Genomic DNA, 57,671 nt, shown 5'->3' on the forward strand with positions numbered 1-57,671 from the left:
TATTTATCTCTCGGCGCACGTAAAGGTGACGTGATTGCCGTAATGGTTGAGAACCGTTCAGAGCTCATTGCTACTATTGTGGGTTTAGCTAAAATTGGGGTGACTATTGCGCTTGTGAACACATCTCAAGTCGGTAAAGTCCTCGCTCATAGCATCAATCTTGTAAAACCAATTGCAGTGATTGCAGGTGAAGAAGTCCGTGCTGCAATTGATGAAATTCGTCAAGACTTAAACGTTCCTCAAGACCGTTTTCATTGGTTTGCAGATCAGGCAACGCGTCAAGATGCGGGAACTGCGCCTCAAGGTTATGCCAATCTTGCAATAGAAATTGATCAATTCCCGAAATTCAATCCATCGACCACACATTCTGTTCATGGAAATGATGGTCTGTTTTATATTTATACTTCGGGTACAACGGGCTTACCAAAAGCAGTTATTTTTAAACATAGTCGTTGGACACTCGCCTACGGTACTTACGGCCATATTTTAAATCTTGGTCCAGATGATGTGATGTATGTCACTTTGCCGCTATATCATGCAACAGGCGTGGTTGTTTGCTGGTGTGGTGTGATTGCAGGAAGCGCTACCCTTGCCATCCGTCGTAAATATTCAACCAGTGCATTCTGGAAAGATGTACAGAAGTTTAATGCGTCTGCAATCGGCTACGTAGGTGAACTTTGCCGTTACTTGATGGATGCTCCAACTACAGAGCTTGACCGTGCTCACCGTGTGACCAAAATGATTGGTAACGGTATGCGTCCAAATATCTGGGATAAATTCAAACAACGTTTTGGTGTCCAGGAAGTTCTAGAGCTTTATGCTTCAAGTGAAGGCAACGTTGGCTTTAGTAATATTTTCAACTTTGACAACACAGTAGGCTTCTCCCCTACGCCATACGCTATCATTGAGTTTGATAAAGAGAAAAACGAACCGATACGCGATAAAAATGGCTGGTGTAAGAAAGTTAAAGCAGGCGAAGTCGGTTTATTAGTAGGAAAAATTACCAATCGCTCTCCATTTGACGGTTATACCGACCCAGAAAAGAATAAATCTGTGATTATGCAAGATGTCTTTAAAAAAGGTGACTCATATTTCAACACAGGTGATCTTGTTCGTAATATTGGTTTCCGTCATGCTCAGTTTGTTGACCGCTTAGGTGATACCTTTCGCTGGAAAGGCGAAAATGTATCTACCACCGAAGTTGAAAACATGGTGTGTGAATATGACAAGATCGCTGAAGCTGTCGTCTATGGCGTAGAAATTCCAAATACTAATGGTCGTGCAGGTATGGCAGCAATCACACTAGCTGATGGTGCCGAGTTAAATGACACTGATTTAACAGAAATGGTGACTGTATTTAAAAAATGCTTACCTACTTACGCGGTACCAGTGTTTTTACGTATACAAGCTAAAGTTGAAACCACAGGTACTTTTAAGTACCAAAAGAACAAATTGAAGGAAGATGCGTTTAATCCAAGCAAAACTTCTGAACGTTTACTTGCATTATTGCCTGGTGAAAGCAGTTACTGTGACATCACAAGTGAAATTTTTGACAACATTCAGGCATATAAATACCGTTTTTAGTTCATTTTTTAGCTAAACAAGAGGAAATCGTGCTTTTTATAGGCAATCATGCAAATGTTTTTAAATTTCCTCTTGTGTTAGTTGAATAACTTGCTAAAATACGCGACATCAAAACGATACGGGTCGTTAGCTCAGTTGGTAGAGCAGCGGACTTTTAATCCGTTGGTCCCGCGTTCGAGTCGCGGACGACCCACCACTTATCTGTTTTGAACCTATTTGGGTCGTTAGCTCAGTTGGTAGAGCAGCGGACTTTTAATCCGTTGGTCCCGCGTTCGAGTCGCGGACGACCCACCAAATTCTAAAAAGCCTCTCAGTTCGAGAGGCTTTTTTTATTGTTAATGTATTTTAGTTTTATGACTAAAAGATGACGATACATTTCTTATAAAGAACATCTCGAACCCATTCCATAAAGATTTCCAAACGTTTAGGAATATAACTTCGGTTCGGATATAGAATATTAAGTGGTAATGATTGAGCCGTGTAGGTACTCAACACTTCAACTAAAGTTCCCTGCTCAATTTTGTCCTGAACATCGTAATATGGAAGTTGAATAATTCCTAAACCTGCACTAGCTGCTGCAATATAGGCTTCCGTATTATTTACGCTTAAAGCACTATCCATCATCACAGTTCCATTTTGATATAAAAATACGCCCTGTTTCTCTCCTACCGCTCCTGCATAGTTAATAAGTTTGTGCTGAGATAGATCTCCTAATTGTTCAGGAATGCCATATTGGTCTAGATAGTTAGCACTTGCACAGTTCACCATAATCAAGTTACCAACAAATTTTGCAATTAAACTACTACTCTCTAGCTGCCCTACCCGGACAACACAATCAATTCCTTTCTCGATTAAGTCAGTCATGTCATCAGAGCTATGAAGTTGTAAATGAATATCTGGATAGCGGCTATAAAAATCGGGAAGTTCAGGAATAATCACTTGATGCACGATTCGGCTGGGCATTGAAATTTTTAGCGTGCCACGATAATGCTGCTTTTGTGTCTGAATTAACTGTTCGAGCTGTTCATAATCAAATAACAGGTTTTGGCATTCGGGCAATATTCTTTGTCCATCTTGAGTGAGGCTTACTTTACGCGTAGTCCGATGAAATAAGCGTACTCCATAATGAGTTTCTAGCTGTTGAATAGCACTCGTCACTGTAGAGCGAGGTAAATCAAGCTGATTTGCCACTTCACTAAAGCTTTGTCGTTTAGCGACTTCTGTAAAAATAAAAAATTGCTGCAACCGATCCATTTAATTGTTCGTATTTTCTGAATAGTTAAACCAAACTAGCATAATTGATCAAAAATTACCGCCAATCTAGACTAAAACACATTAAAACAAGTCATCATAGGAATAATCATCATGACAACTCATACCCTTAAAGATAAAGTTGTATTGATTACAGGCGGTGCAAAAAACTTAGGTGGACTCATTAGCCGTAAATTTGCAGAGCAAGGTGCAAAAATTGCAATTCACTACAACAGTGCTGAAACTCAGGCAGACGCAGAGCAAACGCTCGCAAAAGTTAAAGCATTGGGTGCAGATGCTATTTTAATTCAAGCAGACCTAACGGATATTAATAATATCGAAAAGCTCTTTTTAGACACTAAACAGCATTTTGGTGGAATAGATATTGCGATTAATACCGTTGGAAAGGTTTTAAAGAAGTCATTTTTAGAAACGACAGAACAAGAGTTTGATAGCATGAGCGATATCAACTCAAAAATTGCCTATTTCTTTATTCAATCGGCGGGTCGTCATTTAAATGACGGCGGAAAGATCTGTTCAATCGTGACTTCTCTTCTTGCAGCCTACACTGGGCTCTATTCAACCTATGAAGGTTTAAAAGCGCCTGTTGAACATTACACTCGCGCTGCATCAAAAGAATTTGGTAATCGCCAGATTTCTGTGACTGCTGTTGCACCTGGCCCAATGGATACACCATTCTTTTATGGTCAGGAATCTGCCGAAGCAGTCGCTTACCATAAATCAGCTTCAGCTTTAGGTGGACTTACCAAAATTGAAGATATCGAACCTTTAGTCCGCTTTTTGGTAACCGATGGTTGGTGGATTACGGGTCAAACAATTTTTGCAAATGGCGGTTATACCACCCGCTAAAGTCAAAAAAGCCGCATCTCATTCTGCGGCTTTTGCTTTGCTATTTAATTACAAAAATTCTTCAAGTACCGAATTTAAGAAAATATGCCCTTGCTCTGTACAAGCTAAACGAGAACTATCCTCTACCAGAAGTTTTCTAGCTCTCAGTGAAGTGAGTACCTCGTTTAAATGATCTAAGCTTAAGCCTGTACGCTGCTCATATAACTCAGCTTTTACCCCGTCATTTAAACGTAAAGCATTCATCATAAATTCAAAAGGTAGCTCTTCTGCCTCAATTTTTTTCATTTGCAGATGTTCGGCTGGAACCTTGGCTAAATAGTCTTTTGGCAAACGAGTCTTTTGGAAACGATACACACCATCTGGTTGTGTCACTTTGCCATGTGCACCTGCACCAATCGCAAGGTAATCACCAAATTCCCAGTAATTTAAGTTATGGGCTGAAGGCTGCTCTTTACGCCAAGCTGATACTTCATAGTTTACAAAGCCATTTGCTTTTAGATAGGCCTCACCTTGCTCTTGAATGTCTTCTAGCACTTCATCCTGAGGTAAAACAGGTTGAGTACGAAAGAATACCGTGTTTGGCTCAATGGTGAGTTGATACCAACTGATATGTGTCGCCCCCTGCTCTACAGCGACTTTTAAATCATAAAGTGCTTGCTCTAGTGTTTGCTCAGGCAGACCATGCATTAAATCGACATTAACTCGCTTAAAGCCTGCTTGTCTTGCCTGCTCAATTGCATCCATAGCATTGTTTGCTGAATGAATACGTCCAAGCTTTTGCAAGTGATCAGTATTAAAAGTTTGTACGCCAATGGATAAACGATTAATGCCTGCTTCTAAATAGCCTGCAAACGGGTCATGTTCTAGTGTTCCCGGATTAGCTTCTAAAGTAATTTCACAGTCATCTTCAAAGTTAAGCCGTGACTTAAGCTGTTCAAACAGCCATGCATAGCCTTTGGCAGAAATAAGTGAAGGTGTTCCGCCACCAATAAATACACTGTGAATTGAACGTCCTTGTGCCATCTCGATTTGAGTTTCAAAGTCGGCCACTAATGCTTTTAAATAAGTTTGCTCAAGCTCTGACGAAAGCGCCCCATCAGGCACCGCATGCGAGTTAAAGTCGCAATATGGACATTTACGCACACACCAAGGCATATGAATATATAAAGATAAAGGAATAGAAGCAGGGTTTAATACGGCCAAGGAGCAGGTCCAATTTACACAATATTTCTATTTTAACATGACTGCATCAATGGGCTTATGAAAACATACCTTAATTGCTTTAGACTAAATTTAAATAATCTTAAATATTGATAAAAATGATGAAATTCTCTAGTCAACTTTTCCTATTTTTACCTTTAGCCTTGGGAATCGGTGTTGCCATGGCTTTTCAAACTGCAATTAATGCTCAGCTTCGTGAGCAGTTACATTCACCATTGCAAGCGGCATTATTATCATTCTTCATCGGTACTATTGTTTTGGCAGTTATGGTTTTCTTTCAAAGTGCCGAGAAACCTAGTTTAAGTGAAATATCAAATATTCCATGGCTTCTTTGGACAGGAGGATTCCTTGGGGTTTATGCAATTAGCATGAGCATTTATACTGCACCTAAACTTGGTTTTTTAACCTTTACAGGGCTAGTCGTTTTTGGGCAAATCGTTATTTCTATGTTACTTGATCATTTTGGCTGGTTAGGTACAGAAAAAACACCTGTTACATGGCAACGGTTTCTTGGTGGAGTCATCATCTTTGTTGGTGTGGTACTTACTTTGCAACGTTAGCTTCATTTTTATATTTAAAAAGAGTACCTTTTGTGTCGAATGTCACATCTTTTCGGTCTGAACTAAAACAACTCTTCCACTTAATGCTACCGATTTTAATTACCCAGTTTGCTCAAGCAGGATTCGGGTTAATTGACACTATTATGGCTGGGCATTTATCTGCAACCGATTTAGCTGCAATTGCTGTAGGGGTCGGTTTATGGATTCCAGTGATGCTCCTGTTCAGTGGCATTATGATTGCAACAACCCCTTTGGTCGCTGAAGCAAAGGGTGCAAGAAATACAGAACAAATTCCTGTCATTGTTCGTCAATCATTGTGGGTTGCTGTCATTTTAGGTGTACTGGCAATGCTCATTTTGCAGCTTATGCCATTTTTCTTGCATGTGTTTGGTGTTCCTGAAAGCTTACAACCTAAAGCAAGTTTATTTTTACATGCCATTGGCTTGGGTATGCCAGCTGTGACCATGTATGCAGCTCTACGCGGTTATTCGGAGGCATTAGGCCATCCACGTCCTGTAACGGTAATTAGCTTACTGGCCTTAGTAGTTTTAATCCCTCTTAACATGATTTTTATGCATGGGTTGGGGCCAATACCTGCTTTAGGTAGCGCAGGCTGCGGTTTTGCAACATCCATTTTACAGTGGCTCATGCTGATTACGTTAGCTGGCTATATTTATAAAGCTTCGGCTTATCGAAATACCTCTATTTTTAGCAGATTCGATAAAATTAACCTGACTTGGGTTAAAAGAATTTTACAGCTTGGCCTACCAATCGGTTTAGCCGTGTTCTTTGAAGTGAGTATTTTCAGTACAGGCGCATTGGTGCTTAGTCCATTGGGTGAAGTCTTTATTGCAGCGCATCAAGTTGCAATTTCAGTGACTTCAGTGCTGTTTATGATTCCACTTTCACTTGCCATAGCCTTAACCATTCGTGTGGGAACGTATTATGGTGAAAAAAATTGGGCTTCCATGTACCAAGTACAAAAGATTGGTCTAAGCACAGCCATATTTTTTGCTTTATTGACTATGTCTTTTATTGCCTTAGGTCGTGAACAAATTGTCTCGGTGTACACTCAAGACTTAACCGTATTCCCTGTTGCGATGTATTTACTCTGGTTTGCCATGGCTTATCAGTTGATGGATGCATTACAAGTCAGCGCGGCAGGCTGTTTAAGAGGTATGCAAGATACGCAAGCACCGATGTGGATTACACTCATGGCGTATTGGGTGATTGCTTTCCCTATCGGACTTTATTTAGCACGTTATACCCATTGGGGTGTAGCTGGCGTGTGGCTAGGCTTAATTATTGGTTTAAGTATTGCTTGTGTTTTATTACTTTCAAGGCTTTATTTAAATACCAAACGTTTAAGCAAAACCTAATAAAAAAGCCGATTATTCATCGGCTTTTTTTATTTTATGCAGACTTGGCCCGCGGGCTTGCTCCAATTTGCCAGACAAAGGGTAAATCGGTACGATTCACTTCCCAATCTCCAATCACCTTTTCTTTATAGATGAGTGGATTATGCGAAGATACCGTGCGTGCGTTACGCCAGAAACGGTCGAGTTGTTTAACCTGACTACTTGCTGATGCACCTAAAGCATTAAATAACTGGCTGGTTAAATCCAGTACCAAATTAGAAATCACCACCTGCCCTTGGGCTGACTCAAGCTCTGCATCTACATTAAACTGATGCTCTTTTACTTCTAAGTCGCTAAAGTGGCTTTCATAAGCCTTTTGTAATGCTTCTGCTGTTTTAATCGTAATTGCTAGGCTTGCATAGGCTTGAGCAGAAGCTTTACCCACCACCTGTAAAACTTGTGGGTCATGACGAACAAGGTCACCATTACCATGACTAAAAATACGCTTTCGCTCTCGTATTTCTTGGCTAAAAGTTTCGACCGCGGCATGCGCAATCCCTGTTAAAGTTGCAAGATGGACAACCTGATAAAAAGCTGTTTGATATTTAAAACGCTGGTCAAATGGAATAAGGTGCGAAGCTGGTAAATGAACCTGATTTACTTTTAAAGTACCACTGCCCGTTGTCTTTTGACCAAAGCCATCCCAATCATCAATTACGCTCACACCTGATTCATGACGATAAATAGCAGCAATTACATGGCGGTCATTCACTTCATCGTAAGCAAATAAATCGATCCAGTCTGCAAAGATACTTCCAGTTGAATAGTACTTTTCACCATTTACTACTAAGTTGCCCGAAGCATCTTTGGTTACTCGTGTAACGACATCACCAATTTGTACATTTCCAACTTCTGTCCATGCATTTCCGACTAAATCACCTTGCACAAAACGCTGAAACCAAACCTCCTGCGAATGCTCTTTATGAGCAACTAAGCGGTCTTCAACAAAAGCGAAGTGTCCACGTAAAGCTTGCACAATATTCGAGTCTGCTTGCGCCAATTCAGCTAAAAGCTGGAAAAGTTGCGGCAATGACACCCCATCTCCACCGTATTTACGGGGTACCCGTACTGCACCTAATTTGAGTTCTTTTAACCACTGAATCGGTTCAAAAGGCAAGATTCGTTCTTTTTCACGTTGAATTGCACCTTGAGCAATTTTTTCAAAAACTGGACGAAATCTACTTGCGACCTTTTCATAATCGGCGCCGACAGACAATTCTTCTAATTCAATTTGGGTAACTGTCATCTTTATTCTCCTAATCTTATTTTTTCTTCACTTTAGCTCCATGCATGACGAGGTGGCTGAACTCCATTGAGGTAGTAATTACCGACAATGTGATATTTCCAACGCACTGGATCATGCAAGGTGTGAGTGCGAGCATTACGCCAATGGCGGTCCAGATTAAGCTCTGACAAGGTCGATCTTGTTCCAGACAATTCAAAAAGCTTATTCGCTGCTAAAATCGCAACTTCTGTAGTGAGTACTTTTGCTTCTGCAACTAGTAATGTCGCTTGATTTACATGCTCTTCTGTCGTGTCGGCAATCGCTTGATCAATCGCATCTCCTGCTAAATCCAATACCGCTTCTGCTGCACGCAGTTTTATTTTTAAATCACCAATATTTGCAATTGTGTAAGGGTCATCGCTGGCTTTTTCCAAACCTGAATCGACCCATGCACGACTATGATTTTTGACATAGTGAATTGTTTCTTCAATTGCGCCACGTGCAATACCTGCATCGACAGCAGCTTGAATAAATTGTGAAATTGCACCTGCTGGTGTAGGACGTTCGAAAGCCTGATAAATCGGGATTAGATATTCTTCACGTACTGGAACTTGATTAAGTTCCACGGTTCCACTGGCCGTGGTTCTTTGCCCAAAACCAGACCAGTCATTAATAATATTTACCCCAGAAGTTTCCCGAGGAACTAGCGCCGCATAAGGCTGCCCCTGCTCATTTACAGCGACAATTGGAACCCAATGTGCCAGTAAAGCGCCTGTTGCAAAGAATTTCTTCCCATTAATTTCATAACCATGCTCGGTCTTTCGCAAGGTCGTAGTGAGGTCAGCAACCGTTTTGCTATGTTTTTCCGAAAAGGCATTACCAAAACGAATTCCTCTTAGCACCAAATTAAAGAAGAACTGTTGTTGTTCAGGTTTCGCATCAAGACGTAAATGTTCAATAAAAGCCAAATGATTTTGAGGCAGTTGTGCAAGAGATGGATCAACGCTCGCAATTGTTTTGATGACCTCAGCCAAGGTTCGATATTTAACTTGTGCGCCACCAAATTGCTTAGGGACCGTAATGGCCCATAAACCACTTTGTGAGAACTGTTGAATTTCATTGAGGGGTAAACGGCGCTCTCTGTCTCGCTCAGATGCTTCTTGTGCAAATTCTTGGGCAAGAAGTTTGGCAACCTCAATTGCTTCTTCATCAGAACGAATAATATGCGCATCTTTTGACTGCTCAAACACAGATAAAGGAACCGCCTGAGACCGCCCATGGGCTGAACTTAAACTTGTCATAACTTTTATTGTCTCTATTTCTTATTTAACCTGCCATTCACATTAGCACCAAAAAAACAGCCCCTTTATAGATATTAAAGCTTTGTTTATGAAATGAATTTTCAAAAGCTTTTCATATTTTTTACTATAAAAATAACATTTTGTTTTTCGAAAATTTTCTTACATGAGATAAACAATTTCATATAGGCTTTTTAAGCTTAGTCACCTATGATCAAAACTAGGCAATATTATGTTGTAGTCAATGAGGTATCGAAGATATGGCAAAGAATGCAAGTTCACCCGGCAAACGATTTATGAAACTTGCAGGAATGACCGCGAGCATTGCAACGAAAACCGTTTCTAACTCGATTCGAAACTTGACCGCAGACGAAGAACAAAAGCTGGCTTCAAAAACCAAGCTATTTCAGGATATTGGTTTGCAAATTGCCGACACCTTAGGCGAAATGAAAGGTGCCGTCATGAAAGTCGGTCAAATTGCGTCGCAATATAAAGATATTTTCCCGCCTGAAGTCGCTAAAGCAATTTCAAAACTACAACGCCAAGCCCCAGCCATGCCTTTTGCTGCCATTCAACAACAAGTTGAACGTGAACTTGGAAAACCGCTGAATGTTGCCTTTAAATCTTTTGATCAAGAACCTTTTGCAGCTGCTTCAATTGGCCAAGTTCATAAAGCTGTGCTGCCTAGCGGTGAGCAAGTTGTGGTTAAAGTTCAATATCCGGGTGTTGATGAAGCCTGTGAAAGTGACTTAAAACAAGTGCGTTTAGCCCTTCGTTTAATGGGCGTACTTAAAATTGATAAAAAACTACAAGATCAGCTTTTTGCAGAAATTCAAGATAGTCTTTCAGCAGAGCTTAACTATGAAATTGAGGCTCAAAACCTTGAAGTTTTTAAAATATTTCATAGCCAGTTAGATGACAAAATCATCATCCCGACCGTTTATAAAGATTACTCTTCAAGACGTATTTTAACTTTGAGCCTCGAACAAGGTGACAGTATTGAAACTGCTAGTTCTTGGCCTATCGAAATTCGAAATACGATTGGACGTCGCCTGATTCGTGCTTTAGGTCAGGAAATGTTCTTTTTAAAACGTTTTCACTGTGACCCTCACCCGGGTAACTTTGCCTTCCGCCAAGACGGTAGTGTCATTATTTATGACTATGGCAGTGTTAAAACACTTTCAAATGAAATTGTGTATAGCTTTAAACGCTTAGTAAATGCAGCTCGTCATGAAAATATTGATTTGATTGAAACTGAGTTACTTGAGCTACATTCAATTTCTGAAAAAGGCAAATTCCCAACCGATCTATATAAACTCTGGATTGAAGTGTTATTACGCCCGCTTACCACCACTTATGATTTTGCCGAGAACTCATCGCACCATGATGGCATGTTGCTTGTGAAAAAATCTTTGAAGTACTGGGATGTCTTTAAGCCTTCACCAGACACTTTGATGGTCAACAGAACCATTTCAGGACACTACTGGAACCTGATTCACTTAAAAGTACATGACAATCTGAACGATTTATTTGAAGAGCTTGTCCCGCCTTCTAACTAACTTAATTTACTGATCAGTGTAGCCTTTTAGGGGTTACATTGACTTTTCAATTGTTATGTTATAACATTTCTTTAATCAAAAATAATTTAGGACAATCTCTCATGCGTAAAGATATTCATCCTGCTTATCAACAAGTGTTATTTCATGACACCAATGCAGACGTATACTTCTTAATTGGTAGTACTCTTCAGTCTAAACAAACCAAAGAATATCAAGGAAAAGTCTATCCTTATGTAACCCTTGATATTTCAAGTGCATCTCACCCTTTCTACACAGGTGAAGTACGTCAAGCAAGTAACGAAGGCCGTGTAGCAAGCTTTAATAAACGCTTCGCTCGCTTTAATCGTAAGAGTTAATCTTACGTTAAGATTTGACTAATACACTTAAATCATTGGAAGCCTAAGACTATCTCCTCCACTTAGGCTTCTTTTTTTATGTGTATTTTTGCGATCTTTTTATGTTGTGTATAAAAGAGAACTTATCCACAATTTGTTTAAAAACTATTCTTATTTTTCCCACAACTCATCATTTTTTATATTCACCAAGCTTTCAAAGCTGCTATTCGATGCTATGCTTAAACCCTCATTTGATAGGAAATTTAAGATAATGGCACAAGAGTTACTTGCCCAATTACAAGCAGGCACAGCAAAATTTTCAGACGTTTTAGCTCATATTGAAGCACGTTACCAACATACTCCAACAGCTTTTCAAAATGGTGCACAGCATAACGCTGCAACTGAAAATCAAGGCAGTGCGAAAGTTTTCTCTTTTGCTAAGTTACAAGGTTTAGACCAAGCACAAACTTTGAGTTTGTTTGCAGAACACTACGCATCTGTATTGGCGACCCCTGAGGGAACTGATCATCAAAACATTCGTCAGTTTATGCAAAATGGTTGGGATGGTGTGAAGTTTGAAGGTCAGGCTTTGGCTGAAAAAGCTTAATCATTTTTTTAGCACAGCCTCAAATTATGAGATTTTCTAAAGTCTGTTAATAGGCAATGCCTCACTTTTGAGGGCAAAAGTGACAAAAACCTTTGTTCCGCTGATGCTACATCCATGTAGCACAGCGAAACGACGGCATCCATGCCGTCTATCATGATAGTGAATGCCTTATTTTTCTTATTTATTTTATTAGCCTCTTATATTCGATACGCGATAACGTCATTCGCAGCCTGCGTGGTGTCAATAAAAGATCGTTTTTGCAAGGCTTAAGTTAAATGCCTACAGTGAACAGGTTCTGCGAATGACAGATGCCTTTGGTTACTTTGGGCAAAACCAAAGTAACTTAATTAGCTGCTCCCATTAGATAATTCAACGGTAAGACTCCGTCGTGAAAATCCTACTCAACATTCAACTTCGATGAGCTCTCACAACTTGAAATCATACTCAATTCTTAAATATAAAAACTCAATGCCCCGCCACCCAATAATAAGTCGCCAACCCCAAACACGTAAAAATTAACGATCCAATCAAATGAATAGAAATCCCCAACATCGCCATTCCCAACTTACCACTTTGTAATAAAGTCACAATCTCAATGGAGAACGTTGAAAAGGTAGTTAAAGCACCACAAAAACCAGTAATCACAAAAAGTTTATAGTTAGGACTTAAATCACTTTGAGAAAAATAGGCAATCGCAAAACCAATAATAAAACCACCGACCAAATTAACAGTGACAGTACCGAGTGGAATTTGCGGGTAGATCGGGTTGAGTTTTAAACCTAAAAACCAACGCAGCCATGCCCCTAGAACCGAACCTAAAGCAATTGAAAGTAGAGAGTAATACATAAGACCACCCCTTTAGATAGACGCTAAAAGAGCAAAAAATAATGAAGGGAAATATGACACAGCGTACTCCAAAAATAAGCAGAGTACGCAATAACCTACGTACCCAGCGATATAAATACATGAGGGTAACGTAGGCATCATTAGCCAATCCGGCGGTTTTTCAGAGGAGGAATGCCATCTCCCCGTTTTAAGTATATTAAATCATCTAAAATTTGATTAAAACATACTTTTTAAAATCATGGGCGTTCATCATATTGCGGTAAATCATCCTGAATACATTCCCACTCTGCCTTAGAAGCAGCAAAAATATGCATTGTCGGCTTTTGATCGAGCGGTGTATCAAGCGTCCCAATTCTTAAACGATACAATTCAGGCTGCGCATCACGCGAGCTAATAAGCGGTGAACCACACTCACTACAGAACCAACGGTACACACCATTTACCGCAAATTTTTTGACTAGGTCTTCACCTTGGGTAATTTTAAAATCTGTACTTTTAACAGGAGCATTCGTGGCAAATGCTGTTCCATTGGATTTTCGGCAGCGTTGACAGTGACATTGAATAATATCTCCGATATCGCCTTTAATTTCATAGCGAATACCTTGGCACAAACAACTTCCTTGATAAACTGGTGATGCTTGAGACATGATCTCGTAAATCCTATTTTTATTGATTGTTCAAAATTACCACTTTTCACATATCAAACATAGCACCAAATCAAGCCGTTATTTCTCTAGGAATGAATGTACGCCTTCACCAGCCGCTCGCCCTGTAGCAAAGCATGCTGTAAGCAAATATCCGCCTGTAGGAGCATCCCAATCCAGCATTTCGCCACAGCAAAATACCCCTGAAGTTTGTTTAAACTCTAAGTTTTCAGTTAATGCATTCTGCTTAACACCACCAGCACAGCTAATTGCTTCCTCAATAGGTCTAAACCCTTCTAGCTTAATTTGAAGTGCTTTGATTTGCTGAGCCATAACATTGGGTTGGTTCCATAGTGCTTTATCAACCACTTCTCTGACTAAGTTAATCTTAGCTGTATCTAAGCCAGCTTTACGCCAGATATTAGTGAGCGATTGTTTTTTGCTAGCCTGCAATTTTTTAATTAACTGTGAAAGCTCTACATCAGGCAATAGATCTAAAAACAGATTTAAGCTTTTCCCTTGTTTTTGTTGTTCTCTTAAGCCACGTCCCAGTTTATAAATAACACCACTTTCCAACCCATAGTGAGTAATCACAATATCGCCATGTGTAACTTGACTGGGTTCAACCCACGCATTGATACGCTTTAAAGGTTCACCAAAACAGCTTTCCATAAAGATAGACCAAGCGTGCAATACTCCTGCATTACTTGGCTGAAAAGGTTCAATATTGGATTGATCTATCCATTGTTGCCAAGCGCCATCACTACCCAATTGTGACCAAGACACCGCTCCACATGCCAATATCACTGCATCGTATTGCTGGGTAAAAGTCTCACTGCTTTGATTATTCTGACTTTCTAAAGTTACTGTTGTACCTTGTAAATTAATACAACAATGACGATAAAAGAATTTAACTTTCTGTTCTGCCAAACGTTTTAGCCAAGCACGTAATAGAGGAGCCGCTTTCATTTCGACAGGAAAAATGCGACCTGAGGTGCCAACGTAGGATTCTATTCCCAGATTTTTCATCCAGCTTTGAATCCAGACTGCATCCCATTTTTCAACCCAAGGTTTGAGCCATTCTGCACGATCATAACGTTCAATAAATTGCGCTAAAGGTTCAGCATGCGAGATGTTTAACCCTGTTTTACCTGCCATTAGAAACTTACGTGCCGCTGAAGGTTTTTGCTCATACACGTCAATATCATAAGTATATTGGCTGAGCACCTCAGCTGCCATTAAACCAGCCGGACCAGCACCGATAATGGCAACCCGCTTATTCGCCATGTGTTTGCCCTTGCAGTGGTGCAAACGCATCAAATCGAGTTTTATACCCTTCAGGCTTGGTCATAATGAGCTGCTGACAAAGCTCGCCACGTTCTAAATACTTAATTTCAAAATGAGTACGTGCAGATGTTTGAGCAATTTTTTCTTTTTGATAAGGCAGTTTCCAGACATTAATTAACTGTTGTTCTGCTTCTTCGATATATTCAGGAATATTACTTGCCAGAGTAATGGTTCCACCTGTTTGCAAGCGTGAGATTAAGAACTCAAAAAATGGCATATTCAACCAGCGCTGTGCTGGATTATGCGGTTCTGGATTTGGATAGAGAATAAAGAAATGCTCTACTTGCGCGGGGTACAAAGCATGTACCACCCATGGTAAAGCATCTGCATGCACAGGGATTAAGTTATCTCTTGGTTCCAGACCATGCTGTTTTTGCATTGCCAAGAATTTTTCTCGGGTTCGTTCAATTGCATACAACGTGTGCTGCTGTTGTTGCCCGCTAAAAAGCAAAGCATGTTTACCCTTGCCTGCTCCAATTTCTACACAAATCGGGGTATTTTCAATTGGGGTAAAATCGCGAGGCGCTTGCATACGTTGTGCTTGAAATTGACGAATCTGCATAATCACATCAAACTAAATAAAAATCGGCATAAGTCTAACAAGTCACCTGACTTTTGCCTAATCTATTTCTCTTCACTTTGAGGATATTGCTTTATGCCACGTACATTCCCCTGCCCACGTTGTGGTGAACCAAGTGTTTGGGAAGGTAATGAATTTCGTCCGTTTTGTTCAGAGCGCTGTAAATTAATTGATTTAGGGGCGTGGGCAAACGATGAATATAAACTGCCTACCCAAGATGCGCCTCAGCATGACAAGGGTAGTCAAAATGAAGATGATTACGAAGATTAACCTGCTTTGCCCGCGACAAATGGGTTAAATTGTTTTTCAAAGCCAATGGTACTCATCGGACCATGTCCTGAAATAAACTGAGTATCATCTGGCAAACTAAAACATTCACGTTTAATCGATTCAATCAACTGATCGTGATTACCACGCGGGAAGTCGGTTCTTCCAATCGAGCCTTTAAACAGGACATCACCTGTCCAAAGTAAACCATGGTTTTTATTATAAAAAATGACATGTCCCGGTGTATGCCCCGGCGCAAAACGCACCTCAAACTCATCTTCACCCAGTTTTAGCACTTCACCGCCTTCAAGCCATTGATCGACTTTTACTGGCTGTGGAATTGGAAAGCCATAACGTGCTGAAACTTCCTGAATCATATCTAGCCAGAACTGATCTTCTTTATGCGGCCCAATAACCGGAACATTCCATTCTTTAGCAAGCTCTCCTACCGCTCCAGCATGGTCTAAATGTCCGTGAGTGAGCCAAAGAGCTTTCACTTTTAAACCTAAGGCTTCTACTTCTTCTTTCAAAACCGAAGCGTCACCACCCGCATCAATCAAAACTGCTTCTTTGGTTTCACTGTCCCAAACAAGCGAACAGTTTTGGGCAAATGCAGTAACTGGAACAATTTTGACTTGCAGCATAAAAACCTCTGGCTAAAACGCAATTAACGGTGGGCTAAGGTATAAGTAAGGGCATCAAGATTAGCCTGAACTAACCCTGCAAGCAAATCAATGTGAGCTTGATCGCTATTTAAAGCAGGAATATAAGCATAGCTACCACCGCCAGCTTGTTGAAACAACTCAGCATTTTGGATGGCTAATTCTTCAAGTGTTTCCAAGCAGTCAGCAGAAAAAGCTGGGCTTAAAACCTGAACAGACTTAACACCCTGCTTCGCCCAAGCTTGTAGTAGCTGGTCTGTATAAGGTTTAACCCACTCTTGTTTTCCAAAGCGTGATTGGAAACTAATTGCCCATTCATCATCTTTTAAATGTAAGGCTTCGGCCACCAGCTTTGCGGTAATACGACAACGGTCTGCATAAGGGTCGCCTTTATCTGCATAAGGCTGTGGAATACCATGAAATGACATCAACAGCTTTTCAGGTTTCCCATGTTGCTCTTGGTAAGCTAAAACACTTTCTGCCAATGCCTGAATAAACATGGGATGTTGATAATAGTCTTTAATAATTGTTAGACCCGGCAAGTTTCGCTGGGCCGGAATCCACTTCGCAAACGCATCGTATAACGGCGCTGTAGAAGTTGCAGAATATTGAGGAAACAAAGGCAATAGAATGACATGCTCTTGCGGGTTAGACGCCAGTTTTTCTAATACTGTATCAATACCCGGATTACCATAGGTCATTGCTGGTATCACGGTTAAATCAAACTGATTATTTTCTTGCTGTAAATAAGCCTGCACACGTTTGGTTTGTTCAAACACAATTTCACGCATGGGTGAATCTGTTGACCATACCGAAGCATAGGCATGCGCTACTCTTTTCGGTCGAAAAGGTAAAACAAACAGATTTAAAATAATCCACCAAATAAATTTTGGTATTTCAATCACGCGTGAATCAGATAAAAACTGCTTTAAAAAACGGCGCACCGCAGGCACAGTCGCCTCATCCGGTGTACCTAAATTCGCTAAAATGACAGTAACTTTCGGTTTTTGTTCAAACGACATGTGTAAATGCCTTTCAATTCATCTTATGGCATTAATGTAACAGCTTTTATTGTTATATATAAATTGAATCGCTCTAAGCTTTTAATCGAGTACCCCGATGGCTCCATTTATAGCTAAGTAATATCTTTTGAGCTCTAGCTGTAACTTTCCATAAGTTATAGGATTGTTCAGTTTGAGTTGGAACAATCCAGCCTTGCGATCGCATTTGCTTTTTAATGCGGAACAACGCCTTATGGTTAATCTGAGCACCAGCCACCGCATGTGCTCTTGGCAGCTCCTGACGAGCATCTTCTAGCCCAGCATGATTGAGATATTCATTGAGACAAGTTCCAAAGCTCTCTTCTGGCATCGGTGTTTCAAACTGCTTTGCCAATATGCTTAGTAACTGAGACCACGTCATTTGTCGTTGTCGTTTAAGCTCTTTAAAGTTGCCATCCTGAAATGCTTGAATTTGATATTCAAATGCAAAAACATCTTGAGGAGCAACTTCATTGACTTGAGCTGATGACTCTACCAACTGTTGCTCTAACTGCAAAATTTTACTTTTTAATAGCTTAATTTCATCTTCTAAGTGATGAGCTTGATGAGCAGGAATCCAACCTTGCCCCATATGTTGCTCAACAAGTAAAGGCATATTTAAACGGACAGCTAGCTCTAAGTCACGAAGGCTTTTAAAGTAAAAAATATGGTTTGCATCAAGTAATAACTTTTCTCTAAATGCGCTAAATTTATCTTTAAGCTGTGGATGTGTTTCTTGTAAATGTATTTCACGACTTTCAGGTTGCTCATGCATGAACACAATAATGGGTTTAGCCTGACTTAACGCATATTCATATTCTAAAGACAAATAACTCGCACCAGAAATCGACTGTTCTCCATACTGGCTGCCTAAAAGTAAGATTACATAATCACATTCATCAATTTGTCGACGTGCAAGTGTGGTTGTTAAAGGCGTTCGATGTTCTAGTCCCCAAGCAAAGAAACCCATCCCGACCAAGGTTTGAGACAAAACCATCCGCTCTGGCTGCATGTCGCGACCGGATGTTGAAATAAAAATCTGATAGCGTGTATCGAGCATAACAATACCCTTCCGCCCCATGATCTATCCGTGACTTAATATCAGCCAAGATCATGAACCGCCCCAAATAAAATAATAAATCTAAAAAACACTACTTTCTAAATGATGCTAAACGATCAGTTCAGATTATGAAGTGTCCAAGTTAACTCTTGTGGAATCATATGTTGTAAAACAGGTTGCAGTGCCTCAGCATTATTACCGCTGACATAACATTCAATACGTGCAACATTCTGACCTATTTGGTCACATAATAACTCATTTTTTATTAAAATACGGGCTGTTTGTCGGGCAACTGCCAACCCAGAATCAACCAGTGTGAATTGGTTATCAAAAAGATGATGGATTGCTTGATTTAAGAAAGGATAATGCGTGCAACCAAGCACTAAATAGTCGGCACCTTGCTCAGCAGCAGGCTGTAAAACTTCTTTTAATGCCTTTAAACATGTCTCACCCATTTGCTGACCTGCCTCGACACAAGGAACAAGTTCAAGGCTGGTTAAAGTCATCACTTTAACACCTGCCGGAACAGCAAACTTCTCGACCACATCTTTAATGAGTTGGCCCCGAAAAGTTGCAGGTGTCGCCAACACGGCAACCACTTTAGAACGTGTCTGTAATACAGCAGGTTTTAATGCTGGAACCAATCCCACAATTGGAAAGTGTTCTCCATAATGCTCACGTAAATGATCAAGGCTAAAAGCGGAAGCTGTATTGCAGGCTACGACTGCAATTTTACAGCCTTGACGATATAGCCAATCGACTGCTCGAGCCGTGAGTTCCCTGATTTCTGCATCAGAGCGTGGACCATAAGGAACATAGGCCGTATCGGCATAATAAACAATATGTTCGTTTGGCAAATATTTGGCAATTTCTGCTGCAACTGACATTCCTCCAATTCCCGAATCAAAAATACCAATTGGGGCATCTGCTGATGCTTTAGGCATAGGTTCTAGCTCGGAAAATAAAGGTTGTATGGCGGTCATAGCTGTACTGAAGTGTCAGAAAATTTCACTCCCTAAAGCTTAAACCTCAAGTGCCTAATTGCAAGAGCAAATTACCACTTTTTAGCTCTAAAATGGTTTTACCTTTATCGTTTTCAATCAGTGTTCCATAGTTCACCAAATGATAGAAAGCCTGACGCTGAATCAGCGCATTAATTCCAAAACGCACATGCACATAAGGACGTAACTCCCCTGCATATTCCCGCATAAAAATTGGATGTTCTGCATCAACTAAAATCACATCTTGATTGGTAGTGGTCAGTTGTAAAAACTGCTCACCTGAAATTTCGACCTGATCTGCCTGATTGACTAATAAAGGTTCGTCTTCAACTTCGATTTCAATTTGTTCTACAGGGGTTTTCAGGTAGAATTTACCCTCTTCTTTCCATAGGACTTTGGTAAACAGATCTAATAGAGCTTGGCGCTTGATTAATTGACCTTCGTGCCACCATTCTCCATTGGATTTCACCGTCAAATCCATTTTGCCGCAATGCTTTGGATGCCACTGCTCTAAAGGTGGAATTGACCTTTTGTGACTTTGCTGTACACCTTTTAAGTATTGTGCAATGTTCATTAAGTTTTTATCATCAGATAACGGTATTTTTCCCATATCCGATGGTGAATTATTTTGATTTACCATAGTTTATGCCTTGCTGACGAAAAAATGTTACGACTCAGCCAATTGGCTAGATCATGGTTTAAAACTATACTAGCCCAAACGATAAAAGGCACAATAGCATATTTGCGCCTATGGATTAAAACACTCACGGCAGCACCGAATTTTCTGAATATGACGGTTGCCACCTTTAAGTATTGAGGAGTCCTACATGGAACACATCGAACGTGAATCGATGGAGTTTGACGTTGTCATCGTAGGTGCAGGACCTGCAGGTCTATCTGCTGCGATTAAGATCCGTCAATTAGCGATTGAAAAAAACTTACCCGATCTTTCTGTTTGTGTAGTTGAAAAAGGCTCTGAAGTAGGTGCGCATATCTTGTCTGGTGCTGTGCTTGAGCCACGTGCCATCAATGAACTTTTCCCGAACTGGAAAGATGAAGGCGCCCCTCTTAATGTCCCTGTAACTGAAGACAAAACATTCTTCTTACTTTCAGATACCACTTCTAAAGAAGTACCTCACTGGATGGTTCCTAAAACCATGCACAACGACGGTAACTATGTGATCTCGTTAGGTAACGTGGTTCGCTGGTTAGGTCAAAAAGCTGAAGAGCTAGAAGTTTCGATCTTCCCTGGCTTTGCTGCATCTGAAGTGCTTTACCATGAAGACGGTACTGTAAAAGGGATTCAAACTGGCGACATGGGTGTTGGTAAAGATGGCGAACCAACGCATAACTTTACCCCAGGTTATGAACTTCACGCTAAATATACTCTCTTTGCTGAAGGTTGCCGTGGTCATTTAGGTAAACGCCTGATTGCGAAATACAACCTTGATAAAGATGCTGATCCTCAGCATTACGGTATCGGGATTAAAGAGCTTTGGGAAATTGATCCAGCAAAACATAAACCGGGCTTAGTGATGCATGGTGCTGGCTGGCCATTGGCTGAAACAGCTTCTTCAGGTGGTTGGTGGTTATACCACGCTGAAAACAACCAAGTCACTTTGGGTATGATCGTGGACTTGTCTTATGAAAATCCACACATGTATCCATTTATGGAAATGCAGCGCTGGAAAACTCACCCACTGATTAAACAGTATTTAGAAGGTGGTAAGCGTATTTCTTACGGTGCACGTGCGGTCGTGAAAGGCGGTTTCAACTCATTGCCTAAACTAACTTTTCCAGGTGGTTGCTTAATTGGTGATGATGCAGGTTTCTTAAACTTTGCAAAAATCAAAGGCTCACACACTGCCATGAAATCAGGCATGTTATGTGGTGAAGCTGTATTTGAAGCCATTGCTGCTGGCGTAGAAAAAGGCGGTGATCTTGCGATTGCACGTGTTACTGAAGGCGAAGATTTATTCGTTAAAGAATTGACTTCATACACTGACAAATTTAACAAAAGCTGGTTAAAAGAAGAGCTTTATAACTCTCGTAACTTTGGCCCAGCAATGCATAAATTTGGTCAATGGATGGGTGGTGCATTTAACTTTATCGACCAGAATGTCTTTAAAGTTCCATTCACTTTACATGACTTGAAGCAAGACTTCGCTGCATTGAAAACTGTTGATGCAACAAGCTTTAAGCCAAACTATCCAAAACCGGATGGCAAGCTTACATTTGACCGTTTATCTTCTGTGTTTATCTCAAACACTGTACATGAAGAAAACCAGCCAGCTCACTTGAAGCTTACTGATCCTTCAATTCCAGTGAATGTAAACTTACCGAAATGGGATGAGCCTGCACAGCGCTATTGTCCTGCTGGTGTTTATGAAATCATGGAAAATGATGATGGCTCTAAACGCTTCCAGATTAACGCAGCGAACTGTGTTCACTGTAAGACTTGTGATATTAAAGACCCTTCTCAGAACATCACATGGGTAACGCCTGAAGGCGGTGGTGGTCCGAATTATCCTAATATGTAATAGTAAAAAGCCCCGATTATTCGGGGCTTTTTTATTAGTATCTACTTATTGAAAAGGCGGTATTTTTGCTACGTTTAAATTAAAATTCTTTTTATAGAAAATAAATGTGCCTAATAAAAATAAGCCAAGAAAACCAAAGTTTCGCGCTAAATCGAAGTACCAAATCGATTTACCAAATAATAAATCAAGAATTAACATCAGCCCGATAAACCTTGTATGCAAGATCAAACTCATCTTTATCTTTGGTTCAGGAGCAAAATATGTATTTCTATAACCGAGTAGAATTGAGCCTAAAATAATAAGCGTAAATAAAGTAATGGTGGCAACAGTTTCAGATAACCAAGAGATCTCTAAATGTAATAAACCCGCAATAGTGAAAAACCAAAGACAGATTAATAAGCTTCGTTTCACAAAATAATCATTCATTTTTATACGTCATTTATATACTTAATTTTATAAATTATATAACGATTCTTATTTGTAAAAAATTATCATTTCAAATTAAAGTTGAATTATTCATGGCTTCTAATCGTCTTTATTAGAAGCCTTATTATTCTATTAGCCTTTCTTCACTAAGTAATGAAATTCTTTATGACCATTTTCATCTAAGCGTTCTTCTTGCAACAACAACTCATGGCCTAAATGCATACAAAATTTAGGAATATCCCACGAAGTCGAATTATCTGTTGCAAAGACTTCAACCACATCCCCAGACTTAGATTTGCGGATGGCTTGATGCAACATCATGACAGGTTCCGGACAGCGTAAACCACGTGTATTAAGTTGCACAGTAGGTGACATAGATTGTTCTGACATGACAAACTCGAACAAATAGAATTTTCACATTTTAGCATAAACAAATTACTGAGCTGTTAACTGTAACTGGCTTTTACATAACAATATACGTTTTGTCTTTTAGCTTGTTTTATAGATGCATAAGCATCTTTTCTTCGGTATGATCTGTGTATTCATTTGATACATTGAGTCTTTAGGAAAGATCATGCAAGAGGAACCAAGTCCGTCGTGGGGAATGCGAGGCTTACGAAAATGGTTAGGTACAGCGCCAGAAACCCGTGATGAATTATTAAAATTAGTCCAAAATTCACGCCGCTTTTTAGAACCAGATACCGTTGCTATGCTTGAAGGCGTTCTTGACCTTCCAGCTACAAAAATTCGTGAAGTCATGACGCCACGAACAGCAATGATCAGTTTGCAAGAAGATGATCAATTACTTGATATTCTTGATGTACTGGTTGAGTCTGCTCACTCACGCTTTCCAGTCTTCTCTGCCGATCAGCCTGACAATGTTGTCGGGATTTTGCTCGCAAAAGATTTGTTGCCGTTTCTAACTGAGCCGAATACCAAAGTTGATATTCGAGTTCTTATGCGCCAACCTTTATTTGTTCCTGAAAGTGCACGTTCCGATCAGGTCCTACGTATGTTGAAACATACTCAAACTCACATTGCGATTGTGATTGATGAATATGGCTCAACAGCAGGTCTTGTTACCCTCGAAGATATTCTTGAAGAGATCGTTGGCGAAATTGAAGATGAGCACGACACGGTCGATGAAGATGCGCAGTACATTGTTCCTGACAATGACCATACGGTAGCAAATGCATGGATGGTGCAAGCACTTACACCAATCGAACATTTCAATACTGTTTTAGATGCTGATTTTTCTGACGATGAAGTAGAAACTGTCGGCGGTTTATTGCTTCAAGAGATTGGTCTGGTGAGTGATTTACAAGGTCAAACTGTTGAGCTTGGAAATTGGTTATTTACAATCGTTGAAGCAGATGCCCGCACTATCCATCTGATTCGAGCTGTACGCCAATGAGAGCATACTTTGAAAAGCTGTTAGATTCTTCGCAACAACAAAAACAGCTTCCTTTAATTTTTCCTTTACTCATTGCTTTATTTTCAGGTGCCGTGTTCAGTTTTTCACTGGCACCTTATTATTGGTGGTGGTTGGCAATTTTATCTCCGGCCCTACTCTATGCAACACTACATAAACGCTCAGCGAAACAAGCATTTGCCATTGGTTGGAGCTATGGCTTTGGCTTATGGTTTGTAGGCGCTTTCTGGCTCTATACTTCCATCCATGTATATGGCGATACCAACGCTTTTCTAAGCGTGTGTATGATTGCTGTTATGGCCCTTGTGATGGGCTTATTTACGGCATTTGAGACCTGGGTTTACCGACGTTTTTTCCCTGAAACACCACTGACTTTTGCGCCGCTTTGGATTGTTTTCGAATGGGCAAAAACTTGGGTGTTTACAGGTTTCCCATGGCTGTTTGTAGGTTATGCTTTTACCGAGCGTTTACTCGATGGTTATGCACCGCTATTTGGTATTTATGCAATTTCCTTCGTGGTCATTGTATTAGCATGTGCTTTAGTTGAAGTTCTACGCAAGCGTGTTTTCTGGATTATCCCTTCTGCCCTGTTAGTTTTAGGTGCATGGGGAGCATCATACATACAGTTTGTAAAACCTAAAGATGCCAAGCCGCTTAGCGTTTCGCTTATTCAGGGTAACATTCCACAAGATTTAAAATGGCTAACCGAATATCAAGTTAGAACATTAGAAATTTATGCTGGTTTAACTCAATCTGAATGGGGCCGTGACTTAATTGTATGGCCTGAATCATCAATTCCGCTTTTCCAAACTGACATTGAACCGTTTTTGGATGCAATGGATGCACAAGCGAAAAAGAACCATACAGCTTGGGTAACTGGCATTCCTTATTGGGATTTCGAAAAATCACATCAAGTTGGTAGCCCGCTGTATTACAACAGTATTATGGCTTCTGGCAGTGATTCAAGTGGACTCTATAAAAAGCAGCGTCTTGTTCCATTTGGTGAATATATTCCTCTTTCAGGTTTACTCTCTTGGGTATTACCAGCCATGCAAAATGATATTAGCATGAGCGGTTTTACACGTGGTGAGAGTGACCAGAAACCCCTCTTAATTAAAGGACATGCACTTGCTGCAGCAATTTGTTATGAAGTGGCTTATCCGAACCTAACAAGACGTAATGCAGAAGACAGTGACTTCTTAGTAACTGTATCGAACGATGCTTGGTTCACGGGAACAGCTGGCCCATGGCAACATTTGCAAATGGTGCAAATGCGCGCGAAAGAAAATGGCCGTTGGTTTATTCGTGCAACAAACACTGGTGTAACAGCGTTTATTGATCAAAATGGTCATATCACTGAACAAGCACCAATCGATAAAGAGTTTGTCTTAAGAGGTGATCTACCTGCCATGCAAGGTCAAACGCTTTATAACCGTTTAGGTGATTATCCAGTGTTAGGATTTGCAGTATTACTGCTCGTTCTAGGCTGGGTATATCGTCCACGTAAAGTTGACGTTTCTTTTAAATCCCGCCGCTAAATCACAATAACTTTGTACCCAGAGGTACTTCAAACTCTGGGATACAAAGTGCTACATCACCATCTGCATTATGAAACCCTGTCACTAAACATTCCGACTGGATAGGTCCGATTTGTTTTTTAGGGAAATTCACTACAGCAACAACTAATTTACCCACCAAATCTTGTGGCTGATAGAGCTTAGTAATCTGCGCACTTGATTTACGCACACCCAATTCTTCACCAAAATCTACATGCAAAATATAGGCAGGTTTACGCGCCTTTTCAAAAACCTCAGCTTGAATAATTTTACCAACGCGAAGCTCTACTTTTAAAAAATCATTCCACTCGATTTGTTCCATTTAGTTTTTCTCATGTTCTTAAATATCTGATTTGAAGCATATAATATGTACAATAAAGAAACACCCTGTTTTTAAGTCCAGATAAAAAATAAAACGTAGATGTTTAGTCTACGTTTTATTTAAAAATCTAGTTTTAAATTATCATTAAAAAGCGATCGATAATTGCAAAGATAAATAAGCAACTAAACTCGATAAAAAGACCATGGGTACATAACGGTAAGCTTTAAAAAGTAATTGCTCATATTGAGTAGATATTTGTTTAGCTTGCCAAACACTCGCTTTTAATGCGGTAAAGAAGCTCACCATTAACCATGCGCTCACAATACTTAATGCAAAGAAGCCAATCATGATTTGACTACTTCCCTCGGTACTCATCCATAACTTTAATGAAACTTCAGCAATCGGCAATAAACCCAAAATCAATAGGACAGACTTGAGCATTACCCAATGAAACTGAGTCAGTTCATCTACTATGAGAAATGCTTTCATTTAATCTCTCCTTTTAATTGAATAAAGTGCTTTTTATTTATTATGCAAAGCTTTCATTTAAATATATAGCTTATTTTTCTCTACATTTTAACTTTCTTGTAACTATTAAATATGGGAATAATTCTTATTATAAATCTCAAATATCAATATTAATTTTAGTCTATAATTTTCAATTAGTTATTATATTTTTCTGATTGAGAGAGATTATCAATTCGTATTATCATTTTAACTGTTTAACTGAATTGATAATCTCCATTACATTTTAATTAAGGTTGGTAATAAATATCTGCATCATTACCCTCACCACCTTCTTTGCCATCTGCTCCAAATGAGTACAAATCAAAAGCTCGCCCATCTGCCCCAGGAATGACATATTGAATATCATTTTTCCAGCTGTCTTTAGGATAACCACCTTTTACATACCCACCCGGCATCCAGTTTTTCGCTGTAGCAGGCTGATTCACCAAAGCATCTAGCCCACCTTCTTGCATAGTTGGGAAATGGCCATTATCAAGCTTGTACTGATCTAAAGCACCCGCCACACCCTTTAATGCAATTTGAGTCGTATCAATTTTAGCTTTTTCACTACGCCCCATGACATTTGGTACGATTAAAGCAGCTAACACGCCTAAAATTACAATCACGACCATCACTTCAATGAGGGTAAAGCCTGAGGCACGTTTCATTCGAGCACCGCTCGAACGTGCCGCAAGTCCGAAAGCTACGCTTGAAGAGCAGACATTTAATACAGAGCTATGCTCGGAATGGCACGTCGGTTCAAACTGATTTGAAACCGCAGATTCACTATGTTGTTCCATCGGTGTTTCGCTTTGAATATTTTTTACTTTCATCATTATCTCTAATATCAAAGTTATTAAATCATATTGTTCATATTTACGATTGGCAGCATAACCGCGATTACAATAACCAGTACAATGCTTGCCATTAAAACCAGCATAAGCGGTTCAAGTAATGCCAGTAAGGTGGAAATAAATGTCGTCACCTCACGGTCTTGCATGGTCGATGCTCGTTCTAACATGCGGTCCAGTTCGCCTGATGCCTCACCACTTCGAATCATTTGTACCATCATTGGTGGGAAATAACCACTGCGCTCAAGCTGTGTACCTAAGTTACCGCCCTCTGTCACACGCTCAGCCGCGTGGGCAATTGAATCGCGGATAACCCAGTTATTGGTTACTGCCGCACCAATTTTTAAGGCATCGACCAAAGGGACACCTGAACGGGTCAAAATAGATAAGGTACTGGCAAAGCGTGCAGCATTAATACCACGTGACAGTTTACCGAATAATGGCAATTTGAGTGTTAATCGATCAAAAGCATAATGTCCAGCAGTGGTTTTTAAAAACCGAACGAATGCGATAACACCCACCACTGTAAAAAGAATAATAAACACCCAAGCATGTCGAATAAAATCGCTGGCTTTCATTAAAGCGACTGTAATCCACGGGAGAGCATCTTTATTTTGATCAAAAGTTTTTACAATCTCTGGCACAACATAAGTCATTAAGCCCATCACAATACCAAAAGACATCAGCATTAAAATGATAGGATAAATCATGGCGCCTTGAACTTTCTTTTGCATGGCAAAGCGGTTTTCGGTGTAATCCGAGAGCTGATCTAAAATGAGATCTAAATGCCCCGAACGCTCTCCCGCAGCAACTGTTGCAATATAAAGGTCTGGAAACCGTCCAGATTGTTGCATACCTTGTGCGAGTGAATGGCCTTCTAAGACTCGAGAACGCACAGATAATAAAAGATTTTGTACATGTGTTTTTTCGCTTTGCCTACTCACGGCGCGTAGGGCTTCCTCAAGTGGAATAGCAGCTGCAACCAAAACGGAAAGTTGTCTGGTCATGAGCGCCAAATCATAAGCACTAAATTTTTTTTGGAATAACCCCTGATTCTGATGTTTATCTTTTTGTTCAACAGGATCGACACTAATGGGAGTCCATGCTTTATCGCGTAATTGTTGGCGAATCTGGCGCGCTGAGTCTCCCTCAAGCACTCCTTTTTGCTGCTTCCCTGAAGCATCAATGGCAGTAAATTGATATGCAGGCATGGTAATGTTCTAATTTTCCAAAAATAATAGTCGCTGCTGTTGCATCTATGCTACGCAATCATTCATATTCGTTCTATAGCCTGTGTAGAATACCCAAGTCCTCTTCACGACGCTATGCCGTTTTTTAAAATTGACGAAATGAGCCTCTATGACCATAACGCCAAAGCCTGATTCAGTTGTTTATCGTGTGCGTGTAGCCGTACCTGTGCATCTGTACGACACTTTTGACTATACACTCACCCAAGCACAATATGAACGGGCCCGCGTAGGCTCACGCGTCGCTATTTCATTTGGACGCCAAAACCTGATTGGTATCATTACTGAAAAAGTGAGCCCAAATGAATCATTTACAGGCACCTTTCAACTTAAAGCCATTTCTGAACTTTTAGATGATGAGCCTATTTTAGATGAACAAGTTTTAAGTTTATTGACATGGTCAGCCCAGTATTACCAATTTCCAATTGGTGAGGTCATGCAAACCGCCCTACCTGCATTATTGCGTCAGGGCAAACCGATGGATGTTTTGTTTCATCTTTGGAAAATCACGCCATGTGACAATGTTGAAGCACTTCTTAAACGCTCGGTAAAGCAACAAGATGCTTATCAGATTTTAAAACTACACCCTGCTGGAACTACAGAAAATATTCTCAATTTAAGTGGTGTAGAAACAGCCACTCTTAAAGCGCTTCAAAAGAAAGGACTGGTAGACTGCACACTTGAACCGCATGACTTTAGCCCCGCACCTGTTCAATTGGCGCAAATGCCACTCACACTCAATGAAGACCAAAAGAAGGCAACCCAGCACGTCATAAACGCGCAGCATCAGTACCAAGCCTTCTTGTTAGATGGTTTAACTGGAAGTGGTAAAACTGAAGTTTATCTGCACATCATGCACGAAGTGCTAAAGCAAGGTAAGCAAGTTTTGGTTTTGGTCCCTGAAATTGGTTTAACCCCTCAAACCATTTCTCGGTTTAAGTCTCGTTTTAATTGTGATATTGCTCTATTGCACTCTGGCTTAAATGACTCTAAACGTTTACAAGCGTGGCAACAAGCACAAACTGGTAAAGCCTCTATTATTTTAGGGACACGCTCAGCCATCTATACGCCACTGCCACGTTTAGGCTTAATCATTTTAGATGAAGAACATGACTTATCTTATAAACAGCAAGAAGGCTTCCGCTACCATGCACGTGATGTCGCACTGTACCGCGGTCACTTGCAAAACTGCCCTGTTATTTTAGGTTCAGCAACACCGAGCATCGATAGTTATTATTTGGTCGAAACTGGCAAATTAACTTCACTGCAACTTAACCAACGTGCGGGCCATGCGCTTTTACCTAAAATGCATTTGATTGACCTTAAAATTGTCAAAAAACAGCATGGCATTAGCCAACCTTTAATCGAACAGATTAAAAATACATTAGCTAGAAAAGAACAGGTTTTAATCTTTTTAAACCGTCGTGGCTACGCACCTGTACTGGTGTGTGAAAGCTGTGGCTGGCAAGCAAATTGTCCGCATTGCGATGCGCATTTTACTTTACATACTCAGCCTTATTCTTATTTACATTGCCACCACTGTGGTACCGTTCATCGCTTGCCAGACCATTGCCCTGAATGTCAGCAAAAGAGTTTAAAAACCCTAGGAGCAGGGACAGCTAAGGTCGAAGAACACTTACAAGAATTATTTCCCGAACATGAAGTGATTCGGGTTGACCGTGACAGCACAAGTCGTGTGGGTAGCTGGCAAAAAATCTATGACCGTATTCATCAAAACAAACCAACAATTTTGCTCGGCACTCAAATGTTGGCAAAAGGTCATCATTTTCCACATGTCACCTTAGTTGCTATTTTAGATATTGATGCGGGCTTACTGAGTGTCGATATTCGTGCACCAGAACGTACTGCGCAGTTAATTGTACAAGTCGCTGGACGTGCAGGCCGTGGCGAACATAAAGGCCATGTTTACTTACAAACCTTAAGACCCGATCACCCTTTACTAACTACGCTGATCGAAAAAGATTATCGGGCAGTTGCCAAACAGACGCTTGCAGAACGTAAAGTCGCATTGCTCCCACCTTATCGCTATGCGGTACTGATACGTGCAGAGTCCAAAGATCGTGACTACACCTTACATTTCTTAAATGAAGCGGCGGAACAATTACGCCAAATTGCAGGTGACATTGTTGATATTTGGGGACCGATTCCAGCCCCTATGGAGCGTAAAGCAGGACGCTACCGCGCCCACATGGTAATTTTATCTACTGACCGTGCTCGCCTACATTTTTACTTAAGACAATGGTGGTCACAATTGGTTCATGCACCACGTCAGCATCAACTCAGATTATCAATTGATGTTGATCCGCAAGAATTTAATTAGATGATTTGAATATCATGGTGTGAAGAAGCCTTTTTGGCTTTAAACTTAAAAGAGACTAATACATTCGAGGCAATGAATGTCATTCCTACTGCAAGCAACAATTTTTCTTGGAGCTTCTCTGATTTTAGTCCCTCTTGGCAAACGCCTAGGGATAGCAACAGTTTTAGGTTATTTATTTACAGGAATACTTCTGGGTCCTAGTGTTTTAAATATTGCACATGACCCTGAAGCGATTATGGAACTTGCCGAATTCGGTGTCATCTTATTGATGTTCTTAATCGGCTTAGAGTTACGCCCACAACGTTTGTGGGAAATGCGTGACTCTATTTTTGTGATGGGAAGTCTGCAAGTCCTCATTAGTGGGGGCATTCTTATGTTGATCATACTATTACTGTTTCAACAGCAGCTTTCTGTCAGCTTTGTGATTGGTTTTGCCCTTGCGCTGTCTTCTACCGCTTTTGTATTACAGCTTCTGACTGAAAAACAGCAACTCAATACGACTTATGGTCAGCAGTCTTTTTCCATTTTACTCTTTCAAGATATAGCAGCTATTCCCTTACTTGCCATCATTCCACTCTTGGCAGGAACAGAATCAACCCATCACGGCGTCGCTTATTTTGCAGCTATTATTGCAACCTTTACTGGCCTGTTTCTGTTTAGCCGCTATGTAATGCGTCCCTTCTTCCGCTTTGTTGCTAAAAGTGGAGCGACTGAACTTATTACAGCAGTAGGATTATTTATTATTCTTGCTGTTGTGTTGCTTATGGACACGTTAGGAATTAGCACGACGTTAGGCGCTTTCCTCACAGGCGTATTATTAGCAGATTCAGAGTTCCGTCACGAAGTTGAAGCGAGTATTGCACCCTTTAAAGGTTTATTGCTTGGCTTATTCTTTATGACTGTGGGTATGACCACCCAGCTGTCACTACTGATTGATATGCCTTTGCTTATTATTGGTGGCGCAGTCGGCTTATTACTCATCAAAACGCTGATATTGACTGCCATTGCCCGCTATAAAAAATACAGTTGGAACAATAGCTTGCTTTTAGGTACTTGTTTGGCACAAGGTGGAGAATTTGCTTTTGTCATTTTGAGTCTTGCAAAAAGTGAAAAGATTTTAACTCAAGCTCTATTAGAGCCAGTGACTCTAATTGTGACGTTGTCGATGGTCCTTACCCCAGTGATTTACTGGATTATGGCAACTCAGGTCATTCCTCTATTTAATAAAGAACGTCCACCTGAGTATGATGAGATTCCTCAGCAGGATAACCCGATTATCATTGCTGGTTTTGGACGATTTGGACAAATTATCGCGCGTATTGCCCGTCTACAACATTTAGGTTTTACTGCCATCGATAACAATCTTCAGCAAGTGGACTTCGTTCGTCGATACGGCGGTAAGCTCTATTATGGCGATGTGACCCAGCCGGATTTACTGCGTTCTGCGGGTATTGAAAAAGCCAAAGTATTTATTTTAGCGATTGATGATGTTGAAGACTCCATGAATGTCGCGCGTCATCTTAGATTAAATTATCCCCACTTAAAGCTATTAGCTCGCGCGCGTGACCGCCATCATGTCCATCTATTAAGAGATTTAGGTGTTGAATATATTTGGCGTGAGACGTATTTATCTTCATTAGGAATGGCTTATCGCGCCTTGCGAGAACTCGGTATCTCTGATGAACAAGCCTATAACAATATCGAAATCTTTCGGGATTATGATGAGAAATTGCTCATACAGCAGCAAAGTATTTATACTGATGAACAGAAGATTTTTGAAACACATCGTAATGCCTTAGCCGAGCTTGAACATTTGTTTGAAAGTGATGCGCAGCAACAAGCTACATCAAAACATGATGTTAATTTAAAGCGTCATTTACAACCAAATCGCATCGACATTACAAGAGATCATCTAGAATAACTTGAGATTTCAGAAAATGGCTATATTAAGGACTTATTCACATTGCCTAAATAATTGGACAATGGGCACAAAGCTGCCCCTGTCCGGCTTGCGGCTTCGCTGCATTTCCTGAGCTTGATTAAAACGAAATAGTTATACTCTGCTTAGGGCCCTGGAGAATATTATGTCTGATTTACGCCAACGCTTTTATATAGAGAACTTTCCAGTACGTGGAGAAGTAGTTCATCTAGAAGAAGCCCTACAAACTATCTTAGCTCAACGTGACTATATGCCTGCGGTTAAAATTCTGCTAGGTGAAATGTTGAGTGCGACTGCATTACTTGCAAGTACACTAAAAATCAAAGGCCGTATCAGCTTGCAAATCCAGGCTAGCGGCACCTTCAAATGGGCGATGGCTGAATGTAACCATTTAGGGGAGGTTCGTGCTCTAGCGGACTATGAAACCGACCCTCGCTTTGCTGAAGCAACAGACAGCAGCACAGTTCTTGGCGCTCTCGTTAATCCAGTTTTATTTATTAATATTGAACCGGAGTTTGGTGAACGTTATCAAGGGATCGTGCCGCTTGATCAAGTGACTTTAGCGGGTTGCTTGATGCAGTATTACGACTTGTCTGCACAAATTCCAACTCGTATTGTATTGGCAAGTACAGATAAGCGTTCTGGTGGGTTACTGATTCAACTCTTACCACGTCATGATGAAGAAGAGCAAAACTTGGTCGATGAAGATTTATGGCCACGTTTGACGATGTTAACTGAAACATTAAAAGCTGAAGAGCTTACCAATTTAGATGCCAACGAAATCTTATATCGTTTATATAACGAAGAAGAAGTTCGTTTACCAGAAATTGAAGCATTAAAATTTGGTTGTACATGTTCAAAAGAACGTTGTGCAAATGCGCTGATTCAAATTGGTGTAGATGCTGTTCATGAAACCCTAGAAGAACAGAATCCGATTCGTATGGACTGTCAATTCTGTAATACGCAATACACATTTACCGCTGAAGAAGCTTTAGCGTTATTTGGTGAACATTTAAGTTAATATTTTAACTTTATAAAAAGGCGGTTATACCGCCTTTTTATTTAGCTGTATTTTTTGATGATAATTTTCAACATGTTATTTTAAATAGGATAATATAAGGCTACTTTATAACCCAATAAATAAGATGCCTAAATACCATGAATTATTTTGATTATTTTCTCTTTATTTTTAGCGTAGTTATTATGATTGCGACCCCGGGTCCCGTCATGATTTTAGTTGCAAGCGCCGGACTCAAAGGAGGCTATAAAAAAGCACTGGAAACAATTTTTGGTACGAACTTAGCCTCGCTTATTTTAATTTTTATTTCAGTACTGGTTTTAAAAGGAGTGCTGAGTGTTAATGATAGTTATCTCAATATCATTCGGATTTTAGGTTGTCTATATATTGGTTATTTGGGTTTTAGTATTCTCAAAGAAGTGATTCAGGCACCTCACCCTGAAGCAATACAAACCGTTTCCGCACAAAATGGCGGCTTTAAAAAAGGCTTTCTTGTCGGTATTTCAAACCCTAAAGATATTATCTTTTTCTCAGCTTTCTTTCCGCAATTCGTCTCTATTACCCCTCAGTTAAATTTAAGTTTAACCATACTTATTTTGACATGGATTGCTTTAGACTTCCTCACTTTATCTTTGGTTTATATCTTTTTCCGCCGTCTTTCTAACAGTCATTTATATCCCAAAATATTAGGTCTATGTGGCTTATTACTTTTACTGATTGCCCTTTATGGCTTGTATCAGAGCTTTATCTAATTCATTAGAAGTATGATCTAATTTGTCTATACCTCTTCCTATTAATTTCATTTCGTAATAGAACAACTCTTATACAATCTAGCTTATTGAAACCTCTAAAAATCGTTTCATAATGAAATAAACAACACCATCGTGATAAAACATTATGGCAAAAAATTATTATGAAGAATTAGGGGTTACACGCAAAGCCTCTGCTGATGAAATTAAAAAAGCTTATCGAAAATTAGCCCGTAAATATCATCCAGACATCAGCAAAGAAAAAGATGCAGAAGAAAAGATGCAGGCGATTAATGTTGCTTATGACACATTAAGTAATGCTGATAAAAAAGCCGAATATGACCAGATGTTAGATCACCCTCAAGGTTTTAATAATTTTGGTCAAGGTGCTGCACAAGGAGGCTTTGATGGAGCACAGTTTTATCGTCAAGGCTTTACAGGTGGTGAGCAAGCAGACTTTAGCGGCTTTGAAGATTTATTTGGCCGCTTTGGTGCAGGCTTTGGCGGTGGGCAACAACAATATCAAAGACAACAACGTAGTTATCGCGGTGAAGATCAACATGCCAGCATAGAGGTTGATCTTGATATTGCCTATCACGGATCAACCCAACAGATTACCCTGCAAATCCCAACCATGAATGCTTATGGCGAGCCTGAAGTTCAACGTAAAACCTTACAGGTAAAAATACCAAAAGGTATGAAAGAAGGTCAGCAAATCCGCTTAACTGGACAAGGCCAAAGTGGGATTAACGGTGGTGCGAACGGCGATCTTTATATTGAAATCCAGTATAAAGATACAGACCGTGTTCATGTCGAAGGCAGTGATGTGTATTTGACTGTAGATGTAACTCCATGGGAAGCAGCATTAGGCCAAGGTATTGAAGTAAAAACACCAGCAGGGCCTTTAAATGTCAATTTACCTAAAAATGCAAAACAAGGACAACAGCTACGTTTAAAAGACAAAGGAATACCAAATAAAACGCCAGGGCATCTGTATTTAATTTTAAATATTGTATTCCCCCCTGCAAACTCTGAAAAAGAAAAAGAAGCGTATCAGCAATTGGCAGAAGCCTTTGCTTCATTCGAACCTCGTTCATCTCATTAGGGAGCAAGATCATGACAACCATTCACTATCGAGAAATTGTATATGACGGCCATACCTTTAGTGCAGAGGTCGTTGATGAACAATCTACATTTGACCTACAACAATTTGCTCAAGCTTGTGGCCAAAGTCCTGACTGGATTCTTCAGCTCATTGAATATGATATTTTATCAGTCGAAAATAAACCTGAAGCACATCAGTTTATGGGCGAAGACGTCGCACGTGCTCGTAAAGCTTATCGTCTGCAACGTGACTTTGACGCAAGTTTAGCAGCAGTTGCGGTGATGTTAGATTTGATTGATGAAGTACAACAACTTAGAAAACAGTTGAAGCATTTTCATTAGATTAGATAGTCACGACGGAGTCCTACTGGCACTCATTGTCTATTCCATCAGCTAATTACGTTACTTTTGTTTTGGCATGAGTAGCGAAGCTACGCAAGGCCAAAACCAGAGATATTGAAGTGCGTACTAAGGTCAAATTTATATTTGAACGCAAGCTACGCACTTCGTTTGTCTTGCGCTCGAAGCAAACGAGGTTTGCTTTTTCTCGCTCAGGTTGTGGATGACGATTAGCTGGAGCAAATTTGGAAAAAATTCAATAAAAATTGAAAAACTATTTCAACCGAGTAATCTTCTCTACTTCCTTCAAAGTCTGCTTAATCGGTTCATATTCCAAAAACCAAAACAAATTCATCCGATTTTGACGATGCTGTTGAGCCAATAAATCAATCACACTTTTTTCACCACGCCCAACTAGATGTTGTCGATAAAAATAGTACAAAAGCAAAATCGTGCTCAGTAGCATCACCCCTAACATTATCCAGAAACCAACTGGCGATTTAAGACCAGGAATAAACTCAAAGTTCATTCCATAAATACCTGTTAAAAGGGTAAGCGGTGCAAAAACAGCAGTGATAATTGCCAAAATCCGCATGTTTTCATTGGTCTGGTTTGCAATCGCTGAAAAATGCAAATCAATTGCTGATTGAATTGCGCTGCGTAACCGCAAAGTATGTTTTTGAATACGCTCAACATGACTCATCAAATCATTTAATCGGACCAATAAAATATCTTGAGAATTACGAATATGACTACCAACTACATGATGGTAATTTTCTACAATTTCATCTCGGAATTCTTGTAAGGTTTCGATTTGCTCTTCGCATAAATTTTCAACCTGTTGAAAGGCCATATTTTCATGGAATAGTTGGTGCCATTGTTTGAAACGGCGATTTCCCTGCAGTAATTGTTGCTGCCAATGCTCAACCCTTCTGGTCAATGGTGAGCGAATATCAAGATAGCCATCTACCATACTATTTAAAAGTCGCAACGATAAATCGACTGGTGAATTTGGCAGTTTACGGGTTTTATTTTGCTCTTCTAAAGTTTTACATAAAATATTTTCGAGACGTTGAATGTAGTTTTCAATCGACTTATTGCCCTGCTCACGCACGCTAATCAATACATCAGGCGTCAAAATAAAACTGATGGGTGTCGTCGCTAATCCAAAAACACTATCTTGGGATTCAGCATGTTTAATTTCATCATCAGGTGTAACCAGCTTTTTAAAAATGAGCAGGTCATATTCTTCAAGTGTGTCAAATGCGCAGGGATGTTCAATATTGGCAATATCCCGCATATGAAATTCATTAATCACCACGCCTGAAAGCTGTTGAATCTTTTGTTGCCATTCTTCGTTATGGTTCACCACATCCGTTCTGACACTATCAATCCAGAAAAACTCCAGAACATGTTCACTATGCTGTTCACGGCTTAAAAAGACATAGCCGTCAGCTTGATGGCGATAAAAGTAATAAACCTGCATACCACAATGATCTATTTTTGTATTACTTGCATCATGCCATAAAAAAAGTCCGCATCAAGCGGACTTTTTCATGTCACTAGAACAATTATGCTTGTTCAATGTCTTTCATAGTCAATTTAATACGACCACGATTATCAACATCAGCAACTTGTACTTTCACTTCCTGACCTTCTTTAAGAACATCAGTTACGTTCGCAATACGTTCATTTGAAATTTGCGAAATGTGAAGAAGACCATCAGTACCTGGCATGATGTTTACAAACGCACCGAATTCTACAATACGGATTACTTTACCGTCATAGATTTTACCTGGTTCAACTTCAGCAGTAATCGCTTGAATCTTAGCAATTGCAGCTTTAGCAGCAGCTTTAGTTTCACCAAATACGCGTACTGTACCGTTGTCTTCAATATCAATTGCAGCTTTAGTTTCTTCAGTAATTTGACGGATAGTTGCGCCGCCTTTACCAATAACGTCACGGATCTTGTCCGGGTTAATGTTAATTACTTCAAACGTCGGTGCATGAGCACTGATTTCAGCACGAGCACGTGAAATGACTTTGTTCATTTCATTGAGGATGTGCATACGTCCAGCAAATGCTTGGTTTAATGCAACTTCCATGATTTCTTCGGTAATACCTTCAATCTTGATGTCCATTTGAAGTGCAGTAATACCGTTTGCAGAACCTGCTACTTTAAAGTCCATATCACCTAAGTGATCTTCATCACCCAAGATGTCAGAAAGTACTGCGAAACGCTCGCCTTCTTTCACTAGGCCCATTGCAATACCAGCAACTGGTGCTTTAAGTGGAACACCTGCATCCATAAGTGATAATGAAGCACCACATACAGAAGCCATTGAAGATGAACCGTTAGATTCAGTAATGTCAGATACAATACGGATCACGTACGGGAAGCGGTCAGCAGCAGGAAGAACTGCTTGAACACCACGACGTGCTAAACGACCGTGACCAATTTCACGACGCTTAGGACCAGATTCACGGCCAGTTTCACCTACAGAGTATGCAGGGAAATTATAGTGCAACATGAAGTTGTCAGTTTTAGTACCAGCAAGGGTATCAACCATTAACGCATCACGTGTATTACCCAAAGTTGTTGTTACCAACGCCTGAGTTTCACCACGTGTAAATAATGCAGAACCGTGTGCACGATCTAATACGCCAACTTGAACGTCGATAGCACGAACAGTTTTTGTATCACGACCATCAATACGTGGCTTACCTGACAAGATGTTGTCACGTACTGTACGGTATTTAAGGTCTTCGAATAATTCATTTACTTCATCAGCAATACCAGTTTCGTCATTTTCTGGAACGAACTGAGCTACAGCTTCTGCATAAAGTGCATCAAGTGCTGCATAACGGTCTTGTTTAACCGCAATTGTATATGCTTCAGAAATTTTAGCTTCGAAAGCTGCTTTTAATTGCTCAAGAAGCGCTTCATTTTTAGTTGGAGCAACCCAAGTTGATTCAACAGCACCAGCAGCGGCAGCAAATTCTTTAATCGCTTGAATTGCAATTTGCATTTCGTCATGACCGAAAAGCACAGCACCAAGCATTTGGTCTTCTGAAAGTTCTTTCGCTTCAGATTCAACCATCAATACAGCAGATTCTGTACCTGCAACCACAAGGTCAAGGTCACTTTCTTTCAACTGTTCGAAGTTCGGGTTAAGAACATATTCACCGTTGATTAAACCAACACGTGCGCCACCAATTGGGCCACGGAAAGGAGTACCAGCAATAGACAATGCTGCTGATGTACCAAGCATTGCTGCAATGTCAGCATCCATAGTTTTGTCAGAAGAAACAACAGTTGCTGTTACTTGAATTTCGTTGAAGTAACCTTCTGGGAACAACGGACGAATTGGACGGTCAATAAGACGTGAAATTAATGTTTCAGCTTCAGAAGCACGACCTTCACGCTTACCGTAACCACCAGGGATACGACCAGCTGCATATTGTTTTTCTTGATAGTTAACTGTTAACGGGAAAAAGTCTTGACCCGCTTTTGCTTTAGGTTGAGCAACAACTGCAACTAAAACAGTTACGCCACCCATAGTGATTAAAACTGTGTTTGCTTGACGTGCAACGCGACCCGTTTCTAAAACGACTTGATGTTGACCGAATTGGAATTCTTTACGAACGATATTAAACATTGACATGTATTGTATTTTCCTAATTTTATTCTAGTGAGACCCCTAAGGTTTGGCATTCAGACTACACCGATTGGTAGATAAATGACAAAGCTTAGAAGCCATCACACTAGATCAATTATTTAAAAAAGTTAAACGCAAAGAAGGAGCGCACAAGCGCCCCTTCTAAAAATCACTTAATCTAACATTAAGTGAAACTCTCTTTTCAGCGATAAAGCATTGCGACATGCGAAATAGCGAAAACAAAGTGAAAATCGAATTAACGACGTAAACCTAAAGCACCGATCAAAGCAGTGTAACGACCGTGGTCTTTACCATTTAAGTAGTCGAGCAATTTACGACGTTGGTTAACCATACGGATCAAACCACGACGGCTGTGGTGGTCGTGTTTGTGAGCTTTGAAGTGACCTTGTAAATCATTGATTTGAGCAGTCAATAAAGCTACTTGTACTTCTGGTGAACCAGTGTCATTTTCAGCGCGAGCAAATTTAGCAATGATCTCTGCGCGGTCTGCATTAGTTAAAGCCATTCGATTTCTCCGAGATGCTTAAAAAAGTAAACGATATGAATCAGTTGAGGCAACTGACTGCCGTGCATCACTACAGCAAGTCGCCTATTTTAAGGTATCTATAGGTGGATTGCAAAATAGTTTTCAGTAACTTGTCATTTTAGACACTGACATCAGGTCCTTAACCCTGCACACTAGCCTTGAATAAAAAGAAAGAAGCGCGAGGGACGTGTGAAAATTTTTTCAACCAACACTTGTCCAGTACCGGACAATATTGAGCAAGTCATTCGACAAAAAGATGAAGTTGCTGCTGAACAGGGTGGAATGAGTGAGTATCAGACTCAAAAAATCTGGAAAAGTATAGAAGCACTGTATAAAACCGGAAACTATCCACTCATTACCTTCTGTTTACGCAGGCAAGGTAAAATTTTGCTCAATAGAAGCATTGGATATGCCCAAGGGAACTCTCCGGCAGGTCTTCAAGAAAATGCGCTGATTGCAACCCCAGATACCCCTGTTTGCCTATTTTCAGCATCGAAGATGATCACAGCCATGTTGATTCATCTATTAGATGAAAAAGGTGAAATCAATTTGCTCGATCCCGTGAGTTATTACATTCCAGAATATGGTGTCAATGGTAAGCGCCGTGCAACGATCTTTCATTTATTGGCACATCGCGGCGGTATTCCCTATATTGAAGGCGATGTCACCCCAGAATTATTATTTGATAAAGATGAAATTTTAAAACGTTTATATGCTGCTCGACCTGTTTCTCCCGCTGGCAATCATCTTGCCTATCATGCGGTTACGGCAGGTTACATTTTAGGAGAAGTCATTGAACGGGTGACTGGGCAAGACTTACGTGAATTTGTACATCAAACTATCGAAAAGCCGATGGGAATGCCTTATTTCAACTATGGATTGAAACCAGAATATCGTTCAGAAGTCGCCTTAAACTGTGCAACAGGTCTGCACCCTCGCCTTGGTACCGATCATTATCTGAATCATGTTTTAGGTGGTGGTTTGCAACTTGCAGTTGATGTGACTAACGATAGTCGCTTTATGGACACCATTTGCCCAGCCGGCAATATCTATACCAGTGCAGAACAAGCTAGCTGCTTCTTTGAAATGCTTTTAAGTGGCGGAAGCTATGGCGGTCAGCAAATCTTCAGTGAAAAAACTATTTTCAGAGCGACTCTTCCCACTACAGGCGTTAGCATTGATCGTACGTTATTAATTCCAATGCGCTATGCTTTAGGACCAATGTTAGGCAGCAACCCTGTCGGCCTTTTTGGCCCAATGACAGGACAAGCATTTGGTCATTTAGGGTTTTCTAATATCTTATGCTGGGCTGACCCTGAAAGAGATATCAGTGTTTCCCTATTAACAACAGGTAAATCTGTAGTGGGCACTCACCTGCCTGCTTTAGCTAAAGTTCTCTATCAAATCTCAACACAATGTCCGCGTATACCGAGAGATCAACGCCGTTCTTTATTTGGTAGCGACTCTCATGAGACTGACTTAGTGTAGAAGCAAATAAAAAACCCAAGCATTTCTGCTTGGGTTTTTGGCGCTGTAGTTTTTGTTTATCGTGTTATTACTGTTTTTATTGTCGTTGGTGAGATGCTAGTCACATCCTTCTTGTTGTTTTAACTCACTTCCGTTGTTTTTGTTTCTATTTCCTTATGTGATGTATTGTGACATATCCAATTATGAAGAAAAGTAGTATTTTTCTTATCATCATGTAAGTAAAAACGTACAGGTCTGTCTAATATTTGGCAAATGACCACTTTTAACATTTAACGTACAGTTCTGTATAACATTTAACTTAACAATTCACAGGAAAAATGCCTGTTTTAAAAACATATTACAGATAAATATATTGATATTATTGATTTAAATCTTTACAAGAAAACATCGTGCAGATGACACTAAAAGCGAAGTTTTGTCATACTTTTTGAAAGGCAGTGAAATTTAGAATATAAAAAAGCCCTGTAGTCTCTCCCAAAACTACAAGGCTTAGCGGCTGTAAGTTTCCTCTTTATACACCTACTTCATTGTAAGTTCGCAGTCTCTCGACTTAAGTTGTTATTATTGTGCGATTTTGCCCGACATTCCTTGCCAAGCTCGTTGTGCGTTTATAATCTCAAAAACACGGGGTGTACTCTAGCAGCAAATATCTCGAATCTATGTAAGCTTTTTCTTACAAGTGTAAAAATATTAAGTTTGGCTTAACGAACTAACCGATTAACTTTTTGAACTAACCCACTTTTTCTTGTAGTACGAACTGTGAATGCCTGTATTAAAGCCTCTTGGTCAACTAAAAGACTGACTACTTTCTTAGCTCGTGTAATCGCAGTGTAAATAAGCTCTTGGCTTAATAAGTTCTTTGCAGCCTGATCAAGAACAACAGCAGTATGTGTAAATTCAGACCCTTGCGATTTATGAATTGTTAGGGCAAAAGCACTTTGAATGCTTTTAGGCAATCGATTTGCAGCGACCCATTTATTCAAACTTGGAAAATATACTTCAAACTGCTGTGGCTGAGTTCTGTGCTCAAAGCACAAACCAATGTCTCCATTTGAAATACCGAGTTGATAATCGTTATAGGTCATCATTACTGGACGGCCCACATACCACCCTCCGACAGTCATGATTGATAACTGTTGCTGTATCCAACGCTGGGCATATTGGTTTAACTGCTGCAACCCAAACGGGCCATGACGAACAGCCGTTAAAATACGGTAGTCATCAAATGCTTTTACTACATTTTGGACCTGTTCGATCGAGCGCTCTTCTTGTAAATAGTTCTTTAAACTTTGTACATACCCTTGGAAACCGAGCATTAGCTTTTGATAATAGAGATCTAGGTCTAATTGATTGCCTTCTGGTAAATATTCAAGCTGAACCACATCGGGCATATCTATTTGTAGAAGTACAGGTTTTAATTCTGCGGCTTGAACAATATCAACTTCAAATCTCTGCAAAACTTCTACATGATCTTGTTGATGGGTTTGCGCCTGAATAAATTTAGCAACTTGCCCAATCAATGCCCCTTCAGCGAAACGGCGACTGGTTTGTAATTGTACTCTGTTGTCAGCCAATGCCTGTATTTGCTGCAAATCTGCAAGTACCGCCCCGACATCAACAGAAGCGAGCTGATTTGCATCTCCTAACAAGATAATTCGACAAGACTCGGGCACAGCTTCAAATAATAACGTTGCTAGATTTAAATCCAGCATAGAAGCTTCATCCACGACAATGACGTCATAGGGCAAAGGCTGTTTTTGATTAAAACGTGGTGTTTGGCTATATCCCATCCCTAATAATCGGTGAATCGTTTGTGTTCCCTGATTCCTTAGCTCTTCACTCATTAATCCAGATTCAAGCAATTTAGGGTCGTTAAACGAGTTCTGTAATGCTTCTTGCATTCGCTGTGCTGCTTTACCCGTTGGAGCGGCCATCGCCACACGAATATGCGGAATTGCCTGACTCAGCACAGCAATAATACGTGCCAGCGTATAAGTCTTACCTGTACCCGGCCCACCCGTAATAATACTCAAGCTTTGCCGAGCAACCATCTGTAAAGCTGCCTGTTGATGAGGATCGGTGAGTAGGTCCAGATAGTCTTCACAAGCTACGGGTTGAATTAATTGTTGCTTTAATCGACAAATTTGTTCTGCAAGTCGTTGCTCTAGGTGCCAATATCGGTATAATGCCAACCCCTGCTCATCGTAGACGCACGGCGCAACTTTTGAAGTTGCTTGATCAGCAGATATAGCAAGCTGACCAAGTGCTGCAATTTGCTCTGAACTGGCATCGATACAGCTATCGCCTTGTAAGCTCGCTTCAATCAGCTGCTGCAAGTAAGAAGTGGCTTCCGGCACTTGCGATTGTTCAGTAAATGGAGCCTGATTTAAGAAGCTACTCCATGTTGTTAACCAGCTTAAATCGGCTTGTTCAGAGCTATTTAGGTTGTCCACACACTTATCCACCTAGTTTTCCACACGCTTGTCCACATGGTTATAGACAGGCTTATCCACATGTCAAGTATTTGTTAATCTTCAAATTACGCATTTTATCAGCATTTTTCATGCTATTTTATCCTCAGCAAAATACCCCAAAATGGCATCAAGACGAAGAATAAACTCGACGCTAGGTTCCCAATAATAGTACCCCTGCTCCGCTTCACCATTCATACCACGTAAATAAAGATAAGTTGCCCCACCCAAATGTTTTTCAATTTGGTAATTCTGCATTTTGACTTGCAAATAACGATGTAATGCAACGAGATATAAACCTGCTTGTAGCCAATAACTTGCTAAAGACATGCTTTGGGCAATACTGTCGCTACGATAATCTGCAAGATCATCCCCTAAATAATTACTTTTATAATCGGCAATGTGGTAACGCTGACCATCAAAATAAACCAAATCGATAGAACCGTTGAGGTAACGCGCTGATCGAGCCTCAATTAACTCCGGCATATTCAATCCATACTCAGCGAAGAGCTGCTGAATACGTGTCATTGCTAAAACCCGATCTGAGAGTGCCAAATAAAAAGGAAACTCTGACAAATACTGATCTTGTTGGAGCTGGTTTAATCGAAAGCCTTGAGAAAGCGGTGTTCGCAAAATATCTTTTAACCACTCTGCAACTGACTGGTAAAGCAGATTTTCGGCATCTTCCTCTTCTGGGAAGCTCTCGTTATATTTAATGAGTAAATCTTGCCAAAGGCTACTATAGTCATTTTTAAAACGACGTCGTATTTCTATGACCCAGTCATCTGAACATTGAAAATCAATATGTTCAAATATTTCATGCAAGAAATTACCGGCAAGTGTTCCTCTAGGAAAGTTATTCTTTATCCAGTCAATCGGCTGAGCACTGATTGCTTCAGCAGTATGAATTAAGTCCAACTCATCTTCCGCCAATACAGCATCATTGCTCTGGCTGGCCAATAAATCTGTGCCAGCCTTATGTTTTAAATGCTGTGCCAAATAACTGAAACTGGTTTTCCCTCTCGAATAAAAACGCTGTTCAGGAAACCGTTGTGCTTGTATTTCAATAACACTGGTTTGCTTGGTTAAATGAATTGCTTGTGGAATCTGTTCCAAAACCATTTCATCCGTACAGCAACGGTGTTGAAAAGGTTCAGCTCTATTTTTCCAAAATGCGAGGCCTGATACCGATTTACCATCAATATCTTGTAAAACAGCATAGACGCGATGGCTTGCTCGCGTTAAAGCGACATACCAAAGACGATTCTGTTCAGCGAGTGCTCGCTCTTCATGTTGCTTAAGTTCAATCTCATTCAAATAAGTTTTGTCAGCAATCGCAACGACACGTTGAGTCAAAGTCTGGTTTGAGTCTGGTTTGACAATATTTTGGGTCGAAAAATTGAGTGTTTTATTATTTTCTCGAAAGGGCTTATCTGCACCTAATAAAAATACAATCTTAAATTCCAGCCCTTTTGACTGGTGAATGGTCATGAGCTGAACACCAGCTTCGCTCGATAATTTACGTTCTAACTCCCAATCACGATCAAGAGGAGAACGCAACTGTTTGAGATACCAGTGATAAAGGTTCTGAGCACCTGAGTATTTTTCACTGTGCTGACTCAAAATTTCAGTTAAATGACGCAAGTTCACTACAACCCGTTCATTATCTTTACTTTGAGCTGCAACCAAATTTTGCCATATATCAAACTGGATGAGGCATTGTTGCCATGCCACTAAAAAGCCTTGAGCGGACCACAACTCTCTAATCGTGTCAAAACCAGTCATAAACTGGCTTAACCCTTCGGCTGTCTGCTCAAGTTGTAAGAGTTGTTTTAAATCCATGGCAAATAGACGGCTAATTAACGCTCGTTTTACTTTTGCCTCATCGTAAGGATGAAGTATGGCGGTCAGCAAAGCCCCCACGTCTTGAGCAATCGAGCAATCGAAAACACTGCGTTTTGATGGCCTATTAACCCGAATTCCTAAACGTTCTAGCTCAAATTGAACTTTATCGAGGCCATCATGATTACGAGACAATACCGCGATATCATCTTCGTGTAAGGTTTGAGTCTGAGCATCTTTTTGAAAGTATAGTTGTCCAGCATGTGACTGGTTAAGTAGATCTCGAATCTTCCATGCAACTTGCTGAGCCTCTGTTTCTTTATCTTTGAGCATCAACCAGCGTAAAGGGTGAGGATTATGATTGTTCTGCTCAATTAATACAGGATGAGGCCGAGTTCCTGCTCGAATTGGGTCATATTGAACTTCTTCACCAAAGTCGATTTGTCTTTGAAATAAGGCATCGACCACTTCAACCAGATCAGCAACAGAACGATGGTTATGAATTAACTTATACTCACGACCATGTTTGGTTTGAATATCTTTATAGGCATTTAAGAAGGTGAGCATATCCCCACCGCGGAAACCGTAAATCGCCTGTTTACGGTCACCCACCATAATCATGCAACCTTTTTTGTAGCGCTCTGGATGACGCCAAATACTCGCCAGCATGTCGTCTTGATCTTGGTTGGTATCCTGAAATTCATCAACCAAAATTAAGGGATATCGAGTCTGCACAAATACAGCAAAACGTTGTCCCTGCTCACCTTTTAAAGCTTCAGAAAGTGTACGAATTTGCTGAGAAAAAGTAGTCTCACCTTTATTTTGTAAAACCTGTGGTAAGCGTTTTTTAACTTCTACACATAAATAGGCTTTTAAATAAATATGAAGCTGGTCGAACTGCTCGGCGTAGTTTTTCAGCACACCAAACAGCTTCTGAATTTGCTGAATACAGGGATGCTGATAGAAACCCTCTGAAATTTCTGCTGGACATTTCTTAAAAATTTTTTGATCGGCAAGTTGACCTAAAAACTTAAAAATAAGTTCTCGTTGCGCGGCTAATGACCCGTCAAAAACTAAAATAATGTCGCTTTGCTTTAGAACTTGTAGTAGCTGCGGTAAACACTCGCTAAATAATTTATTAAATGCCCCATTTCTAAATACTGTCCCGCTCACATGTTTATAGTGCTCGCCATCAAGCAAGTAATATGCTTCTAAAAGGCTGATATCAATTTCTGTCGCTAATGGTTTGAGCTGGGCAAGTTGTTCAAATTGAATGGTTGGTTTTTCGGGAAGTTTAAAATGAGCTGAACTAAAATTAAGTGAGTCTTCGACCAGTTTAACAAAACTATCAACACTCTTAAGCTCACCTGCCAAATACAACGCATCAATCACGGTCTGAGGTTGAGACTGTATCCATTCACGCAGTACATCATGGATCAGTTGTCGACTATAGGTTTTGGCATCATCGGTAATTTGAGCGCGTTCAATTTTGCCACTCTCAAAAGCAAACTCACGTAATAATTTTTGGCTAAAGCTATCGAGCGTCCCGACAAATAACTCGTCTAATTGATCTATAACCAGTTTTAAACGTTCACACGCATAGGCAATACGCGTCGCAAAATGCTTTAGAATATGCTGGAGTAATAAGTCAGGTTCTTGCTCTGCCTGCGTAAGTAATTCTTGCTCTGTAAAATTACGCTTGGCATCTAAATAACGGTACGTTTCAACCAAACGTGCACGAATACGACTTTTTAACTCGGCAGCGGCAGCACGGGTAAACGTGGTCGCAATGACTTGTCTAGGCAAGTATTTTTCAAGAAAGATACGGACCATCAAACTTGATAAGGTATAGGTTTTTCCTGTACCTGCCGAAGCTTCAATTAAGTGTAAGCCACTAAATTCAATATCAATAATAGGTTGATAAGACACCTGTACTCTTGAGTTCATGCCTTACTCCGAATGTTGAAATTGAAAAACCGGATGATACAAATCATACGCAAACTCATCACAAGCATGTTGAAGCAAAGCTTGCGCATCTTGTTCTTGCAAAATAAAGCTCCAGTCTTGATGCAACTTGCAAGCTTCATTTTGAGTCATATCCATTGTGGTAAATGACCCTGTCTCATTCCAGTATTTTAACAGCTCTGTATAGCTCTTCTCATCCAGTTTTGCTTTTTCTGTCTGATTTGTGGTTTCCCACTGATATGCTTTAGCTTTTTCTAGTGGCTTTAATAATAAGGCTGCTGGTAGAACCAAAGGTTGTTGCTGTGCATGGCGCCAGATTTTAAACCATGGTTGTAAATATTGCCGAGCTTGCTCAGAACTAACCCCACTACAAATCACAGTTTGATCACTAAAAACCACAATACGGCGTTTTTCAGCCCCGGCACTTCCCTCATTTAAGTAAGCTAACCAAAGTAGATATTCTAACCAGACTTTAGCGCGTCTTTTTGCCCGAGCGCTTGAAGGTTCCATACTCACCCAATCCCGAGTTTCAGACTTCGGAACTGTAATATTCATATGAAGCTGTTTAGCAATTCGCCAAATACGCTGAGTCATTGGTGTTACTGCTGGTGCATAATGGTGAAGACGTTCAAGTAAACACTCTTGCTCAAACGCACCTTGTTGCCATGCGCTATATTTGACTTTGCCTACAGGTAACTGATCAATTAATACTTCAGGTTGTGCTTGCTGTTCAGATTGCTGTAAAAAATATCGAATTGTATAGCGCCCTAAACCATCTAATAATAAAGGTTCATTTTGGTCGAGCGCTCCGACACTTCCTAAGTTTTCTACCCCTAAAGTTTTCAAATATAACCGTGCTGGGAATGTCACATCTTGTATCCACTGCTGGCTTTCTAAAACCAGGATGTCAGGTATTTGTAGCGGATAGGTCGTGTTCGCCCAAGGCTGACGGTTTCCTGAGACTTGCTGAATTTGTGTAGCGACCTTAAACCAGTGATCTTGATAACGAATAACACGTTTCTCTACAGTAAATCCTTTCGGGTCAAAAGGCTGTAAATCATGGAAGTGATAGAGTTGTTTTAACTGTGAAGGAATCTCAATCCCTTCAACAACTATATTTTCAGGCGCATCATTTTCAGCTTTCACAATCAAGGCAAGATGCTCACGGAACTCTTGAAGAATACTGGAAGGTTCGCGCACTTCGCCATCGTTCACATCAAAGCCGTTATAAAACAGCCATAAATTTTCTTGGGCTAATAATAAAGCATCTAAAAAAGCACCCTGATCATCTTCAAGCCGAGAGCGGTCACCTAACTGTTGACGTAGTGCATCCATTAAATCAAATGGCACATGAGTATCACGGTTTGGAAATTGCCCTGCATCAAGATTTAACATGACCATTAAGCGATAAGGTAACGGTCGAATATGTCCAATTTGGGCGAAGGTAATCTGCCCTGTCGGTTCAGCTTGTGCACTTTGGCTTTCTAAAGTCCGTTGAATTTCTTCAATAATATAAGGCAGAGGCAAGGTAATTTTGCGTAAAGTTCCTGTTTCTGTCTCGGCGTAATAGCTTGCGAGTGTCAACATTCGTTCTTGTTTTTTAACAATTTCCCGCACAGCCTTTAAAGCTGCAACACCGACCTGCTCAAATTCAACAATATCTTTGCCTAGCACTTGAAGCCAATATTCAACCGTATAGACTTTCCCTTGTTCATGTAGAGTTAACCAATCACGGCGCTCGTTCAAATCTTGATAAATCTGAATAAGTGTACCAATCAACTCAAAATCACTGGGCTGAACTTTGGCATAACTCAAGACCTGATTGAACGTCGCATGTACAGGCACGGCAATGCCAAGGGCCAATCGCTCTAATGCAAATTTAAAGCTATATCGGTAATCGTCATCCCCTTCACACAAACTGCGTTTGAGATGCTCTGCATCCAGCCCTCGTTTAAAACCCGCATCGGCAAGTAAATTTAAAATTCGCTCAACCTGAACATACTCAAGTTCATAACGTTGCTGGGTCGCATGCAAACTTAACCAGTCAGCAAAATCATCAAAGCTAAAACGCCCCTGCATCAGTTGAATACGTCCAATTACGGCACGCCATGCATTAAGTGCATCAAGTGATGCAACACCTGCGATTTTCACAGGCAAATGCACACCCTGTTCAGTGGCAGTAGCGGGAAATACACTTCGAATTAGAGGCTCAATATCAGCCAGATTAGGAACTAAAACTAGAATATCGTTTGGACGGCGCGGCTGCTCATGCGGTTTAGCCAACCAACAGATTAATTGCTCTTTTAAAACTTCAAGCTGACGTAAAGTCGAATGACAAATATGAATCTGAATCGAGTCATCGTCTGGGGCAAGTTTATATTGTTTCGCTTGTGGTTCTACCAAATGTAAAATATCTGACTGAACTTTACCGAGTAAACTTTCAGGAAAATCATCTACAAAAGCATCCACCCACTTACCTTCTTCGCCCGTAGACAAATTTGATAACAGCGAAAAGTGGTCGCGGGCTTGCTTACCCAATCTGGTTAAAAGCGGATGTCTGGACTCACGCGCTTCAGCATTAAAGTTGAGTGTGAATTTATTAAAAAACTCACTAATTTCAGTATCTGTAGCCTTCGGATTTTTCGCAATAAACCGCTCTTTTACTCCTAAGTCATAACGTTGCTTCCACAGTGGATCGACACTATCCGCCCAATATTCTTGTGAAGGGTTATAGTGCAAAATCAGCACATCAACGTATTGTCCTAAACGGCGCAAAAACTGTAATTGGCTTGGCGGTAAATCTAACAACGTAAAGATCACCACTTGATTAGGTAATCTTGAAATAGCACGCTTACTACGGTCCGGATGATCTAATTCTTGCCAAAACAACTCATCGATTTGCTGCATCTGCAAAAAGTCATCATGAAAATGTTGTTGCCATAACCAACGCTGCCAACGTTCTAGCTCTTGCGTTTGATGCAATGCAAAAGCAGTCACTTCTTCATCTTTTTGTACAATATATTTTTCAATATCTAGTGATCGGCCCTGCCCCCAAGCAGACAACCAGTTTTCTGGGCAAGTACAACTATTTTCACAACCACGCTGGCACTGTCCCCGATAAATCATATAGTTGCTAAATAGATCGGCAACCTGCTCAGCGACCCAGTACAACATTTTTTGTTTTTTTAATTGTTTATCTATGCCTTGTTCGAGTCGATCTGCGCTGTCATAAATACGCTGGACAATAGAATGTAATGGATGCGACGTGTCGATGCTCATCGTGTCAGGTTGAATAAATTCGTGTAAAGCCTGATGCACCCGCCATTTAAAAATCAAACGCGGGATGTTCGCTTTACGGACCTGCTCTTTATGCGCAGTTAAAACTTGCTGATAGGCAAACCATTGGAAACCTCGTACCCGTTGGTGAAACTGGTAATTGGCACTCATGCCTTGCTGTTCTGCAAGTTTTTGTATCAGCCACTGCTCGACCGCAGGACTTGGAACAATAAAATGTTGGGTTTTCAAAACCTGTAATGGATGCGTTGAAGCTTGAGATGTAGACGCCAATACACCTTGCAACAACACATCAATACGTTGACTTTGAATAACATGGATCCCCATTTATTTCATATCCTGCTTGCATAATTTATGCACAAAATCATAAACATTCATTACTATACAACTGAATCTGACTATGTCACGTTGGTTTAAACACAGCATAATTTAACTTAAGGTGTCACTTTCACTTGGTTTGAATGACGCCATCAAGAACTTATACAGGTAGACATTATGAAAATTGACAAGATTCCTGACTATATTGATCCTAGCCTAAATCTGGAACAAATTCGCGATGAGTGCCATGACCTCATCAAAAAAAGAGCTTACGTCTCAGCAGGAGCGGCAATTGTACCGATTCCTTTTTTTGACGTGGCGGTAGATTTGGGAATTTTGTCGCACCTGATTCCAGATATCAATTCCCGTTTTGGTTTAGCACCTGAACACGTAAGCGTTTATGACCCAAAAACTAAAACCATTCATTGGGATGAGTTACGTAAACGCGGTTTTGAATTTTCAGGTTTTGTAGTCGCACGTACTACCGTTAAAAAAACATTTAACGGCTTTTTGGGCAAAATCGTAACAAAACAGGTGACTAAATTTATACCGCTAGGCGGACAAATTGTAGCAGCAAGTTTAGGTTATTTCATGATGAAAAAAATAGCAGAAACTCATCTGAATGACAGTTATAACCTTGCAAAACGTATTCAGCAAAAAAGCCGTGGCACAATTGTAAATTAATATATGCATTTTAGCTGAGAGCCTAGTCTGCTCTCAGCTGTTTTAAAACTGCTCTTAATACTTCCAGACGCGCCGTATATTTATCGTCAGTTGCGACGATATACCAAGGTGCGTAGTCAGTACTGGTCCGCTCAAACATATCTGCGGCGGCTTTTAAATACTCGTCCCACTTATCACGATTACGCCAATCTTCTGCGGTAATTTTAAACCGTTTATGCGGTGTCTCTTCTCTGGCCTTAAAACGCTGCTCTTGCTCGTCTTTACTAATCGCCAGCCAAATTTTTACTACAACCGTTTGACTATCAAATAAATCTTTTTCAAAGCGGTTAATTTCATCATAAGCACGCTGCCATTCTAAAGGCGAAGCAAATCCTTCAACACGTTCAACGAGTACGCGCCCATACCATGTCCGGTCAAAAATCGTAATTTTTTCGGCTTCATTAATGCGATTCCAAAAGCGCCATAAGTAAGGATGCCGAGCTTCAAAGCGTTCAGGTGCACCAATACAATGAATATCGTATTCACGTGGGTCTAAGTTTTTAACAATTCGCTTAATGGCGCCGCCTTTACCGGCAGCATCCATACCTTCAAAAGCAATCACGACATTGCGTTTATCAAAACGCATTGCATCGGCAATTTTCTTACTCAGTTTATCGAGCTCTTTTTTATAATCAGCTTTTTCAAGTGGCTCATTAGAAGGTTTTAATAAACTCTCTGGAATTTTAGCCTGCTGCCATTTTCCTTTAACTTCGGTTTCATGCTCTGGAAGTTGACGCATATGTTGTAAAAGATATTGAGCAAAAAACTGATCACGCTGTTTTTCATCTTCACCATCAATAATGTACCAATCGTCGGTAAAGCGACGGCGTAACTTTTGCAAAGTGTCATATTGTTTTTTATTACGCCAGTCTAGGCCATGAAGCTTATGCCAATGTTGCTCTGACGGGTCTATTTTGTCTAAACGTTTTTGTAGTGATTTCCATGAAAGATCAAACCAGACTTTAATCACATCGACATAGTTATTTTTTAAATCTTGCTCAAATGCCCGCATATTTTCAACGTATTCATCAAAGCGTGCTTCATCTAAAGGTTCGGAAACATGTGTCGCGGTGACTAATAAATCGCTATACCAGTTGCCGAACATCACCACAATTTGTCCTTCAGTCGGAATAAACGCTGAGTAAGATTGCCAAAATGCCTCATTGTCTGTCAGCACACGTGGCGCGTCTGCTTTAACTCGTAAATATCGTGGATCTAGCCATTCACGAAGTTGCTTAACGGCCTCGCCTTTACCTGCCAGCTCAATACCACTCATTAAAATGAGTGTGCTTTTAGCGTTGGGTTTTCCCCGACTTTCTTTTAACGCATATTGTGCTTCAATCAAGTCGACTGAAAGCTGTTCTTCATCACGAATCTCAAATTTTGGTTGTTGTTCACTCATAGTACACAGCTCTAATCTTTTATTGTTTAATTTCGATGATCTTTAACTTATGCGGTTAATTGATGAATTGCTATACAAATTATGTCATTGCGACAAAAATCTGCCTAAGAATTGACGCATGAATCATTTTTTTTACATCTACTCGCCATAGTACAAGGTTACAATGCCTTTTATGATTTTTTGTAAATAGCCCAATATTAGAGCCTTAAATGTCTAAACTCGCTGCTTTTGATGATCTTTTACAACAATATAAAACATTTAATTATCACGATAATCCTGTGCTTGCCCAACGTTTGCAAGATGTACAAACATGGCTAAAAGAGCGGATGAAAGATACGCATCAAGACTTTTTTAATTTGCCAGCGCACAAGCTCATGTCAGAGTACTTTTTAAATCGTTTATATGGTGGCCCAGAGTTTGATGCCTTGGCAGCTCAAATTGAACGCCTCTTGAAATATGCGCATAAAGCCGAAAAAGTTTTACCTGAAAATGCAATTAAAACAGGCACTAAATCGGTAAGTTTAGCTGTACTTGCCACTCGACTTGATGAGCAAGTAGCAATACAACTTCTGGAGGACTATCCGGCAGATACCGTACTCACTGATGAGATTATGCGTTTAACCTTAATCAAGCTCGATCAAGCAGAAGCGCGTTATCAACAGCTTGCCCTCCTTGATGATTTAGGAGCAGCGCTCGATAAGTACATGCGCTCATTTATGATGTTTACTGCTTTTAAAATGTGTAAAGGTATTGCCCAAAAATATCACTTCGAATTGATGTATGATTTCATTCAAGATGGTTTTAGTGCGATGAAACCGTTAAAATCAGCCGAGACCTTTATTAAGACTTTTACTGAAAAAGAACGCCAGATTATTGAAAATGTACATTCAGGGCATCCGAATCCGTTTAGAGTGTGATAAGGTCGGCACATAGAAAAACTCAACCTCGCGAAGTTGAGATTTTATTCATTATATTTGCATGATGATGCCTGTAAAAATAGACAAAATCTGTCATCATGCAGAACTTATTCCGTTTCACTTGAGTTTGAGTCTAGGAGAGACAATATGTCTAACGAAAACCAAAAGCCAACATCTCCAACTGAGCAGGCACAAAGTTCAGACAAAGTTAGCCCATTCCTAAGCTCACCTTTACCGCAAGGTACACCTCAAGGGCAACAACAAACTTTACAGCAAACCTTAACAGATACGCCTGTTAACGGTTCTGTACCGAAATATAATTTACCACGTGGTGCTGGTAATACGGGCAACGTTGGTGAAACGACACACTTTGGTTACTCAACTGTTAGAACTGAAGATAAAGCACAAAAAGTAGCAGAAGTTTTCCACTCGGTTGCAAGCAAATATGACCTGATGAATGACTTGATGTCATTTGGTATTCACCGTTTGTGGAAGCGTTTTGCAATTAACATGTCTGGTGTTCGCCGTGGTCAACACGTGCTGGATATTGCGGGTGGTACAGGCGACTTAGCAAAAGTATTTAGCCGTGAAGTTGGTCCTCAAGGCCATGTCGTACTTTCAGACATTAACGAATCTATGCTTAATGTTGGCCGTGACCGTTTAATTGATGCGGGCTGTACCAATGTTGATTTCGTTCTTGCCAATGCAGAAACTTTAGAGCCTTTTGCAGACAACAGCTTTGACCTTGTCACCATTAGTTTTGGCTTACGTAACGTGACAGATAAAGATGCAGCACTTGCGTCTATGTTCCGTGTATTAAAACCAGGTGGTCGTTTACTCATTCTTGAGTTTTCTAAGCCTGTATTTGAGCCATTTTCAAAACTTTATGACCTCTACTCATTCACCGCTTTACCGATTATGGGTAAATTGGTTGCCAATGATTCAGAAAGTTATAAATATTTAGCTGAATCAATCCGTATGCACCCAGACCAACGTACTTTAAAAGGTATGATGGAAAATGCTGGCTTCCAGAACTGTGACTATCACAACCTTACTGCTGGTATCGTTGCCGTTCACCGTGGCTTTAAACTGTAAGGGATAACGATATGTGGTCGATTCTGGCACTCGGTGCAGTCGAACGTATCATTCATCATCTGATCGATCTGGATGCGGTTACACGCATTCAGCTTAATCAGTTACAGGGCAAAATGTTGCGTGTTGTGATTGATAGTCCGCAGCTTTCTGTCGATGTATTCTTTGACCAAGAAAAAGTACGTCTTGAACCTACTGCAACAGGACACAGCGAAAAACCTTCTATTTTTGAACAGCGCCCTTTTGATGCCCAATTCAAAATTTCTGAAGCAACTGCAACTTTGCATGTTAAAGATGTCGTTGAACTGATTAAATTATTAGTCAGCGATCCAGACCAGATTGGCAATATCCCGCTCCAAGGTGATTATCACCTATTACAGGATATTCAAAAGATTATGCAGCAAGCTGAACCCGATTTAGCTGCGCATTTATCTAGATGGGTAGGTCCTCAACTCGCACACGAGATTGGCAAGATTCAACTTGCACCAAAACATTTAAAACGCTCTCTTCAAAGTCATCTATTTTTTGCAGAAGACGCATTAAAAGAAGATAGCGGCCTATTTGCCCCTCGCTGGGAAATGGACGACTTAACTCAAGCCACTCGCAAGCTCAATCAAGACATTGACCGTCTAGAAGCAAGATTGCAGCAACTCAATGCACAACTACAACCCTCTCAAGACTAGGTAAGACTGTATATGATTCCGCACGTTTCACGTTTACTCGAACTTTGGCGTATTGCAGCGCACTATAGACTCGATACGTTGTTCCCTGCGGATGAATTACCAGTTAAAGCTCAGCATGCATTAAATATTATTAAAATGCATCCAGCTGCATGGTCGAGCCGTGAACGTAAAAACCCTTTAAAGCTCAAAGAAGCTTTAGAAGATATGGGACCACTTGCAATCAAGCTCGGTCAATTACTCTCTACTCGTCGTGACTTGATTCCACCTGAGGTACTCGCTCAGCTGGTTTTACTTCAAGATCAAGTAAAGCCTTTTGATGGAGAGGTTGCCAAACAGCGTATTCAAGATTCGTTAAAAGCTGACGTAAATACATTGTTTGCTCGCTTTGATGATCAGCCATTAGCTGCCGCATCAATTGCCCAAGTGCATACTGCTGCGTTGCATGATGGTCGCGAAGTTGTGGTTAAAGTAACTCGCCCTGACATTCGCAACCAAATTTTGCAAGATTTTGAAATTTTGGCATGGTTAGGAAATACATTAGAAAGCCGCCTTGAAGCTGCTCGTGCATTGCATCTCACCGAAATTATTCAAGACTACCGCCAGATCATTTTAAATGAGCTGGACTTGAGTATTGAGGCAGATAACACCCGTCGTATGCGTCATTACTTTACTGGCTCAACCATGATGTATGTGCCTGAAGTGTACATGGACACAAAAGATGTCATGGTGGCTGAGCGTATTACGGGTGTGCCTATTTCAGATACGGCAACCTTTGACCGATTAGGCATGGATCGCGCACAACTTGCAGAAAAAGGATTAACCATTTTCTTTACGCAAGTCTTCCGCGATAACTTTTTCCATGCCGACATGCATCCCGGTAACGTCTTTGTAGAAACCATTAACCCAAGCAATCCACGCTTTATTGCACTGGACTGTGCGATTATGGGTGAGCTATCCAAACACGACCAAATGACAGTTGCTCGCATGTTGCTGGCTGTCATGAACAGCAACTTTATGCAGCTTATTCAAATTGTGCATCAAGCTGGCTGGATTCCACCGGGTACAGATCAAGACGCGTTAGCACGTGAAATGCGCCGCACTGTTGGGCCAATGGTGTCTAAACCAATGGATCAACTTGATTTTGCGGGTATCTTAATTCAAGTCATGGATATTGCTCGACGCTTCCATTTAGAAATTCCGCCACAACTCATGCTGCTACTCAAAACTTTAGTGCATGTAGAAGGCTTAGGTACTGACCTTTATCCACAGCTCGACATCTGGAAATTGGCAAAACCAATTTTGACGGAATGGGTCAAATCCAACATGAACCCAGTCAAAAATGTAAAAGAGCTTGGTCAGCAATTACCTGACCTGCTTTTAGGTGCTCAGGATTTCCCAAGCTTAATTATTGACAGTTTAAATGGTTTAAAAAATCAGTCTGCTTGGCAAGATCGTCAGTTACGTGAAATTCAGCAACTTCGTTTGCAAATGGAACACCAACAACGCCGTAGCTGGATGTTCGGT

At 40.4% G+C, this 57,671-nt stretch carries 49 protein-coding genes, 2 tRNA genes and 1 riboswitch (2 of these 52 running past the window's edge); of the genes, 25 read left to right on the forward strand and 26 right to left on the reverse strand.

Going from position 1 to position 57,671, the window contains the following annotated elements; all coding sequences use genetic code 11:
- The 3 genes from KTI78_RS07985 to KTI78_RS07995 form a co-directional block, all read left to right on the forward strand.
- A protein-coding gene (locus tag KTI78_RS07985; RefSeq protein WP_262445723.1) for a long-chain-acyl-CoA synthetase crosses the window boundary here: on the forward strand, positions 1 to 1,584 show its 3' portion. Its footprint begins 258 nt before the window's first position; the window shows 1,584 of its 1,842 coding nt (coding positions 259-1,842); its start codon lies beyond the left edge, outside the window; it ends in the stop codon at positions 1,582 to 1,584.
- A 120-nt stretch (positions 1,585 to 1,704) separates the two neighbouring features.
- A tRNA-Lys gene (locus KTI78_RS07990) sits at positions 1,705 to 1,780 on the forward strand.
- 22 nt (positions 1,781 to 1,802) lie between these two features.
- Positions 1,803 to 1,878 (forward strand) — tRNA-Lys (locus KTI78_RS07995).
- A 63-nt stretch (positions 1,879 to 1,941) separates the two neighbouring features.
- On the opposite strand, the gene KTI78_RS08000 is transcribed toward KTI78_RS07995, so the two are convergent.
- Positions 1,942 to 2,838: a LysR family transcriptional regulator gene (locus KTI78_RS08000; RefSeq protein WP_262445724.1), complete on the reverse strand. Its 897-nt coding sequence runs from the start codon at positions 2,836 to 2,838 to the stop codon at positions 1,942 to 1,944.
- 111 nt (positions 2,839 to 2,949) lie between these two features.
- Here KTI78_RS08000 and KTI78_RS08005 point away from each other — a divergent pair, with 111 nt between their 5' ends.
- Entirely contained in the window at positions 2,950 to 3,705 is a 756-nt protein-coding gene (locus tag KTI78_RS08005) for an SDR family oxidoreductase (RefSeq protein ID WP_016142320.1), read from the forward strand.
- Positions 3,706 to 3,753: 48 nt separating this feature from the next.
- On the opposite strand, the gene hemW is transcribed toward KTI78_RS08005, so the two are convergent.
- A complete protein-coding gene (hemW, locus tag KTI78_RS08010) occupies positions 3,754 to 4,908 on the reverse strand; it encodes a radical SAM family heme chaperone HemW (RefSeq protein ID WP_262445725.1) in 1,155 nt (384 codons plus the stop codon).
- Between the two features lie 116 nt (positions 4,909 to 5,024).
- Between hemW and KTI78_RS08015 the strand changes: the two genes are divergently transcribed.
- Entirely contained in the window at positions 5,025 to 5,486 is a 462-nt protein-coding gene (locus KTI78_RS08015) for a DMT family transporter (RefSeq protein WP_016142322.1), read from the forward strand.
- Between the two features lie 32 nt (positions 5,487 to 5,518).
- Positions 5,519 to 6,865, forward strand: coding sequence for a multidrug efflux MATE transporter AbeM (abeM, locus tag KTI78_RS08020; RefSeq protein ID WP_016142323.1), 1,347 nt, complete (start codon positions 5,519 to 5,521; stop codon positions 6,863 to 6,865).
- 34 nt (positions 6,866 to 6,899) lie between these two features.
- Here the strand turns inward: abeM and KTI78_RS08025 are convergent, their stop codons facing one another.
- Both KTI78_RS08025 and KTI78_RS08030 read right to left on the reverse strand, forming a co-directional pair.
- Positions 6,900 to 8,150 (reverse strand): acyl-CoA dehydrogenase family protein, encoded by a 1,251-nt coding sequence (locus KTI78_RS08025; RefSeq protein WP_262445726.1) that lies wholly within the window; start codon positions 8,148 to 8,150, stop codon positions 6,900 to 6,902.
- Between the two features lie 32 nt (positions 8,151 to 8,182).
- Positions 8,183 to 9,430 (reverse strand): SfnB family sulfur acquisition oxidoreductase, encoded by a 1,248-nt coding sequence (locus KTI78_RS08030; RefSeq protein ID WP_262445727.1) that lies wholly within the window; start codon positions 9,428 to 9,430, stop codon positions 8,183 to 8,185.
- A 257-nt stretch (positions 9,431 to 9,687) separates the two neighbouring features.
- Here KTI78_RS08030 and KTI78_RS08035 point away from each other — a divergent pair, with 257 nt between their 5' ends.
- The 3 genes from KTI78_RS08035 (at position 9,688) to KTI78_RS08045 (ending at position 11,928) form a co-directional block, all read left to right on the forward strand.
- Positions 9,688 to 10,986, forward strand: coding sequence for an ABC1 kinase family protein (locus KTI78_RS08035; protein WP_262445728.1), 1,299 nt, complete (start codon positions 9,688 to 9,690; stop codon positions 10,984 to 10,986).
- Between the two features lie 101 nt (positions 10,987 to 11,087).
- Positions 11,088 to 11,342: a type B 50S ribosomal protein L31 gene (locus tag KTI78_RS08040; RefSeq protein WP_002114896.1), complete on the forward strand. Its 255-nt coding sequence runs from the start codon at positions 11,088 to 11,090 to the stop codon at positions 11,340 to 11,342.
- 250 nt (positions 11,343 to 11,592) lie between these two features.
- Positions 11,593 to 11,928 carry a HopJ type III effector protein gene (locus tag KTI78_RS08045; protein WP_004794912.1) on the forward strand — a complete coding sequence of 112 codons (336 nt, stop codon included), beginning with the start codon at positions 11,593 to 11,595 and terminating at the stop codon, positions 11,926 to 11,928.
- Between the two features lie 465 nt (positions 11,929 to 12,393).
- Here the strand turns inward: KTI78_RS08045 and crcB are convergent, their stop codons facing one another.
- The 4 genes from crcB to KTI78_RS08065 form a co-directional block, all read right to left on the reverse strand.
- Entirely contained in the window at positions 12,394 to 12,774 is a 381-nt protein-coding gene (crcB, locus tag KTI78_RS08050; protein WP_057105397.1) for a fluoride efflux transporter CrcB, read from the reverse strand.
- Between the two features lie 124 nt (positions 12,775 to 12,898).
- Positions 12,899 to 12,965: riboswitch (Fluoride riboswitch) on the reverse strand.
- Positions 12,966 to 13,010: 45 nt separating this feature from the next.
- A complete protein-coding gene (locus KTI78_RS08055; protein WP_062849598.1) occupies positions 13,011 to 13,421 on the reverse strand; it encodes a GFA family protein in 411 nt (136 codons plus the stop codon).
- 78 nt (positions 13,422 to 13,499) lie between these two features.
- Positions 13,500 to 14,705, reverse strand: a complete 1,206-nt coding sequence (locus KTI78_RS08060; protein WP_262445730.1) for a TIGR03862 family flavoprotein — start codon at positions 14,703 to 14,705, stop codon at positions 13,500 to 13,502.
- Positions 14,695 to 15,333 (reverse strand): tRNA (guanine-N(7)-)-methyltransferase, encoded by a 639-nt coding sequence (locus tag KTI78_RS08065; RefSeq protein WP_262445731.1) that lies wholly within the window; start codon positions 15,331 to 15,333, stop codon positions 14,695 to 14,697. The genes KTI78_RS08060 and KTI78_RS08065 overlap by 11 nt, the downstream gene beginning before the upstream one ends.
- An 87-nt stretch (positions 15,334 to 15,420) precedes the next feature.
- On the opposite strand from KTI78_RS08065, the gene KTI78_RS08070 reads away from it, so the two are divergent.
- The gene (locus tag KTI78_RS08070; protein WP_016144208.1) at positions 15,421 to 15,615 is read left to right on the forward strand and encodes a DNA gyrase inhibitor YacG; all 195 of its coding nucleotides are present in this window, start codon (positions 15,421 to 15,423) and stop codon (positions 15,613 to 15,615) included.
- Here the strand turns inward: KTI78_RS08070 and KTI78_RS08075 are convergent.
- From KTI78_RS08075 to KTI78_RS08095, 5 genes are all read right to left on the reverse strand, one after another.
- Positions 15,612 to 16,256: an MBL fold metallo-hydrolase gene (locus KTI78_RS08075; RefSeq protein ID WP_262445732.1), complete on the reverse strand. Its 645-nt coding sequence runs from the start codon at positions 16,254 to 16,256 to the stop codon at positions 15,612 to 15,614. The genes KTI78_RS08070 and KTI78_RS08075 overlap by 4 nt on opposite strands.
- 23 nt (positions 16,257 to 16,279) lie before the next feature.
- Positions 16,280 to 17,296 (reverse strand): ferrochelatase, encoded by a 1,017-nt coding sequence (gene hemH / locus KTI78_RS08080; RefSeq protein WP_262445733.1) that lies wholly within the window; start codon positions 17,294 to 17,296, stop codon positions 16,280 to 16,282.
- 73 nt (positions 17,297 to 17,369) lie between these two features.
- On the reverse strand, positions 17,370 to 18,374 hold the full coding sequence (locus tag KTI78_RS08085) for a DUF4062 domain-containing protein (RefSeq protein ID WP_262445766.1): 1,005 nt from the start codon (positions 18,372 to 18,374) through the stop codon (positions 17,370 to 17,372).
- A 116-nt stretch (positions 18,375 to 18,490) separates the two neighbouring features.
- Positions 18,491 to 19,357 carry a glutamate racemase gene (murI, locus tag KTI78_RS08090; protein WP_262445734.1) on the reverse strand — a complete coding sequence of 289 codons (867 nt, stop codon included), beginning with the start codon at positions 19,355 to 19,357 and terminating at the stop codon, positions 18,491 to 18,493.
- A 46-nt stretch (positions 19,358 to 19,403) separates the two neighbouring features.
- Positions 19,404 to 20,015 (reverse strand): DUF1285 domain-containing protein, encoded by a 612-nt coding sequence (locus KTI78_RS08095; protein WP_224992359.1) that lies wholly within the window; start codon positions 20,013 to 20,015, stop codon positions 19,404 to 19,406.
- A gap of 187 nt (positions 20,016 to 20,202) precedes the next feature.
- Between KTI78_RS08095 and KTI78_RS08100 the strand changes: the two genes are divergently transcribed.
- Positions 20,203 to 21,915 (forward strand): electron transfer flavoprotein-ubiquinone oxidoreductase, encoded by a 1,713-nt coding sequence (locus KTI78_RS08100; RefSeq protein ID WP_262445735.1) that lies wholly within the window; start codon positions 20,203 to 20,205, stop codon positions 21,913 to 21,915.
- Between the two features lie 45 nt (positions 21,916 to 21,960).
- Here KTI78_RS08100 and KTI78_RS08105 read toward each other — a convergent pair whose 3' ends face one another.
- Together KTI78_RS08105 and tusA are read right to left on the reverse strand one after the other, a co-directional pair.
- Positions 21,961 to 22,341 (reverse strand): hypothetical protein, encoded by a 381-nt coding sequence (locus KTI78_RS08105; RefSeq protein WP_262445736.1) that lies wholly within the window; start codon positions 22,339 to 22,341, stop codon positions 21,961 to 21,963.
- Positions 22,342 to 22,473: 132 nt separating this feature from the next.
- A complete protein-coding gene (gene tusA / locus KTI78_RS08110; protein ID WP_182003111.1) occupies positions 22,474 to 22,731 on the reverse strand; it encodes a sulfurtransferase TusA in 258 nt (85 codons plus the stop codon).
- 184 nt (positions 22,732 to 22,915) lie between these two features.
- Here tusA and KTI78_RS08115 point away from each other — a divergent pair, with 184 nt between their 5' ends.
- Positions 22,916 to 23,755: an HlyC/CorC family transporter gene (locus KTI78_RS08115; protein WP_002114976.1), complete on the forward strand. Its 840-nt coding sequence runs from the start codon at positions 22,916 to 22,918 to the stop codon at positions 23,753 to 23,755.
- Entirely contained in the window at positions 23,752 to 25,311 is a 1,560-nt protein-coding gene (lnt, locus tag KTI78_RS08120; protein WP_262445738.1) for an apolipoprotein N-acyltransferase, read from the forward strand. The genes KTI78_RS08115 and lnt overlap by 4 nt, the downstream gene beginning before the upstream one ends.
- Position 25,312: 1 nt before the next feature.
- Here lnt and KTI78_RS08125 read toward each other — a convergent pair whose 3' ends face one another.
- The 4 genes from KTI78_RS08125 to gspF all read right to left on the reverse strand — a co-directional run bounded on the left by KTI78_RS08125 (position 25,313) and on the right by gspF (position 28,220).
- Complete coding sequence (locus KTI78_RS08125) at positions 25,313 to 25,651, reverse strand: tRNA-binding protein (RefSeq protein WP_002114937.1); 339 nt, start codon at positions 25,649 to 25,651, stop codon at positions 25,313 to 25,315.
- A gap of 144 nt (positions 25,652 to 25,795) precedes the next feature.
- The gene (locus KTI78_RS08130) at positions 25,796 to 26,140 is read right to left on the reverse strand and encodes a hypothetical protein (RefSeq protein WP_262445739.1); all 345 of its coding nucleotides are present in this window, start codon (positions 26,138 to 26,140) and stop codon (positions 25,796 to 25,798) included.
- Positions 26,141 to 26,406: 266 nt separating this feature from the next.
- Positions 26,407 to 26,991 (reverse strand): type II secretion system major pseudopilin GspG, encoded by a 585-nt coding sequence (gene gspG, locus KTI78_RS08135; protein ID WP_224992364.1) that lies wholly within the window; start codon positions 26,989 to 26,991, stop codon positions 26,407 to 26,409.
- Between the two features lie 23 nt (positions 26,992 to 27,014).
- On the reverse strand, positions 27,015 to 28,220 hold the full coding sequence (gspF, locus tag KTI78_RS08140; RefSeq protein ID WP_239967949.1) for a type II secretion system inner membrane protein GspF: 1,206 nt from the start codon (positions 28,218 to 28,220) through the stop codon (positions 27,015 to 27,017).
- 148 nt (positions 28,221 to 28,368) lie between these two features.
- On the opposite strand from gspF, the gene KTI78_RS08145 reads away from it, so the two are divergent.
- From KTI78_RS08145 to KTI78_RS08170, 6 genes are all read left to right on the forward strand, one after another.
- A complete protein-coding gene (locus tag KTI78_RS08145) occupies positions 28,369 to 30,597 on the forward strand; it encodes a primosomal protein N' (protein ID WP_262445742.1) in 2,229 nt (742 codons plus the stop codon).
- A 76-nt stretch (positions 30,598 to 30,673) separates the two neighbouring features.
- A complete protein-coding gene (locus tag KTI78_RS08150) occupies positions 30,674 to 32,518 on the forward strand; it encodes a monovalent cation:proton antiporter-2 (CPA2) family protein (RefSeq protein ID WP_016142344.1) in 1,845 nt (614 codons plus the stop codon).
- Positions 32,519 to 32,681: 163 nt separating this feature from the next.
- Positions 32,682 to 33,557 carry an Hsp33 family molecular chaperone HslO gene (gene hslO, locus KTI78_RS08155; protein WP_016142345.1) on the forward strand — a complete coding sequence of 292 codons (876 nt, stop codon included), beginning with the start codon at positions 32,682 to 32,684 and terminating at the stop codon, positions 33,555 to 33,557.
- Between the two features lie 137 nt (positions 33,558 to 33,694).
- Entirely contained in the window at positions 33,695 to 34,306 is a 612-nt protein-coding gene (locus KTI78_RS08160; protein WP_262445744.1) for a LysE family translocator, read from the forward strand.
- 145 nt (positions 34,307 to 34,451) lie between these two features.
- Positions 34,452 to 35,408, forward strand: coding sequence for a DnaJ C-terminal domain-containing protein (locus tag KTI78_RS08165; protein ID WP_206223834.1), 957 nt, complete (start codon positions 34,452 to 34,454; stop codon positions 35,406 to 35,408).
- An 11-nt stretch (positions 35,409 to 35,419) separates the two neighbouring features.
- Entirely contained in the window at positions 35,420 to 35,749 is a 330-nt protein-coding gene (locus tag KTI78_RS08170) for a chaperone modulator CbpM (RefSeq protein ID WP_016142348.1), read from the forward strand.
- 271 nt (positions 35,750 to 36,020) lie between these two features.
- Here the strand turns inward: KTI78_RS08170 and KTI78_RS08175 are convergent, their stop codons facing one another.
- The 3 genes from KTI78_RS08175 to rpsO all read right to left on the reverse strand — a co-directional run bounded on the left by KTI78_RS08175 (position 36,021) and on the right by rpsO (position 39,931).
- Complete coding sequence (locus KTI78_RS08175) at positions 36,021 to 37,232, reverse strand: magnesium transporter CorA family protein (protein WP_016142349.1); 1,212 nt, start codon at positions 37,230 to 37,232, stop codon at positions 36,021 to 36,023.
- 85 nt (positions 37,233 to 37,317) lie between these two features.
- Complete coding sequence (gene pnp / locus KTI78_RS08180) at positions 37,318 to 39,405, reverse strand: polyribonucleotide nucleotidyltransferase (RefSeq protein WP_170814194.1); 2,088 nt, start codon at positions 39,403 to 39,405, stop codon at positions 37,318 to 37,320.
- A gap of 256 nt (positions 39,406 to 39,661) precedes the next feature.
- Positions 39,662 to 39,931: a 30S ribosomal protein S15 gene (gene rpsO / locus KTI78_RS08185; RefSeq protein WP_002114951.1), complete on the reverse strand. Its 270-nt coding sequence runs from the start codon at positions 39,929 to 39,931 to the stop codon at positions 39,662 to 39,664.
- Positions 39,932 to 40,141: 210 nt separating this feature from the next.
- Between rpsO and KTI78_RS08190 the strand changes: the two genes are divergently transcribed.
- Positions 40,142 to 41,440 carry a serine hydrolase domain-containing protein gene (locus KTI78_RS08190; RefSeq protein WP_262445746.1) on the forward strand — a complete coding sequence of 433 codons (1,299 nt, stop codon included), beginning with the start codon at positions 40,142 to 40,144 and terminating at the stop codon, positions 41,438 to 41,440.
- Between the two features lie 701 nt (positions 41,441 to 42,141).
- Here KTI78_RS08190 and recD read toward each other — a convergent pair.
- From recD to KTI78_RS08205, 3 genes are all read right to left on the reverse strand, one after another.
- Positions 42,142 to 43,893: an exodeoxyribonuclease V subunit alpha gene (gene recD, locus KTI78_RS08195; protein ID WP_262445767.1), complete on the reverse strand. Its 1,752-nt coding sequence runs from the start codon at positions 43,891 to 43,893 to the stop codon at positions 42,142 to 42,144.
- A 108-nt stretch (positions 43,894 to 44,001) separates the two neighbouring features.
- Entirely contained in the window at positions 44,002 to 47,700 is a 3,699-nt protein-coding gene (locus KTI78_RS08200; RefSeq protein WP_262445747.1) for a UvrD-helicase domain-containing protein, read from the reverse strand.
- Between the two features lie 3 nt (positions 47,701 to 47,703).
- On the reverse strand, positions 47,704 to 51,339 hold the full coding sequence (locus KTI78_RS08205; protein ID WP_262445748.1) for an exodeoxyribonuclease V subunit gamma: 3,636 nt from the start codon (positions 51,337 to 51,339) through the stop codon (positions 47,704 to 47,706).
- A 168-nt stretch (positions 51,340 to 51,507) separates the two neighbouring features.
- Here KTI78_RS08205 and KTI78_RS08210 point away from each other — a divergent pair, with 168 nt between their 5' ends.
- Positions 51,508 to 52,014 (forward strand): hypothetical protein, encoded by a 507-nt coding sequence (locus KTI78_RS08210; RefSeq protein WP_016142355.1) that lies wholly within the window; start codon positions 51,508 to 51,510, stop codon positions 52,012 to 52,014.
- A 22-nt stretch (positions 52,015 to 52,036) separates the two neighbouring features.
- Here KTI78_RS08210 and KTI78_RS08215 read toward each other — a convergent pair whose 3' ends face one another.
- The gene (locus KTI78_RS08215) at positions 52,037 to 53,455 is read right to left on the reverse strand and encodes a phosphate--AMP phosphotransferase (RefSeq protein WP_262445750.1); all 1,419 of its coding nucleotides are present in this window, start codon (positions 53,453 to 53,455) and stop codon (positions 52,037 to 52,039) included.
- Positions 53,456 to 53,664: 209 nt separating this feature from the next.
- On the opposite strand from KTI78_RS08215, the gene KTI78_RS08220 reads away from it, so the two are divergent.
- The 4 genes from KTI78_RS08220 to KTI78_RS08235 form a co-directional block, all read left to right on the forward strand.
- On the forward strand, positions 53,665 to 54,372 hold the full coding sequence (locus KTI78_RS08220; RefSeq protein WP_262445752.1) for an FFLEELY motif protein: 708 nt from the start codon (positions 53,665 to 53,667) through the stop codon (positions 54,370 to 54,372).
- 147 nt (positions 54,373 to 54,519) lie between these two features.
- A complete protein-coding gene (ubiE, locus tag KTI78_RS08225; RefSeq protein ID WP_002114829.1) occupies positions 54,520 to 55,467 on the forward strand; it encodes a bifunctional demethylmenaquinone methyltransferase/2-methoxy-6-polyprenyl-1,4-benzoquinol methylase UbiE in 948 nt (315 codons plus the stop codon).
- A gap of 11 nt (positions 55,468 to 55,478) precedes the next feature.
- A complete protein-coding gene (locus tag KTI78_RS08230) occupies positions 55,479 to 56,147 on the forward strand; it encodes an SCP2 domain-containing protein (RefSeq protein ID WP_016142358.1) in 669 nt (222 codons plus the stop codon).
- 12 nt (positions 56,148 to 56,159) lie between these two features.
- Positions 56,160 to 57,671, forward strand: the 5' portion of a protein-coding gene (locus KTI78_RS08235; protein WP_016142359.1) for an ABC1 kinase family protein. 108 nt of this gene lie beyond the right edge of the window; 1,512 of the gene's 1,620 nt are visible here — the first part of the coding sequence; the start codon lies at positions 56,160 to 56,162; its stop codon lies beyond the right edge, outside the window.

Origin of the sequence: Acinetobacter sp. WU_MDCI_Abxe161 (assembly GCF_025514355.1) — a bacterium.
GTDB classification, from domain to species: Bacteria; Pseudomonadota; Gammaproteobacteria; order Pseudomonadales; family Moraxellaceae; genus Acinetobacter; species Acinetobacter pittii_E.

What these genes read in the sequence shown, in the direction of transcription:
- KTI78_RS08000 (WP_262445724.1), bottom strand. Translation starts at nt 2,838, where the DNA reads ATGGATCGGTTGCAGCAATTTTTTATTTTTACAGAAGTCGCTAAACGA.
- KTI78_RS08005 (WP_016142320.1), top strand. Translation starts at nt 2,950, where the DNA reads ATGACAACTCATACCCTTAAAGATAAAGTTGTATTGATTACAGGCGGT.
- KTI78_RS08015 (WP_016142322.1), top strand. Translation starts at nt 5,025, where the DNA reads ATGATGAAATTCTCTAGTCAACTTTTCCTATTTTTACCTTTAGCCTTG.
- KTI78_RS08025 (WP_262445726.1), bottom strand. Translation starts at nt 8,150, where the DNA reads ATGACAGTTACCCAAATTGAATTAGAAGAATTGTCTGTCGGCGCCGAT.
- KTI78_RS08030 (WP_262445727.1), bottom strand. Translation starts at nt 9,430, where the DNA reads ATGACAAGTTTAAGTTCAGCCCATGGGCGGTCTCAGGCGGTTCCTTTA.
- KTI78_RS08035 (WP_262445728.1), top strand. Translation starts at nt 9,688, where the DNA reads ATGGCAAAGAATGCAAGTTCACCCGGCAAACGATTTATGAAACTTGCA.
- KTI78_RS08040 (WP_002114896.1), top strand. Translation starts at nt 11,088, where the DNA reads ATGCGTAAAGATATTCATCCTGCTTATCAACAAGTGTTATTTCATGAC.
- KTI78_RS08045 (WP_004794912.1), top strand. Translation starts at nt 11,593, where the DNA reads ATGGCACAAGAGTTACTTGCCCAATTACAAGCAGGCACAGCAAAATTT.
- crcB (WP_057105397.1), bottom strand. Translation starts at nt 12,774, where the DNA reads ATGTATTACTCTCTACTTTCAATTGCTTTAGGTTCGGTTCTAGGGGCA.
- KTI78_RS08055 (WP_062849598.1), bottom strand. Translation starts at nt 13,421, where the DNA reads ATGTCTCAAGCATCACCAGTTTATCAAGGAAGTTGTTTGTGCCAAGGT.
- KTI78_RS08060 (WP_262445730.1), bottom strand. Translation starts at nt 14,705, where the DNA reads ATGGCGAATAAGCGGGTTGCCATTATCGGTGCTGGTCCGGCTGGTTTA.
- KTI78_RS08070 (WP_016144208.1), top strand. Translation starts at nt 15,421, where the DNA reads ATGCCACGTACATTCCCCTGCCCACGTTGTGGTGAACCAAGTGTTTGG.
- KTI78_RS08075 (WP_262445732.1), bottom strand. Translation starts at nt 16,256, where the DNA reads ATGCTGCAAGTCAAAATTGTTCCAGTTACTGCATTTGCCCAAAACTGT.
- hemH (WP_262445733.1), bottom strand. Translation starts at nt 17,296, where the DNA reads ATGTCGTTTGAACAAAAACCGAAAGTTACTGTCATTTTAGCGAATTTA.
- KTI78_RS08085 (WP_262445766.1), bottom strand. Translation starts at nt 18,374, where the DNA reads ATGCTCGATACACGCTATCAGATTTTTATTTCAACATCCGGTCGCGAC.
- murI (WP_262445734.1), bottom strand. Translation starts at nt 19,357, where the DNA reads ATGACCGCCATACAACCTTTATTTTCCGAGCTAGAACCTATGCCTAAA.
- KTI78_RS08095 (WP_224992359.1), bottom strand. Translation starts at nt 20,015, where the DNA reads ATGGTAAATCAAAATAATTCACCATCGGATATGGGAAAAATACCGTTA.
- KTI78_RS08100 (WP_262445735.1), top strand. Translation starts at nt 20,203, where the DNA reads ATGGAACACATCGAACGTGAATCGATGGAGTTTGACGTTGTCATCGTA.
- KTI78_RS08105 (WP_262445736.1), bottom strand. Translation starts at nt 22,341, where the DNA reads ATGAATGATTATTTTGTGAAACGAAGCTTATTAATCTGTCTTTGGTTT.
- tusA (WP_182003111.1), bottom strand. Translation starts at nt 22,731, where the DNA reads ATGTCAGAACAATCTATGTCACCTACTGTGCAACTTAATACACGTGGT.
- KTI78_RS08115 (WP_002114976.1), top strand. Translation starts at nt 22,916, where the DNA reads ATGCAAGAGGAACCAAGTCCGTCGTGGGGAATGCGAGGCTTACGAAAA.
- lnt (WP_262445738.1), top strand. Translation starts at nt 23,752, where the DNA reads ATGAGAGCATACTTTGAAAAGCTGTTAGATTCTTCGCAACAACAAAAA.
- KTI78_RS08125 (WP_002114937.1), bottom strand. Translation starts at nt 25,651, where the DNA reads ATGGAACAAATCGAGTGGAATGATTTTTTAAAAGTAGAGCTTCGCGTT.
- KTI78_RS08130 (WP_262445739.1), bottom strand. Translation starts at nt 26,140, where the DNA reads ATGAAAGCATTTCTCATAGTAGATGAACTGACTCAGTTTCATTGGGTA.
- gspG (WP_224992364.1), bottom strand. Translation starts at nt 26,991, where the DNA reads ATGAAAGTAAAAAATATTCAAAGCGAAACACCGATGGAACAACATAGT.
- gspF (WP_239967949.1), bottom strand. Translation starts at nt 28,220, where the DNA reads ATGCCTGCATATCAATTTACTGCCATTGATGCTTCAGGGAAGCAGCAA.
- KTI78_RS08145 (WP_262445742.1), top strand. Translation starts at nt 28,369, where the DNA reads ATGACCATAACGCCAAAGCCTGATTCAGTTGTTTATCGTGTGCGTGTA.
- KTI78_RS08150 (WP_016142344.1), top strand. Translation starts at nt 30,674, where the DNA reads ATGTCATTCCTACTGCAAGCAACAATTTTTCTTGGAGCTTCTCTGATT.
- hslO (WP_016142345.1), top strand. Translation starts at nt 32,682, where the DNA reads ATGTCTGATTTACGCCAACGCTTTTATATAGAGAACTTTCCAGTACGT.
- KTI78_RS08160 (WP_262445744.1), top strand. Translation starts at nt 33,695, where the DNA reads ATGAATTATTTTGATTATTTTCTCTTTATTTTTAGCGTAGTTATTATG.
- KTI78_RS08165 (WP_206223834.1), top strand. Translation starts at nt 34,452, where the DNA reads ATGGCAAAAAATTATTATGAAGAATTAGGGGTTACACGCAAAGCCTCT.
- KTI78_RS08170 (WP_016142348.1), top strand. Translation starts at nt 35,420, where the DNA reads ATGACAACCATTCACTATCGAGAAATTGTATATGACGGCCATACCTTT.
- KTI78_RS08175 (WP_016142349.1), bottom strand. Translation starts at nt 37,232, where the DNA reads ATGCAGGTTTATTACTTTTATCGCCATCAAGCTGACGGCTATGTCTTT.
- pnp (WP_170814194.1), bottom strand. Translation starts at nt 39,405, where the DNA reads ATGTTTAATATCGTTCGTAAAGAATTCCAATTCGGTCAACATCAAGTC.
- rpsO (WP_002114951.1), bottom strand. Translation starts at nt 39,931, where the DNA reads ATGGCTTTAACTAATGCAGACCGCGCAGAGATCATTGCTAAATTTGCT.
- KTI78_RS08200 (WP_262445747.1), bottom strand. Translation starts at nt 47,700, where the DNA reads ATGAACTCAAGAGTACAGGTGTCTTATCAACCTATTATTGATATTGAA.
- KTI78_RS08205 (WP_262445748.1), bottom strand. Translation starts at nt 51,339, where the DNA reads ATGGGGATCCATGTTATTCAAAGTCAACGTATTGATGTGTTGTTGCAA.
- KTI78_RS08210 (WP_016142355.1), top strand. Translation starts at nt 51,508, where the DNA reads ATGAAAATTGACAAGATTCCTGACTATATTGATCCTAGCCTAAATCTG.
- KTI78_RS08215 (WP_262445750.1), bottom strand. Translation starts at nt 53,455, where the DNA reads ATGAGTGAACAACAACCAAAATTTGAGATTCGTGATGAAGAACAGCTT.
- KTI78_RS08220 (WP_262445752.1), top strand. Translation starts at nt 53,665, where the DNA reads ATGTCTAAACTCGCTGCTTTTGATGATCTTTTACAACAATATAAAACA.
- ubiE (WP_002114829.1), top strand. Translation starts at nt 54,520, where the DNA reads ATGTCTAACGAAAACCAAAAGCCAACATCTCCAACTGAGCAGGCACAA.
- KTI78_RS08230 (WP_016142358.1), top strand. Translation starts at nt 55,479, where the DNA reads ATGTGGTCGATTCTGGCACTCGGTGCAGTCGAACGTATCATTCATCAT.